The 57,671-nt window shown below is 59.6% G+C and carries 54 protein-coding genes and 1 tRNA gene (1 of these 55 running past the window's edge); 17 read left to right on the top strand and 38 right to left on the bottom strand.

Annotation, left to right across the window (positions count from 1 at the left end; translation table 11 throughout):
• Positions 1-145: 145 nt before the first annotated feature.
• The 23 genes from GRAN_RS15890 to GRAN_RS16000 all read right to left on the bottom strand — a co-directional run bounded on the left by GRAN_RS15890 (position 146) and on the right by GRAN_RS16000 (position 28,127).
• The gene (locus tag GRAN_RS15890; RefSeq protein WP_241654692.1) at positions 146-844 is read right to left on the bottom strand and encodes a carbohydrate-binding protein; all 699 of its coding nucleotides are present in this window, start codon (positions 842-844) and stop codon (positions 146-148) included.
• Positions 845-887: 43 nt separating this feature from the next.
• Entirely contained in the window at positions 888-2,423 is a 1,536-nt protein-coding gene (locus GRAN_RS15895; RefSeq protein WP_128913954.1) for a protein adenylyltransferase SelO, read from the bottom strand.
• A gap of 31 nt (positions 2,424-2,454) precedes the next feature.
• Positions 2,455-2,628 (bottom strand): helix-turn-helix domain-containing protein, encoded by a 174-nt coding sequence (locus tag GRAN_RS27045; RefSeq protein WP_421800848.1) that lies wholly within the window; start codon positions 2,626-2,628, stop codon positions 2,455-2,457.
• A gap of 336 nt (positions 2,629-2,964) precedes the next feature.
• A complete protein-coding gene (locus GRAN_RS15905) occupies positions 2,965-4,665 on the bottom strand; it encodes a DUF6519 domain-containing protein (RefSeq protein WP_128913955.1) in 1,701 nt (566 codons plus the stop codon).
• A 13-nt stretch (positions 4,666-4,678) separates the two neighbouring features.
• The gene (locus GRAN_RS15910) at positions 4,679-6,850 is read right to left on the bottom strand and encodes a hypothetical protein (protein ID WP_128913956.1); all 2,172 of its coding nucleotides are present in this window, start codon (positions 6,848-6,850) and stop codon (positions 4,679-4,681) included.
• Positions 6,847-10,431, bottom strand: a complete 3,585-nt coding sequence (locus GRAN_RS15915; protein ID WP_128913957.1) for a putative baseplate assembly protein — start codon at positions 10,429-10,431, stop codon at positions 6,847-6,849. Before GRAN_RS15915 ends, GRAN_RS15910 begins: the two co-directional genes overlap by 4 nt.
• Before the next feature lie 92 nt (positions 10,432-10,523).
• Positions 10,524-13,460 (bottom strand): baseplate J/gp47 family protein, encoded by a 2,937-nt coding sequence (locus GRAN_RS15920; RefSeq protein WP_128913958.1) that lies wholly within the window; start codon positions 13,458-13,460, stop codon positions 10,524-10,526.
• Positions 13,461-13,479: 19 nt separating this feature from the next.
• Positions 13,480-13,845, bottom strand: coding sequence for a GPW/gp25 family protein (locus tag GRAN_RS15925; RefSeq protein WP_128913959.1), 366 nt, complete (start codon positions 13,843-13,845; stop codon positions 13,480-13,482).
• 19 nt (positions 13,846-13,864) lie between these two features.
• Positions 13,865-14,194 carry a hypothetical protein gene (locus GRAN_RS15930; protein WP_128913960.1) on the bottom strand — a complete coding sequence of 110 codons (330 nt, stop codon included), beginning with the start codon at positions 14,192-14,194 and terminating at the stop codon, positions 13,865-13,867.
• A 24-nt stretch (positions 14,195-14,218) separates the two neighbouring features.
• The gene (locus tag GRAN_RS15935) at positions 14,219-14,734 is read right to left on the bottom strand and encodes a phage baseplate assembly protein V (protein ID WP_128913961.1); all 516 of its coding nucleotides are present in this window, start codon (positions 14,732-14,734) and stop codon (positions 14,219-14,221) included.
• Positions 14,731-15,072 (bottom strand): hypothetical protein, encoded by a 342-nt coding sequence (locus GRAN_RS15940; protein WP_128913962.1) that lies wholly within the window; start codon positions 15,070-15,072, stop codon positions 14,731-14,733. The genes GRAN_RS15935 and GRAN_RS15940 overlap by 4 nt, the downstream gene beginning before the upstream one ends.
• Positions 15,073-15,170: 98 nt before the next feature.
• Complete coding sequence (locus GRAN_RS15945) at positions 15,171-15,896, bottom strand: hypothetical protein (RefSeq protein WP_128913963.1); 726 nt, start codon at positions 15,894-15,896, stop codon at positions 15,171-15,173.
• Positions 15,893-16,267, bottom strand: coding sequence for a LysM peptidoglycan-binding domain-containing protein (locus tag GRAN_RS15950; protein WP_241654699.1), 375 nt, complete (start codon positions 16,265-16,267; stop codon positions 15,893-15,895). The genes GRAN_RS15945 and GRAN_RS15950 overlap by 4 nt, the downstream gene beginning before the upstream one ends.
• The gene (locus GRAN_RS15955; protein WP_128913965.1) at positions 16,267-16,923 is read right to left on the bottom strand and encodes a hypothetical protein; all 657 of its coding nucleotides are present in this window, start codon (positions 16,921-16,923) and stop codon (positions 16,267-16,269) included. Before GRAN_RS15955 ends, GRAN_RS15950 begins: the two co-directional genes overlap by 1 nt.
• Positions 16,920-18,554, bottom strand: coding sequence for an eCIS core domain-containing protein (locus GRAN_RS15960; protein WP_128913966.1), 1,635 nt, complete (start codon positions 18,552-18,554; stop codon positions 16,920-16,922). The genes GRAN_RS15955 and GRAN_RS15960 overlap by 4 nt, the downstream gene beginning before the upstream one ends.
• A 313-nt stretch (positions 18,555-18,867) precedes the next feature.
• A complete protein-coding gene (locus GRAN_RS15965) occupies positions 18,868-21,186 on the bottom strand; it encodes an ATP-binding protein (protein WP_128913967.1) in 2,319 nt (772 codons plus the stop codon).
• Positions 21,183-22,412, bottom strand: a complete 1,230-nt coding sequence (locus GRAN_RS15970) for a Pvc16 family protein (protein ID WP_128913968.1) — start codon at positions 22,410-22,412, stop codon at positions 21,183-21,185. Before GRAN_RS15970 ends, GRAN_RS15965 begins: the two co-directional genes overlap by 4 nt.
• Complete coding sequence (locus GRAN_RS15975) at positions 22,409-23,128, bottom strand: hypothetical protein (protein ID WP_128913969.1); 720 nt, start codon at positions 23,126-23,128, stop codon at positions 22,409-22,411. Before GRAN_RS15975 ends, GRAN_RS15970 begins: the two co-directional genes overlap by 4 nt.
• A 170-nt stretch (positions 23,129-23,298) precedes the next feature.
• Positions 23,299-23,985, bottom strand: coding sequence for a T4 family baseplate hub assembly chaperone (locus GRAN_RS15980; protein ID WP_128913970.1), 687 nt, complete (start codon positions 23,983-23,985; stop codon positions 23,299-23,301).
• A gap of 51 nt (positions 23,986-24,036) precedes the next feature.
• Positions 24,037-24,567: a phage tail protein gene (locus tag GRAN_RS15985; RefSeq protein WP_128913971.1), complete on the bottom strand. Its 531-nt coding sequence runs from the start codon at positions 24,565-24,567 to the stop codon at positions 24,037-24,039.
• A 24-nt stretch (positions 24,568-24,591) separates the two neighbouring features.
• Positions 24,592-26,133, bottom strand: coding sequence for a phage tail sheath family protein (locus GRAN_RS15990; RefSeq protein WP_128913972.1), 1,542 nt, complete (start codon positions 26,131-26,133; stop codon positions 24,592-24,594).
• Positions 26,134-26,394: 261 nt separating this feature from the next.
• A complete protein-coding gene (locus GRAN_RS15995) occupies positions 26,395-27,291 on the bottom strand; it encodes a response regulator transcription factor (RefSeq protein WP_128913973.1) in 897 nt (298 codons plus the stop codon).
• A 422-nt stretch (positions 27,292-27,713) separates the two neighbouring features.
• Complete coding sequence (locus GRAN_RS16000; protein WP_277751221.1) at positions 27,714-28,127, bottom strand: cupin domain-containing protein; 414 nt, start codon at positions 28,125-28,127, stop codon at positions 27,714-27,716.
• Between the two features lie 777 nt (positions 28,128-28,904).
• On the opposite strand from GRAN_RS16000, the gene GRAN_RS25790 reads away from it, so the two are divergent.
• Together GRAN_RS25790 and GRAN_RS16010 are read left to right on the top strand one after the other, a co-directional pair.
• Positions 28,905-29,183, top strand: a complete 279-nt coding sequence (locus GRAN_RS25790) for an alpha/beta hydrolase (RefSeq protein ID WP_192898023.1) — start codon at positions 28,905-28,907, stop codon at positions 29,181-29,183.
• A gap of 116 nt (positions 29,184-29,299) precedes the next feature.
• A complete protein-coding gene (locus GRAN_RS16010; RefSeq protein WP_206662778.1) occupies positions 29,300-30,199 on the top strand; it encodes an alpha/beta fold hydrolase in 900 nt (299 codons plus the stop codon).
• A 467-nt stretch (positions 30,200-30,666) separates the two neighbouring features.
• On the opposite strand, the gene GRAN_RS16015 is transcribed toward GRAN_RS16010, so the two are convergent.
• Positions 30,667-30,741 (bottom strand) — tRNA-Asn (locus GRAN_RS16015).
• 111 nt (positions 30,742-30,852) lie between these two features.
• On the opposite strand from GRAN_RS16015, the gene GRAN_RS16020 reads away from it, so the two are divergent.
• Entirely contained in the window at positions 30,853-31,425 is a 573-nt protein-coding gene (locus GRAN_RS16020) for a carboxymuconolactone decarboxylase family protein (protein ID WP_128913975.1), read from the top strand.
• A gap of 6 nt (positions 31,426-31,431) precedes the next feature.
• On the opposite strand, the gene GRAN_RS16025 is transcribed toward GRAN_RS16020, so the two are convergent.
• The 4 genes from GRAN_RS16025 to GRAN_RS16040 form a co-directional block, all read right to left on the bottom strand.
• A complete protein-coding gene (locus GRAN_RS16025; protein WP_128913976.1) occupies positions 31,432-32,682 on the bottom strand; it encodes a CAP domain-containing protein in 1,251 nt (416 codons plus the stop codon).
• Positions 32,683-32,747: 65 nt separating this feature from the next.
• Entirely contained in the window at positions 32,748-33,725 is a 978-nt protein-coding gene (locus GRAN_RS16030; protein WP_277751222.1) for a GDP-L-fucose synthase family protein, read from the bottom strand.
• Positions 33,726-33,755: 30 nt separating this feature from the next.
• Positions 33,756-34,841 carry a GDP-mannose 4,6-dehydratase gene (gene gmd, locus GRAN_RS16035; protein WP_128913977.1) on the bottom strand — a complete coding sequence of 362 codons (1,086 nt, stop codon included), beginning with the start codon at positions 34,839-34,841 and terminating at the stop codon, positions 33,756-33,758.
• A gap of 45 nt (positions 34,842-34,886) precedes the next feature.
• Positions 34,887-36,197 carry a glycosyltransferase WbuB gene (locus GRAN_RS16040; protein ID WP_338323451.1) on the bottom strand — a complete coding sequence of 437 codons (1,311 nt, stop codon included), beginning with the start codon at positions 36,195-36,197 and terminating at the stop codon, positions 34,887-34,889.
• Positions 36,198-36,326: 129 nt separating this feature from the next.
• Between GRAN_RS16040 and GRAN_RS16045 the strand changes: the two genes are divergently transcribed.
• Both GRAN_RS16045 and GRAN_RS16050 read left to right on the top strand, forming a co-directional pair.
• Positions 36,327-37,229, top strand: a complete 903-nt coding sequence (locus GRAN_RS16045) for an ABC transporter permease (RefSeq protein ID WP_128913979.1) — start codon at positions 36,327-36,329, stop codon at positions 37,227-37,229.
• An 84-nt stretch (positions 37,230-37,313) separates the two neighbouring features.
• The gene (locus GRAN_RS16050) at positions 37,314-37,799 is read left to right on the top strand and encodes a metallophosphoesterase family protein (protein WP_128913980.1); all 486 of its coding nucleotides are present in this window, start codon (positions 37,314-37,316) and stop codon (positions 37,797-37,799) included.
• Here GRAN_RS16050 and GRAN_RS16055 read toward each other — a convergent pair.
• The 3 genes from GRAN_RS16055 to GRAN_RS16065 all read right to left on the bottom strand — a co-directional run bounded on the left by GRAN_RS16055 (position 37,774) and on the right by GRAN_RS16065 (position 40,787).
• A complete protein-coding gene (locus tag GRAN_RS16055; RefSeq protein ID WP_128913981.1) occupies positions 37,774-38,346 on the bottom strand; it encodes a hypothetical protein in 573 nt (190 codons plus the stop codon). The genes GRAN_RS16050 and GRAN_RS16055 overlap by 26 nt on opposite strands.
• Positions 38,347-38,418: 72 nt before the next feature.
• Complete coding sequence (locus GRAN_RS16060) at positions 38,419-39,366, bottom strand: ABC transporter permease (RefSeq protein WP_128913982.1); 948 nt, start codon at positions 39,364-39,366, stop codon at positions 38,419-38,421.
• Complete coding sequence (locus GRAN_RS16065; protein WP_128913983.1) at positions 39,363-40,787, bottom strand: hemolysin family protein; 1,425 nt, start codon at positions 40,785-40,787, stop codon at positions 39,363-39,365. The genes GRAN_RS16060 and GRAN_RS16065 overlap by 4 nt, the downstream gene beginning before the upstream one ends.
• A 501-nt stretch (positions 40,788-41,288) precedes the next feature.
• On the opposite strand from GRAN_RS16065, the gene GRAN_RS16070 reads away from it, so the two are divergent.
• Genes GRAN_RS16070 through GRAN_RS16080 form a run of 3 tightly spaced genes read left to right on the top strand, consistent with a single transcriptional unit; the run spans position 41,289 to position 42,661 of the window.
• Positions 41,289-41,624, top strand: coding sequence for an ArsR/SmtB family transcription factor (locus tag GRAN_RS16070; protein ID WP_128913984.1), 336 nt, complete (start codon positions 41,289-41,291; stop codon positions 41,622-41,624).
• The gene (locus tag GRAN_RS16075) at positions 41,624-42,088 is read left to right on the top strand and encodes an SRPBCC domain-containing protein (protein ID WP_128913985.1); all 465 of its coding nucleotides are present in this window, start codon (positions 41,624-41,626) and stop codon (positions 42,086-42,088) included. Before GRAN_RS16070 ends, GRAN_RS16075 begins: the two co-directional genes overlap by 1 nt.
• 45 nt (positions 42,089-42,133) lie before the next feature.
• On the top strand, positions 42,134-42,661 hold the full coding sequence (locus GRAN_RS16080) for an SRPBCC family protein (RefSeq protein WP_128913986.1): 528 nt from the start codon (positions 42,134-42,136) through the stop codon (positions 42,659-42,661).
• 237 nt (positions 42,662-42,898) lie between these two features.
• Here GRAN_RS16080 and GRAN_RS16085 read toward each other — a convergent pair whose 3' ends face one another.
• Complete coding sequence (locus GRAN_RS16085) at positions 42,899-43,624, bottom strand: hypothetical protein (protein ID WP_128913987.1); 726 nt, start codon at positions 43,622-43,624, stop codon at positions 42,899-42,901.
• A gap of 22 nt (positions 43,625-43,646) precedes the next feature.
• On the opposite strand from GRAN_RS16085, the gene GRAN_RS27050 reads away from it, so the two are divergent.
• Complete coding sequence (locus tag GRAN_RS27050; RefSeq protein ID WP_128913988.1) at positions 43,647-44,057, top strand: beta-propeller fold lactonase family protein; 411 nt, start codon at positions 43,647-43,649, stop codon at positions 44,055-44,057.
• Here the strand turns inward: GRAN_RS27050 and GRAN_RS16095 are convergent.
• The 3 genes from GRAN_RS16095 to trxA all read right to left on the bottom strand — a co-directional run bounded on the left by GRAN_RS16095 (position 44,028) and on the right by trxA (position 47,463).
• On the bottom strand, positions 44,028-45,698 hold the full coding sequence (locus GRAN_RS16095) for a B12-binding domain-containing radical SAM protein (RefSeq protein WP_128913989.1): 1,671 nt from the start codon (positions 45,696-45,698) through the stop codon (positions 44,028-44,030). The genes GRAN_RS27050 and GRAN_RS16095 overlap by 30 nt on opposite strands.
• Before the next feature lie 201 nt (positions 45,699-45,899).
• A complete protein-coding gene (locus GRAN_RS16100; protein ID WP_241654702.1) occupies positions 45,900-46,598 on the bottom strand; it encodes an alpha/beta fold hydrolase in 699 nt (232 codons plus the stop codon).
• 532 nt (positions 46,599-47,130) lie between these two features.
• The gene (gene trxA / locus GRAN_RS16105; protein WP_128913991.1) at positions 47,131-47,463 is read right to left on the bottom strand and encodes a thioredoxin; all 333 of its coding nucleotides are present in this window, start codon (positions 47,461-47,463) and stop codon (positions 47,131-47,133) included.
• 168 nt (positions 47,464-47,631) lie between these two features.
• Here trxA and GRAN_RS16110 point away from each other — a divergent pair, with 168 nt between their 5' ends.
• Positions 47,632-48,741, top strand: coding sequence for an ankyrin repeat domain-containing protein (locus tag GRAN_RS16110; RefSeq protein ID WP_128913992.1), 1,110 nt, complete (start codon positions 47,632-47,634; stop codon positions 48,739-48,741).
• A 150-nt stretch (positions 48,742-48,891) separates the two neighbouring features.
• On the opposite strand, the gene thrB is transcribed toward GRAN_RS16110, so the two are convergent.
• Both thrB and thrC read right to left on the bottom strand, forming a co-directional pair.
• Positions 48,892-49,803: a homoserine kinase gene (thrB, locus tag GRAN_RS16115; protein WP_128913993.1), complete on the bottom strand. Its 912-nt coding sequence runs from the start codon at positions 49,801-49,803 to the stop codon at positions 48,892-48,894.
• The gene (thrC, locus tag GRAN_RS16120) at positions 49,800-51,230 is read right to left on the bottom strand and encodes a threonine synthase (protein WP_128913994.1); all 1,431 of its coding nucleotides are present in this window, start codon (positions 51,228-51,230) and stop codon (positions 49,800-49,802) included. The genes thrB and thrC overlap by 4 nt, the downstream gene beginning before the upstream one ends.
• A gap of 134 nt (positions 51,231-51,364) precedes the next feature.
• Between thrC and modA the strand changes: the two genes are divergently transcribed.
• From modA to GRAN_RS16145, 5 genes are read left to right on the top strand one after another with little or no spacing between them, the layout of a single operon-like run.
• Entirely contained in the window at positions 51,365-52,042 is a 678-nt protein-coding gene (gene modA, locus GRAN_RS16125) for a molybdate ABC transporter substrate-binding protein (protein WP_241654706.1), read from the top strand.
• Between the two features lie 20 nt (positions 52,043-52,062).
• A complete protein-coding gene (gene modB / locus GRAN_RS16130; protein ID WP_128913996.1) occupies positions 52,063-52,731 on the top strand; it encodes a molybdate ABC transporter permease subunit in 669 nt (222 codons plus the stop codon).
• Positions 52,724-53,491: an ATP-binding cassette domain-containing protein gene (locus tag GRAN_RS16135; protein WP_241654708.1), complete on the top strand. Its 768-nt coding sequence runs from the start codon at positions 52,724-52,726 to the stop codon at positions 53,489-53,491. Before modB ends, GRAN_RS16135 begins: the two co-directional genes overlap by 8 nt.
• 37 nt (positions 53,492-53,528) lie before the next feature.
• Entirely contained in the window at positions 53,529-54,008 is a 480-nt protein-coding gene (locus GRAN_RS16140; RefSeq protein ID WP_128913998.1) for a hypothetical protein, read from the top strand.
• Positions 54,009-54,034: 26 nt separating this feature from the next.
• Complete coding sequence (locus GRAN_RS16145; RefSeq protein WP_128913999.1) at positions 54,035-55,147, top strand: two-component system sensor histidine kinase NtrB; 1,113 nt, start codon at positions 54,035-54,037, stop codon at positions 55,145-55,147.
• Between the two features lie 20 nt (positions 55,148-55,167).
• Here GRAN_RS16145 and GRAN_RS16150 read toward each other — a convergent pair whose 3' ends face one another.
• On the bottom strand, positions 55,168-56,211 hold the full coding sequence (locus GRAN_RS16150) for a UDP-N-acetylmuramate dehydrogenase (protein ID WP_128914000.1): 1,044 nt from the start codon (positions 56,209-56,211) through the stop codon (positions 55,168-55,170).
• 111 nt (positions 56,212-56,322) lie between these two features.
• Between GRAN_RS16150 and GRAN_RS16155 the strand changes: the two genes are divergently transcribed.
• Both GRAN_RS16155 and GRAN_RS16160 read left to right on the top strand, forming a co-directional pair.
• Positions 56,323-56,748, top strand: a complete 426-nt coding sequence (locus GRAN_RS16155; protein WP_128914001.1) for a BrxA/BrxB family bacilliredoxin — start codon at positions 56,323-56,325, stop codon at positions 56,746-56,748.
• A gap of 259 nt (positions 56,749-57,007) precedes the next feature.
• Positions 57,008-57,671, top strand: partial view of a sigma-54-dependent transcriptional regulator gene (locus tag GRAN_RS16160; protein WP_128914002.1) — the 5' portion only. Its footprint extends 257 nt past the window's final position; only the first 664 of its 921 coding nucleotides appear in the window; it begins with the start codon at positions 57,008-57,010; its stop codon lies beyond the right edge, outside the window.

The raw sequence follows: 57,671 nt of genomic DNA on the forward strand, positions 1-57,671 counted from the left end.
AATCGAGCAAGTACAAAGAGTAAGAAGATCGAAAGTACCTGGAAGAAGCTGCACCTGCTTCGTCATTGTGAAGCCTGCTTTGGTTAGGGGACCAGACCCACCCTCCCCCAAACTTCAAAGAGGACCGATAAATCCGCAAATTCGCTCACTTCCCTCCGGCTCGATGCAGTACTTCCTTGAAGTCGAACGACTGCAGGTTCATGTTGCCGCCGGATAAAGTGTGAACAGTCAGTACTGACCGGCCCGCACCAAGCTGTATCACCGCCATATCCGTCATCCGGTTCCAATGGTGCCACTGTCGCCATGCAATGGGATCTGCGGCGTTATAGGTTGATTGAACTTGAAGCGGTCCTGTGGCATCTTTCCCATTCACATCGACCGAGACCGTGCCCCCGCGGTTCGACGTGTACAGCAGATCCATACTATACGTTCCAGCGTGCGTAGCGTCGACCGTGATCCTGAACCACTCACCCGGTTCCGTCCAGCCAACATACAACAGATCGGCGGATGGCTGAACCAGATCATAGGGACTGTTGTCGATCGAGTCGTGATATTTCGTGTAAGAAGTATCGACACCCTCATCCTTACGAAACTCATTTAGATAGGTCCCGTCAGCAGGATTCAGGCCGCCGCTACCTTGATTCTTGGCGTCGCTATCATGGTATGCGATACCTTCCCCACCAATATCATAGAAGGCACACTCGATCTTACCGGGTACTTTCTGAGCACCAGCCGTATGACACCCATCCTCATAAGGAACACCGCGATATTCGCCGACTTGTCCTCCCTGAAGGAGGGAACCGAAGACAACTCCGAGGCTCACAACAAGCGAACGCGTCAGCATAACTAACTCCTGGCGGAAAGATCAATCTAGCGAAAGCTCAGGCCTACGTTCCACAAAACGTCTCGCGAACACACTCTTCCGCACTCGCCGGCTGCGCATAACGCTGCAGATCAGGTCTATCCTCATAAGGCCGGGCGACGACATCGAGCAACTCCTCAAATGGCTTAAAGTCCTGCCGCTCAACAGCCGCGTCGATCATCGCCTGAACGATGTGGTTGCGCGGAATATACAGCGGATTTGCTCTCCGCATCATCGCAACCCTGTCTTCGGAGCTTGTTTCCGCACGCAAGCGCAGATGCCAGCCCACGGCCCAGGCATCGAAAGCCGTCGGATTGTCGAACAACTCACGCACCGCCCTATCATCATTCTCTGAAGCAGCCGCATCGCAGAGCCGCCGAAACGTGAGTGTGAAGTCCGCTTCATTCGCGGCCATCCGTGTCAGGAGATCATCCACCATCGCGGCATCACCCTCTCGCTCCGTCAACAGCCCAAGCTTGCGTCGCCATCCCGCGTCCCGAGCCGCCTCAAACTGCGGGCCAAAAGCCGCCAACGCCTCCCACGCACACGCGATCGCCGCCTCTTCGCCACCCTCCTCCGCCGCCAGCAGAGGCAGCAGCGACTCCGCAAGCCGGGTCAGATTCCAGTGTGCAGCGGCCGGCTGGTTGCTATACGCATAACGCCCCTGCCTGTCGATCGAGCTGAACACCTTGTCCGGCTCATAAGCTTCCATAAACGCACACGGTCCATAGTCGATCGTCTCCCCCGATATCGAAGTATTGTCCGTATTCATCACCCCATGAATGAAGCCCAGAAGCATCCATTGCGCGACCAGCCGGGCATGCCGCGCGATCACTCCATCCAGCAGAGCCCGATATGGCTTCTGCATCTGTGCGGCCTCGGGATAGTGCCGGGCGATCGCATAATCAGCCAGACGCTTCGTCCCGTCGACATCTCCTCGCGCAGCGAAGTACTGGAACGTCCCCACCCGCAGATGGCTGGCCGCCACCCTGGTGAGGATAGCCCCCGGCAGAGCCCTCTCGCGAAACACCGGCTCCCCCGTAGCCACCGCCGCGAGCGCCCTCGTCGTCGGCACCCCCAGCGCTGCCATCGCCTCACTCACAACATACTCACGCAAGACCGGACCCATCGATGCTCTACCATCGCCACCCCGTGAAAAGGGTGTCCTCCCAGACCCCTTTAGCTGAACGTCATATCGCACACCATCCCGTCCCACAATTTCACCGAGAAGATTCGCGCGGCCGTCTCCAAGCTGCGGCACGAAGTGTCCAAATTGATGCCCTGCATAAGCAATCGCCAGGGGCTCCGCCCCCTCGGCAACGAGATTTCCCGAGAGGATTTCTACGCCCTCCCGGCTCTCCAACTCTTCCGGGGCCACCCCAAGACTCAGCGCCAGCTCCCTATTTACCTTTATGAGCAAGGGCGTCGCGACCCGCATGGGGTAGATCCGCGCGTAGAAGTGTTCCGGCAACCGCGCGTAAGTATTCTGAAATTGAAGAGGGGCAGAGCGGAGATTCCCCCCCGAGAACGCTGCGGGCACTTTTTCGGAAACACTCACCATATACATATTCTCGCAGATCCTGGAAGCGCGTTTACAGAGACTGGTCGCAGTCTCCTACTCCCCTTTTCAGATATTCCCTTGGGCTGGCTCCAACCACTCGCTTGAATGCCTTACTGAACGCAGCATCAGATTCATAACCGACCGATCGGGCAACGTCGGCGAGCTTTTTGTCACGCTGTTCGAGTAACTGCATTGCCTTCTGCATCCGCCACTCGGTCACATATTCCAGCGGCGTTTGTCCGAGCAGATCTTTGAAGCGCACTGCGAATGCGGCGAGACACGCCCGCTGCCTCGGACAGAGACTCGACTGTCCATGGCGCACCCACACTATCGTGAAAAGCAGTCAGGGCAGTGCCGATTTGAGGATCGAATACAGCACGAAGCCATCCTTGGTTTGCATAATCCGTCACGACTTGGCTTCCAGTCCGTTCAGTCCATGACCAAGTAACCTAAAGCGGCTTGGGGGAGGAGCGTTCGGTCAAAACCAGATGCTCATCTCAGTTCTAACTTCACCAAATTCTTCACCGAATTGCGCGCTTGTTTACATCAACTTTGCCAGGGGCTCGAATACCTCCAGATTGCTGGTTACGTCGAACTGCTGTCCGGCGACTACAGTAACCTGCGCCAAAGGCGCGTAGTGATGAACGATTCCATCAGGAGCTTTCGCGAGTGGTATCGTGCTTCCGTTTGCGTCCAGAACGTAGCTGCCGGAAGGATCGGTGAGCTTCGGCCATTCAACATCGTCGGTAGCGATGCGGGCTGGAATCAGCCAGTAGTCTGAGCTTCGATACGCGTTTGTCGCGTCCGTCGATGGCGCGCCCAACGGTTCGAAGTAGATTTCCACACCGGCCTCAAGCGCCAGCCAAACGCCCTCCTGAATCAACGCCGCGCCATCTGTTCCCAACGTCAGTCCAGCTTCAGCAGGGTCACCCGATTTCTGGTCCCAGCGACGGAGCAAAGGGTGGAACGACGCTGTATTGCCGACGCCGGCGGTGGGCGTGCCGACAAGCGTCGCTGTCGCCGACGCCTGATCGAGCGACTGGACCTGCAGTAGCGTTCCCGGCGTGTTCAACAGCACAGAACGATCGTCCTGCACCTCGACCCAGTCGCCGGAGGATAGGCCGAAGCGATCGTCGCGACCGAGGCTTTCGAGCGCTATGACGTTCGTGTCTCCACCCTTCACAATCGGAAATACAACCGAACCGTTCTCTCGCGACCACTTGAAGGTCGCCGCAGTGCTGGCCGCGTCTGTGTTTGTGCGGTCCCATGCCGTTCCGGGACGATGAATTTCAACTCGGTATAGCTGGTTCTCCGGTCCCTGGTAGCTAGAGTTCGGCGAGATGATGCACGGGTTGGACTGTGCGCTGGTCTGCTTCGCGCGCGCCTTCAGTTTTCCATTGGTCGGTGGCTGCAAAAACAGATTGAGCTCCTGCTTTGTCAATCGAGCACCTACCTTCTCTCCTGGAAGCGTCTGGGTAGGAGGAAGCGCCTTGACCTGCCACACGATCTTCGAGCGCGTGGCCGTATCCGCTCCGCCGAGAGCGACCTCGCGCATACTGTCGGCTTCGACATAGGTCAGATGCCGCTCCCAGACATCGAGATAAAGTTGCATGGAACCCGTCGTCTGCAACGCGGGGGCGCCGGGATAATCCGGCTGCGTGAGATAGGTGATCACGCGAGTCAGCATCGAATTGGCCGGGGCGCCGAACGAAAAATCGGTTGGAAGTTGCAGCGTCAACTGCGACTTGGCAGCCTGCGCGTCGGTGATCAACATGACCGTCGGTGGAAACGCGGGGGCTTGGTTCGGCGGCGCGTTGTCGTAGAGGAAGACGTACTGATTCGCCGCAAACTCCGTTCCGTCGACGCTCCAAGTTGGGACCGTGATCACATTGTTGATTACGACTCCGTTCATCGTCGTCGACGATGGCGTAAACCTGATCGGCGTAGAACCGGCTTCGCACAGAATCCCATCGACGTAGTAGTGTCCCAGGCCGATCTGAAAATCAGTCGTGATCGTCTGATTGTTGGCGTTGACCGGAAGCTTCAGGACTCCAAAGCCGCAATCGTAGGCTGGCCCTCCGGCCGGCCCGATCAGGTCTGCTGCGAGCGTCCGGAGATAGTGCAGGAGGATTGCGGCCTGTTCGTTCCAATCGGCATCGAGCTGCACGCGTCCTTGCTGCATCAGGACGCGAGCATAGTGGTTGTTCGGGTCGAAGGTATTGCGGGTCAGGTCGGCCTTCATGATGAAATCCTTTCTAACTTGCGAAGCGTATTCCGGCGGTCATGCCGGCAGGAGTGTACTCGTCGAGACGAGCGCCGAGGTTTGAAGCGCGCTGCGTCTGATAGAGGTCGTGGAAAGCGCCCATCTCCGACTGATCGTCGGCCCCGCTCGTGATCTCGGTGGCGCAGGCATCAGCGAGCTGGCAGTAGGTAGCGTTGCCGTAACGAACGCTGTTGAACTGCGGTCGAACCCGGAGGCGTTCGCTGATCGGCCAATTCGTGCGGTCTGCCAGCGAAAGGCCCTCACTTTTAGCCAGCGCGACCGCGGCTGTTTCAACGAGTTCGGGCTGGCACTCGCAGCGGGGCGGAGTCCGCGAACCCTCCGTGACATAGCAGAAACGCATGCAACCCTGCTGACGTCGGCAGACACGAATCGCGCCCATGAAGATGCTGTTTTCTGCCAGCGTAAAGGACCGCGCTTCGATTCTGCCAAAGACAGTGGTGCGTCGAATATCCAGTACGGCATTGGCGCAGAGCTTTTCCGGCGCGCCGATCGCAACGCGCTCCTCGCTGGTCGCGTCGAGAATGCTGTCGCTGATGTGAATGGTGACGGGATTGTAGAGCGCCTCGTCCCGGTTTACCTCGATAGCTCCCAGGATGCTGTGCTCAATCCGCACGCACGCCACGTCGCCATCGAGTTCGAGGCTCGCTTCCATCGGTCGCGTCGGCTCACAGCACTGGTCGATACCCCAGCCGGGCACCAGGGTGCAATGGCGTATAAGCAGGCCAGCCAGCTCCCCTTGCACCTGAACTCCGCGTCCAGTGACGATAATGCCATCCATTACAAACCAACTCGTGGGCTTGCCGTTTTCGGCGGCTGCGCCAGTGATGGTCAGATCGTCGGACTGCGAGGTCTGCCAGTTCAACAAGCGGACTACTGGCCGCTTGCGATTTGCGGCGCGCAGTTGCAGCGTCTGGCCTGCATTCAACGTCAGGTTGACAGGCTCTGCATAAACACCGCTGTCTGTAATTTCGATCACAGCGTTGACTGGAGCGTCGGTCTGCCACTGCTTGATTGCGTCGTTGATGTGGTTGAAGCTTTCTTGCTCGCCGACGAGATATAGCTGTGACGACGCGGCCTCAGAGACCGGCCGGCCATACTCGCCTCCGCCCATGTCCGCGCTAAAACCGTACGAATAAGAGACCCACACCGTACTCCGTCGCGCGGTGGTCGGAGGAAACGCGATGCGTCCCAGAACCGGATCGACCGCGACGTTGCCCGGCAGCGGACGATACGTCCAATCCGTCAGGTCAGCGGCTACGATTTGATCCGATGGAACGAGCTTGCGCGGGTAGTCCAGCCAGATGGCAATGCTCTTGCCATCCCCGTAGTAGTTCGCTACGCCCTTCCTGGCGGCGAGGTCCCGGCGCGTGATCGGCACCGGGAAATTCAGCTTGCCGGACGCGGCACCCGCAGTCGGCTGCGGCCGGTTGAACAACTGCGAGTCATTTCCGAGCACACTGAAGAGGAAACAGTTCGGCCCCTCTTCATCCAGGCAGAGAGCTGGAGCCTGGGTGACGGTATAGCTCTTCAACCGCCACACGAACACCCCAACATCGGACGCGTTGTAGAGTTCCGACGAATGCGAGGTTGCAATTCCGCGTATGTCGACACCATGCGCGAAGTGCTGGAATGGTCCGCGCAGATTTGCCAGCGCATCGCCTTCACGAATGTCCACCGTTCGCCCGCGGTGCAGATGCAGGAAGTTGATGTTCTGGGTGTAGCTCAACAGGCGGTAGAACTCCGTCGCGCGCGAGGGCCATCCCGCAACCGTGGATGCCAGCTCTTCTAGCACCGCCAGCGTTCCCTTGCGGCGACGCAGGCGCACGGTGTTGGCAACGTCGCCGCGCGGGATCAGGATGCGTTCCCGAAGCTGCGCACGCTGATCGTTTACAGGCGTCGGTTCGCCGGTCTGATAGAGGGGCGCATATCCGACCAGGTCGCCAATATAGGGAACTACCCAGTCCTGGCAGGTCTCGATGAACCAGTTATCGTAGAGCCGCGCGATGTCGGCATCGACAAGATTCACCTGCTCCGAGATGACCTGCAGAAGCGCGCGAAGTTGGTAGCCGCTCTCGGCGTCGCGCGTGCGATAGATTGCCGGGAGCAGATCGTAAAGCCGGTCCGGATTAGAGGCGGTTATCATGCGCTGATCTCCGTCAGGATGAGAGTGTCTTGAATGTCAGGGCTTAGTGTCACCAGTTGCGCCGCGAGAATGCGCAGTGCCGGGTCGGTCTGAGTCGGATCAATTCGCGCTAATTTCGCAGTCACCACCTGCTGCAGGCCGAGCGTGGAACCCAGCGCCGCGAGTTGATCGCCGGTCACCGTATCCGCGACCGATGCGAACGTTGTGACGTTTAGGTATGCGACGCCCTCGACTGCCTGGATCGCGGCGATCGCCTCGCTGAGATAGGCGCTCTGGCCGAAATCGCGGGTCTCGAAGCTGTAAAGCGCCAGCAGCGCCGAGCGAATCGCAGGAAAGACCGATTCGACTTCGTAGTCCGGCAGCAACTTTACGCCCGCGCTGATGACGAGCAACTTGCTGCCACGCTGCGCCAGTTGCAGCGGTTGGCGAAGCTCGCCGTATTTCATGAGGGCGAGCAACAGGTTCTGGTAGAAGAGGGAGTTCGGATCGATAACAATGTCCCCGTTGCCCGCGATTGTGAGATGAATAGTCAACCGCCGCCCGTCGCTAATCAGTGCGCTGCTTGCCTTTGCAATTCCGGCATAGGCGCGCGCAAAGCTTGCATAGTCAGAGACCGATACAAGTCGGTCAAGCGCCAGAAGAGCGATCGGGACGTTACTTCTTGCCTGGTCGGTCGTATCGCCGTCCGCGCCGCCCGAGGAGGCCAGCGGATTGATAACGGACTTGACTCCCAGAGGCTGCGTCGCAAGTTGACTGATCTGGTTTGCAGCTACGTTTCCAGCCGATCCGGTGCCGAACCGATACGTCGCTTTTACGTTGCCGTTGCCGCTGGGGACCCGTGCGCCGTGCGTTCCATTGCCGAAGGTGACCTTGGTCTGATCGGTGTCGTCTGCCTGCGTGACGTATTCGCGGTCGCGCGGGCCGGAGAGAACGAAGTTGTCGGTCTCGCTCCACGCGATCTCATTCACGCGCACCGTCAGCGTGCTCTGCGCGCCCAGCGGAGTCGGGGCGGGCAGGTAGGTGAGTGGTGACATGTGGAGGTCGAAGCTCTGGAACGCTTCACTGGCGTCGCCGTTGCCCAGCACCTCGCCCGTGGTCTGTCCATTGGTGGCAAGCACCACGTTTGCGTTGATCGTGGTGTTTGCCGGATCGTACGTGTACGCGAGCGCATTCGCCAGCGTAAGTATGGTATGAACCGGCCGCGTCGTAATTCGCCACGCGATCGTATCGCTCAGCCTCGACGCGGGGATGACGCCATCGGGAAAGGGCTGATTGTTTACCGGATCGACCAGCAGCCCTGCGAAGTCTCCAAAGTTGCCTATGCGTTCATCTTGGGTCGGCACATAGGCGCTGGCATAGACTCCCGGCGCCAACTGCACTTCGTCGGAGTATTCCTGATTTGTTACTGTGGGCAGCGGCAGAGTGGATGTAGTGGACCCGGGAGTGCCGACAGCCAGCCGGTCGCCGTTGGAGTTAGCGTCCGTGTAATAGGCGATCTGCTTGAACGGAACAATGCCAGTTGGAAAGTCGACGCTCAACAGCGACCGCGAGCCCTGCTTGACTGATGCGATCATCGCCAGCTCGCTGGCAGTCACGCCGGTCGTTCCCGGAACATCGGTACGCTCACCCGAAACGACGATCCATCTGCCTGAGTCGAGACCGTCGTAGAGATTGGCAAGCTCGATTGTGCTGCCTTCGATGTCGTTGTCGAGCGGCTCATCTGCCAGACCGAGTTCTTCGGCCTGCGCATACACAACCGTGCCGCGCAATGCGGTTTCGGAACCCAGAAATTTAGTCAGGCTGTCGCTGTTGTCTGCGAGATCGTCCAGCCACGGAGGGTTGACAGTCAACTGTGTCGACTTGGCGTTATATCCGTAGCTTACGAGTGTCTTCGATGCACCTGCTCCCGTGCCTGCGGCTGCGTTGTCTACCTCGGCCATTGCGGACATCGTCACCGTGTTGACACTAACTACCTGGTGATAGGTGGTGATCGGTGTGGCGGTTCCGCCAATGATGTCCGGGCGTGAGATTGCAATCCAGGTTCCTGCGACGACTTTGTTGTAAGTGCTATCGAGCGCCACTGTCGGCAATGCCCCAGTATCGGGAGCGAGCGAACCCCAAGCGGGCTTGATCGACACCCCCCCGAAGCCGATCAGCTTGTTGTTTCCGTCATAACCAGGCAGCCCGCTGCTGGTGCTCGCGAACAAGCCTGCCTTCACGCGAATCGCACTCACCGACACCTGCGCGGAGGCTGCCTGCGCGCCGCTCCATGCCTTGTAAAGGGTCGGCGCAACTCGCGGGTGCAGTGCGGTGAGCAGTCGCGGTGCGAGATCGCTCTGACGCGAGAAGGCCTGCTGGACGTTACGCTTCAGGCGCACCGCATTGGCAGGCTGCACCGAAGGAGGCAGCGCCAGGGGAGTAAGCACCTGCGAGAGTTTTGTGAGCGCAGAGCCCGGTGCACCCTGCTGAAGCGTTGCCAGCATCGGCAAAGGCTTGTAACCCGACTCCTCTCCGGCGAGCCCGCCAGCGCCCGTTGGTGCGGGTGCGAAGGGCTTTCCGCCGGAATAGGATCCGTTGCCGTACCCGGACACCTGTCTCCGGAACTGGCTGATGTCGCGGAGCAGGTCGGCCAGCCAAGGCTCCAGCCGACTGAAACGCCGCTTCACACTCAGGTCATGCCAGCCCTCAATCTGGGGCCGAATCGATGCGGCAAGCGAGGCAGGATCGTCTGTGAGTGCCACATTTTTGAGAAATGTGGTTAGGAGATTGGAGACCTGGTTGCCCAGATCGATGTCCACGAAGATGCTCGCCGCCTCATCGATATAGGGCTGAAAAATCGATGACGCAATACTTGCCGCAGTCCCGGTGAAATTTGAGGCAGGCCGGTCCAGGGTCACCTCGGTGCGGTTTGCACCGGCCTGCGCGTCGACCGTCCGGATGAGGCGCAATTGAACAAAAGATCCGTCTTCACCGGCCTGGATCAGGATGTTGTCGCCAGCGGTCAGGTTCGTCGTTAAGCCGGTGAAGTACATCGTATCGCGGGTCGCTGCGTCGGTGCCCTCCGTGCCGTTCTTCGTCGCGTCTGCGCTGAACGAGATGAACTGCGAACGCGTTGTTCGCGGGACCAACGCGTTCCATACGTCGCGCGCTGCAAGATCGATGGACGATTCGAAGAACTGCGGCTGCTCTCCCGGGCCGGGAATGCTTTGCGCGCGCGCCCCGGATGGGATCACCCCGTTGAACCCATCGATGACAGTAAATGCCAGGTAGACACTTGCAGAGACTGGCGGTCGCAGTCGATATCCGACCAGGCCCGCCAGTTCAAGAATGGACCGGTGTTCGGTTGCGGTCCGAAGATAACCCTCGTTCGCAATTCGTTCCTGGTAAAAGGTCAACACGTCCGCAACCGTGGCCCAGGCATCGAGCAGTGCAATCGATGGATCCGACAACTCGCGCGTCGTGAGAGCTCGCAGCGGATAGACGCGTGTAAGGGTCGGGTCGGCATCACCCTCGGCGACGTCGAGCGCGAGACTCGAAAGCCGCGCGATCATGCTTTCGAAGAACGATCCGTGCGTGCCCATGCGATATCCAAGCGCAGGTAGCCCGGGCCGATTAGTCTCCGGCAGCGGAGTGACAACTTCAACGCCGGTGCAGCAGCCGCAACTCGAATGACTCATCGTCCACCTCGCATATCAAGCACGAGCACACCGTTCTCGGGAGTGTTCGGATCGTTGTCCAGCCGTGCGATCTCAAGCGGCCCAAGCTTGAACACAGAGTTCGCCGGGACCTCTGACTTCGCCGGCCCGGAGAACATCTCTGCGCTGCTTAGCCGCTCCAATTCCGTGACCTTCACGCTCAGCACACCGGGCACTGCCTGCACCGCGGCGATCAACTGGCTGATATAGATGCCCTGGCCGAACGTGAGCCGGTCGGGGCTGAAGAGTCCCTCGGAACCGCCACAAGGCTTCGAGCTTCCCAAAGCAGCGCGCACCGCAGTTTCGACATGGCCGCGAAAGTAGTTCGGCAGAACACAGACGCAAATCGTAACCTTCAACGGCACATATTGCGCGGCGTTCACCTGAAGGTCGTATCCCATGCGCCGGAAAGGTTCCAGGTATAGCTTGACCTCTTCGGTCAGCGACGTGTCCGCGCCCTCTTCCTCTTCGGGGTCTAGCGCCACGGTTGCCGTGTACCAGCTTCCCGTCCAACGCAGTACTGCTTTGGCGTTTTGCAAACGCCGAAAGCGCGAGGTGCAGATGCTTGGATCGGCCGGGATAAGCGTGTCGCGGATGGCAAGCCGACGGGCGTTGTCCTTTGCGATTGCCGCATAGTCGTCCGCCGTAATCGCGCGTTCAAGCACGTTGCCGAAACTGTACGGCGTAAACTTCTTGACCTCTTCAATCGGTTCCGGATCGACCCCGCCAGTCGCCGCTAGTGGATTGCGCGGCGTGAGCGTTACTCCGCTCAGGGTTTCCTGCTCGAAGACGATGTAACGAATCGATTCGGCCCCAACGTTGCTGTGCGTCCCGTTGCCGATACGGTAGCTCGCTTTGAACTCGCTGCCCGCTTCAGGCGACATGCCTAAGACGCCATCGCCGAAGCGCAGATGCCCGTAGCCATCGTTGTCTGTCTCAACGACGAAGCTCTGGTCATCCGGCCCCGACTCCAGCAAATCGATTGCAGGCGACCACGTCCGCGTGAGCGTCGTAAGGTCGCCGAGAAGCGCAATCTGCAACGTCGAGGGCAACGGCTCCGATCCGTCCCACGCCGCTATCTGCTGTTGTGTAGCTTTACTCAGCTTGCCCCGCAAAGACTGAGCCGCGGCGTTCGTCTTGTCCTTGAGCGCTTTCGCCAGACCGAATGGCAGAGCAAAATCATCGAAGGTAAACAGCGGCTGCGCGTCCGTCGCGGTGAAGAGCGGCCCCGCCGGGATTTCACTCAGGGAGATGCACGGCAGCGCGGTGCGCGGGTCCTGTACCACCATCCCCGCCGCCGAGCAGGTTACTTCTATTGGTTGCCGCGAGGTCAAGGGCTCCCGCGTAAGCGTGGGCGCAAATTGCCCCGCAGTGATCGTGATCGATGCGGGCGTGCAGCAATCCGAGCAGGTCGGGGCTGAGGATGCGGTGGGAACAATGCCAATCGTTTCGCTCACAGTCTGGCCATAGTCGACCAAGACCACGTTGCCGCGCGCGACGCTGACGTCTTCCATGCAGGAGCAATCGGGCGCGGGCTGTCGCGAGGACAGGCACAGCGGAAACGTAAGAGCGTCTTCAGAGTCCCACTCGATTTCAAGGACCGGCTGCCCAGCCGGTTGCTGGTCCGATTGTCCGGCTGAGCTGTAGAGCTTGTCGACGGATTGAGTCACTTTGGTCAGACGAACCGCCTGGCGATGCTTTGGATCGGCATCCGCCGGGTTGCCGGTGTGAGGGCCAAGGACCTCTTCGAAGATCAGCACATCTCCCGCCTTGAGTTGCAGCACACGTGACGGCCCGCCAGTGTCGGATGGCGGAGCATCGCCGGCCTTTGCGTTGTCCGGCCCGTGCTCGTAAGTGGCCGCGCCAATATTTCCAGCAGGCGGGTTGCTCGCAGCGGGCTGTACCCATCCATCTACCAGGGTCGCCGAGGTCGAGCCCTTGCTCAGGCAGCAGCGGCAGTCTCCCCAGGTGTACAAACTGATCTTGCTGTGGCTTGCGAAAATCGTGATCTGCGAGGTTTCCGTGGTTGTTATCGCGCGAAAGACCTCATACTCCGTGGCCGGCACATTCACCAGGTCTGCAGGCGCGAGGATCGAGTTTGCCGGCGACCCGGGGTAGGCCGTGATGAAATAAATCGCACTCAGATCGAGCGGTTGATCGATGCTTGTACCGATCGTTATCCAGGCTCTTGAGTTGCAGCCTTCATGCATCCTGTAATCGACTAACCGGGCATGCCTGCGCACCGAGATACGCTCGCGTGCGGTGCCAAGATAGGCTTCGGTCGCCACAGCGTCCTGGAAGTAGCTCAGGGAGTCGCCAGCGTAGGCGAGCAGCTCCACCAGTGTGACCCCGAGATCGGCTGCATGGGTCTCCTGCCACTCCGGCATGATGAGTGCGAGCCGGTCCAGGATCAGTTGGCGGAAGCTCTCGTAGTCTTTCGCGAGGTAATTCGCCTCGGGCCCATCGTTAGTTTCAGCCGGACAGCAAGGCTGCGTTCTGCAATCGAGAGTGGTCGGGCAGTCCGACTTGAAGCTGAATGAAACGCTCGCGTAAAAGCGGTCGAACCCCTGCATGGGGGTCTCCGTCGGCATCCCACTCTCGTCAAGCGCGACACAGCGCAGTGTATAAGTTGAGAAGTCGCCCGCCTTATCGACTCTCAGTTCGAGATGATCGTCCAGCGTTGGATCCTTCTGTCGAACGACGCGCAGCGACGTGACAACGATGCCTATGATCCGGCTGCCGCCTGTAATCACAACATTTGCGCGCTCGATCTTTTCCGGCGCCTTGCCCAGAAAGTAGACATACAAGGTCGTCTGGCTCTCGCCGAGCTCGACATAGTCAAGCCCCAGCAACGCCGCCTTGCGCACATCTTCGAGCCTGTTCTGGTCGCTGCACATCCGGTCTAATGTCTGCATATGTGCTCCAATTACTTGCTTACTGCCCAGCAGAACTTCGCACAAAAGTCTCGGTGCGGCTGTCGCCTGTACTCTTCACGATGTAGCTCAACATGACGTTGAGGGTCGCATCATCGGCCGTAATGGTCAGTGATTGCACGTCGATCAGGTCTCCCAGAAACTGCTGCACCGCGGCCTGCGTGGTGAATTGCAGCGCCGACGCCAGTTCGCGGCTATTGGGTGAAAAGACAACCTGCAAGAGCCCGCTTCCAAAGTCGGGCCGGTTTAACCGTTCGCCCGGATTGGTAAACAGCAGTTGCTCGATCATGTCGCGGATGTGGTCGTCATCGTCGGTCGACGCGGTGCGACCGCGACCGTCGATCTGGTACGGATAGGCGATATTCACGATGCGAACCTCCTCTCTGCTACATCGCTGTGACGCGGGTCTGCGTCACCGAAATAATGAGCGGCGTTCCCGATGGAACGCATAACGCCTGACTACTGAGAACGACCAGAGGCTGGCCGTTTGAAAGCACACGAGTGGATCCGGACGGCGGAATCCATGTCGCCGTCACGCAAGGCCCGTTGGCAACAATGGGCGGCGGCAGCGTACATCCCGCGACCGCATAAGGCCCGCTGATCAGCACGGTCGACTGCCCGCTTACCATAACTCGAGGATTTGGCACCGTTGGTTGCGCCTGGCCGCCGTGTGAGCAGAGCACCGTTGCGCCGACATGTACTAAAAAACCTGGCATACCTTTCCCTCAAAGTTCGTAACGCTAGACCACCACCAGCGCGCCTGCATTCACCGTTACCGACGGGCCTACAAGCGTGATGCTGGCACCCTTGCCGTTTTGGATATAAATACCCGTATCGTTCACGATCAGCGTGGCCCCGGTTGTGCTCTTCAGCATGATGCCGCCTGTCGGGCCCGGCAGATCGCTTACGACGATCGCATTCTGCAATGCACTTTGAATGACGATGTTCGGGTCTCCGGGAACGCCCAGCAGCGCGAGGGGCGGCACCTCCGCTGTGCTGCCCCACCAGCCGCCCGTCCACACCGGTCGGTCGGGGTCGCCTGCTTCGAACTGCACCCAGACTCCCGCGCCAATCTGCGGCACCATGTATGTCCCCATCTGCTTGCCGGCAATGGGCAGAGCAGGCATGGCCCACGTCGTCGGCGTAATGCTCGAGACGTCGGGTACGAGCACTGAGATCCGGCCCATCAACAATGGGTCGATATTCAGCACTACCGTGCCGCGATAGATTCCGTAATACTTCTCGCCTTCCTTCATACACTCACCGATGAGACAGAAGATCCCGTACCGCCTCGCGCCAGCGTGAAGCTTTGTTTGTACTCGCCGCGTTTGATGTTGTGGGTCACGCTCTTCACGTAGTACTTTCCGTCGTAGTAGCCGCCGGCTCCGCGCACTGCGGCAAGCTGACGTGCCTTAAACACTTTTCCGTAACGCAGTACATCCAGTTGCCCGCTCCCGCTGATCACTTCCGACGTTTTGAACAACGCTGCGAGCGCTAGCAGTGCCGCGCCTACGATGTTTTCGTTGGCCGTCGGCCTCAATTGCTGACTCTTGAGCGGAGTCGGCGCATGGGCCGCCAGCGGCGCTTTCAGCAAGTCGATGTTCGGTATCGGTATCGGTATCGGGATCTTCGTCGTCGGCTCGATGATGGTCGCGAAGTATTGCGTCGCGATTGTTCCGTCGTAGGAGAAGCTCAGCGCATCGATACATCACAGGCGACTCCAGTCGTTAGACAACTTCGTCTATTCGTGTTCGCGTCGAAGTTGATGGTTAGCGCCGACTGCGGGCTGCCGAACAGCTTGCTGATGTCCGGCCCCCAGTACGCCAGGCTCTTGCCCGGCGTGGGCCCGGGGTCGAGATAAAATACCGCGCCCACACCTCTCGCCATCGCGCTGATGAAGCTGTAGTCCGATCCCTGCTGCTTGATGAATCGATCCAGCGGGTTCTCGATCTGTGGAATGCTTGCCGGGATCGCCAGCGGGATGACCCCCAGTACGGCGTACTTCGCCAGGATCAGTTCGACGATCGCGAAGTCGGGAAGCGCCGGATAAGGGATGCCTGTGAGATCGAGAAAGTCCATCAGCGCCGTCAGGTCCAGCCCTGTGATGCTCAGTGTGGATTTGCCCGGTTTGTCGGATGGGCTGATGTCCTGCCGCGTGATGATGCCGTCCATCAACACCTCGGTCGCCCCGTTGATGGTCACGGCGATGATGACACGCTGCCGGGGATCGAAGGCTCCCGCGTTGAGCATCTTCTGCACCACGGATTGTTTACCCATGGTGAACCTGAGTTGAAAGCCTGCCTGCGTCCCGACCGTCGATGAGACGCTCACATCTGTCAGCGCATCGATGACAGGCTGCGGCACCGGGCTCGCCGAGAACGAACCCATCATTAACGTTAGATAGAAACCCCTGTTCATAATGAGCTTCCCGTGATGCCTTGAGGCAGCGTGATGCGCAGCTTGCTTCCCAGCGTCGTGAGCAGGTCTTCGGGACGCATCGCGCTGTTCGCATCGGCAATTTGCCAGAAGAGTTCCGGGTCGCCGAGATACTGCGCCGCGATGTTGTCCAGGCGTTGTCCCTGCGTCACTGTTGCCGTTTGCAGCAACTGGAATGAATCTGCTGGAGGGACGAACCGCCGGGTGAGATAGATTATTGTGCGACCATTCGCCGCGGTCATGCTTGTGGTCGGCAGACCGTAGTAACGGCTGGTTGGCGTGAAGAGATTGCGCTCGAGCGAAGTCTGCGCGAGGAGGGCCTGTACTGGATCGGTCGGCATGTTGCTGTTCATCAGATACCTCGAATTCCAAGGGGTGTGAGTGCGGTAGCCGCCTGCATTCTGGAGAGCGTTTCTTTGTTCTGCTGATAGACCATGTAGAGGTTGCCGCTTTTGTTGCCGAAGTCGAGATCGTCCGTGCTGAGCACACGCATGCCCAGGCTTACTTTCGCGCGGATCGGGTTCAGCTTCGCGTCGAACGCTTCTTCGGTGATACTCAGGTCGGTGATGCGCACCGGAACGATGCGGTTCGTGCTCCAGACAAAGAGCACAAACGCCGCCTGGATTGGCAGGATTTCGAGCGTGCCCTGCTGCGCGAGCGTGTAGTTGTTCTGAAGCGTCGCGGAGCTTGGATATACGATGGTTTCAAGCACGGCGAGTTGGGGAAAGATTCCATTCTGCAGCGTGCCTTGATTCTGGTCCGGGAACTCGAGTTGGTCGGTCGCGTCGATCTCGGCGTCTACCTTGAACGTCTCGACTGGTGGCCCCTTCAGACGCAGGGCTTCAGAGCGATCGCCGCCCTCCTCCGCGCCCTGAATCTTCAGGGTCCGCGTGAAGCTGTCCGGGTTGTACTGCAGCACGATCACCTGCAGAACCTTCGTATAGGTGTCCGGGTCGAGCAGCACAAGGCCACCCTTCAGAATGCGAGGCGATCCAGGGAATGCGCTCATGCCGTCTTACCATCCGGTGTCGCTGGCGCAGCGGGTGCTGCGGCTGTGGCGGTTTTGCCTGCATCAGGAGTCTTACTGGCTGTCGCCGCCGCCGTTGATGGGTCGGGATTCAGGCTGATCACGACGATCGGCGTCTCCGCGTCGCCCGCCGCGACCTTGTTTGTACGCGCGCCTCGGGCGTCCGGCCCTGCGTTGATCCGCTCCACCACGGGGCCGACTTTCTCATTCGCCGAGAAACGAACCGCTCCGCCGAAACGTTGCACCTTGTAGTCTTTATTCACCTCTGGCCCGCCACTGCCGAAGAACTGTTCGAAGCCGGCAACCAATCCTGATCTGCGTGACTTCCGTGGGGGCGTGTTGGTGCCGCCCAGCAGGATTCGTGCGGTGGCATTTCCTTCTTTATCGTGCGCCCCGGCCCTTGCTTTGAAGGTGACTGATGCGTTGCTGTTGGCGGACCCACCCTCATATCCCGTGGCTTGCCCCGGCTCGGTTCCGCCGTCTTTGATATCGCTGCCGTTGGCATGAATCGTTACAAAGAAGTCTGCTGAGTTTTCTTTACCCTGATTAATGTTTAGAAGGTGATACGTCTTCTGGAAGTCAGGTTTATCCGCTGGTTTGTAGACTTTGGACTTAGAAGATTTAGTGGTAACTTTTTTTGCGGATTTCCCTTTTCCCTGGGTCGTTTCTTCTTCGCTTCCTGTCTCGTCGGTCTCCGAATCGACGTCCTTATCCGGAGCGCCAATCTCTTTCAGATCCAGCCCTTTGATCTCCGGAATGTCCGCATCAGTCACGTTGATACCGCCGCTCGTTGGCTCCGCTGTCGGCGGATCTTCCGCCGCCTCTGCGGAGCGGGCAGCCAGGTTCGCAGATTTCAAACCGGTATAGAAAGTTGTAAGTGCGCTGACACCGGCGATGGCTGCGCTTGCATCCGCCGCTTTCGCGCTCGTCTTCGCCGCAGACGCGCTCGTCGCTGCCGAGTCCGTCTGGCTTTGAATCTGCGCAGCGTTCGGCTCTACCCTCTGGACCGACATCCCTTCTGCTGCCCGACCATTCGACGATAACGAGGCGGGCCGCCGTGTTGCCTTGCACTCATTCCCGCCCGTCCGTTCCTGTGTGGCTGCGTCTCCAACCGCACGCGCCTCGCGCTCAAACGAGTCCGACGGGTGGCTCACCTGCACTCCATCTCCAATCGAATTTCCCGCGACCGGGCCCTGCGATTGCTGCACGACGTGGGTCAGCTCATGCGCCATCAATTGCTGTCCGCTGAGCGTTCCCGGGCTATATCGGCCAGTGTCGAACGCTATATGCGAGCCTGCGGTATAGGCCACTGCCTGTACCGCTCTTGCCGAGGAAGCCGCGTCCTGGTCCGTATGTACGCGCACGCTGCTGAGGTCATAGCCGAGATGCGGCTCCATCTGCGACCGCGTCTGCGCATCGAGCGGCCGTCCGGGTTGGGCCACCGTTCCTCTCACCGCCGCTGCCGCATCCGAATGCATTGCATTGCCGTTGGCCTGCCGCTGCACGCTTATTTGTCGCGACGCTGATTGGCCGGTGCTGAACAGGCTACCGGAAGACTGCGTGGGCTTTACCGCCGCGCCCTGTCTCGTCGAAACTGCCGCTTGTCTGCTCATAGCGCTGCCCCCGAGCTCTTCCGTTGCGTCGTGTTTCCTGTGCGGGTTCTTATGCGACCGTCTGTCGGACCCAGGCTGCTGTAAACGGATTGTGCGATCTGCCTCCCAATCGTTGCGGGACTTTGGTCCTGCCCAAGCCTTAATCGTGGGGACTGCGCCGAGATGGTCGATCTGCTTTCCAGACCAGATATGTTTGCGTCGTTTTCGACAAGCTGAGCCAGCTCTCGTTCGATGGTTGCCCGCAAGACTCCGCGTTCGGAGTTCGACAACCGCAAGCCTTTCATAGTGAGTCGATCGATATGCAGCGATATCTTCATGCGGTGGCTCCCTTTGGAGCTGCTTCCGGAGTTGATGTCGTCGAAACAGATCGCGCCGGTAGGCGGAAGTCCAGTTCGTTGATTGGCCGCTCGAGCTTCTGAAACTCCGTTCTGGCCGCGTCAAGAATCAGCGGCATTGTCACCTTCGATTTTTCCCTCGCGGCAAGAAATGCCGCATTCAGGGCGATGCTGTGAATGTGGCCTCCCGCGATGTTGAGCCGGGCCAGACGATCGAAGTCGAGGTCGTCTTTCGGCACACTTGCCGTGAATGCACGCTGCCAGATGGCTTTGCGCTCCGTTGCCGCCGGAAATGGGAAGTTCACAACGAAGCGCAGCCGGCGAAAGAACGCGAGGTCGAGCGCGCTCTTGCTATTTGTGGCGAGAATTGCCAGTCCGCGATATGCCTCCATCCGTTGGAGCAGATAATTCACTTCGATATTCGAATAGCGGTCGTGGCTATCCTTCACTTCGCTGCGTTTGCCAAACAGAGCGTCGGCTTCGTCGAAGAAAAGAATTGTCCCGCCCATCTCCGCGTTGTCGAAGAGCTGCCGCAGGTTCTTCTCGGTTTCGCCGATATACTTGCTTACCACTGCCGAGAGGTCGATGCGATAGAGGTTGAGTTTCAGGTGGTTTGCGATCACCTCGGCAGCCATCGACTTGCCCGTCCCGCTGTCTCCGGCGAAGAGCGCGCTGATCCCCAGCCCGCGGCTGAGCTTTTCGGAGTAGCCCCACGTCTGGTAGACGGTTGCGCGGTTCGCAACCTGCTCGGCAATCTGCTTCAGCAGGTTCAGTTCATGTGGCGGCAAAACGAAGTCATCCCAGGTCGCCTTCGGCTCGAGCCGTTGCGCCAGCCCATCCAACTTTGGCCTACAGGAGAGCAGGCACGTCGTCCATAAACGGTCCGCCAAGGGGACATCGGCGTGGTCTGCCGCGGTCAGGCTCTCGTGCGCAATCGTGTGAAGCGTTGGCAGATCGAGGTTGAACTGGTCTGCCAGTCGCGCCGGAATGTCTCCTGCCGCCTCGCCGAGTGAATCCTTCCACGCATTCACCTGCTCTGCCGTTGTGGGACGGGTTACATCAACCGAGTGCGATGGCCTCGTCGAAGCCGGAAAGCTTTCGCGCGTGTCCAGGAATACTGAGCCTCCGACGCGATCGAGGAACCTCCCCAGCAATGCTTTCGACGGACCGGCCTGTGGCTCCGCTCCGAACGCTGGTGCCTCTACAAACAAGGCCAGTGGCATCAGCAATCTTTCGCGATGCCACAGCCGTCCCATCAGTTCAAGATCGGCCGCATGCGTAGGCAGCAACGCTGCCTGTAGCTTGTAGAGCTGCAATTGCATCGACCGCGTAATCTCGCCGGCTATCGATTGTTTCGTCGCCCCTTCGTTGCCCAGCAACTGGATCATCGGCGCGGCCGATTCGCCCTGCGTCAACCGGGCAAGAATCTGGTCGATGATCAACGAGTGGGAGGGCGGAAGTGGATGCCCATTCGACTGGGTGTCAAGGGCCTCGAGGTACGGACTCAGCCGTTCATCCAGCGTATTCAACCCTTTTACATAGCTCAAGAGCCGCTCGTCCAAACGCAATGGGCTCGCCGCCAACGCGTCGCCATTGTTCTGGATAATCTCTACCAGCTTCCAGAAACGCAGCGGCTTTTCAGGCGACAGCGCGTCCCAGGATGCCTCTTGAAACAACGAGAAGGCGAGCGCGAATGTCGGCTGCCGCGAGCCGGGCGGGCACCGCGCGCACAGCGCCGCGATTTCGGAATCCAGCTCGAAGCCCACGCATAACATCAGAATGTCCCGCTCGAACGGGGAGAGTCCGAGAAGCTGTGACAGGATCAGCAAAGCCGGCGGTGGATGGATCGCCGAAGCCGCTTCATCGAGGGCCGCCTTTGCGGCCTCCAGCGATTGAGATACCGGCGGCGCCGACGCAGGTTCTGGTGGTGGTTCTGGTGGTGGCTCGGCCGGTGCGGGAGGTGTCGGAATTGGCGTTCCGGGGCCAAGCAAAATCGGGGTCGATGGCTTCGGCTGCGTACGCGGCGCGAATCCTTTCCACTTCCAGAAGGTCTCGCGCTCGACGGCATCAACGACGGCCGTCTCCACTACTGCTTCAACCACCCGCTCGACGGTCTTGAGCTTGCTTGGTGGCTGAGTAGGCTGCGGCGATGTGGTTTGCTGTCGCGCCGTTGGTTGCATCGGGGCAGCCTCTGCCTCCCGCCTGTCGACGCGGTCCTGCAAGGTGGCGCGCACCCACGCTACCGCTGCCGACAGATACTTCGAGTTCCCATCGAGCCATGTGCTGGCGTCCGTCATGACACCGTCACCTTCTGCGTCGGATCGAACGCCGGGGGCGTTGTCGAGCGATTGATGTAAATGCTGTCCACGCCGTCCACCCGCAGACGAGCGTAGAGATCGCCGGCGGGAAGTGCAGCCGCGTTGAAGGTCAGCGTCGCCGTCTGCGTCGCATGCGCCTCGGACAGGACCTCCTGGCTACCCAGCAGAAGAGAGGCCCGCTGTGTCGGCCATATCTGTGGCGAACTTGTCACCGTGTAGGTGATATTTGGTCCCGGCGCGGTCTTCGGCGTGATCGTCATCTTCGGGGCCAGCGCAAACGCGAGCTGGTTCGTCGAGCGCCGATAGCTCTCGCCCGGGCGCTGCACCATTACACCCACCGTGTAATATCCTGCCGGCCACAGCGCGGGAGCGGATGGTATTTGCACCGATATCTGCGTGCTCGATGACCCTGCGATCGGCGCGACCTCGATTGGGTTCGCGAAGAGTGGGTGGCTAAAGAGCACTCCGATGCTTGTACCGTCGAGCGCCGAACCCATCAAGGTCAGCGTGCCGCCGAGTTGTGCAACCACCTGATTCGCTGCGAACCCAATCGTAGTCAGCGCAGGGTATGGCGAAGACAGATTGGTCTGCGAAGCGATGCCTTTGTCTCCCGGTCCGCGCGTGAGCACTGGCAGCGGCGTGCGCGAAGGCAGGGTGCTGTCGATCAACACTACGGACACCTCGTAGGCAACTGACAAGCGATACTGTGTTGCGAAACCGGTCCACAGCTTCGATATCTCTTCAATGGAAAGCGGCTGCAGCGTGATGCGCACTCGGTCCGCCTGCGTGTCAAGATTGTTGCCGGGCAGGGAAGCCGCCGTCGCCAACTGAATCTCCTGGGGGCCAAGCAGAGCGTGGTCATGCAGGATGCTCATCGCGCTTCCCAACAGAAGATGGCCGTTGGGTGTTGTTGCATCGTTGTCTTTTCCGAACGCTGTTAGTAGATAGAAGAGGGTGAGCGCCAGCGGCGGAATTCCACTCTCGCCTGGTGCCACCTGCGAAGGCACGTTCATGTTGCGCCACGCCGCGTCCGGAAGGACCTGGTACAGAAATAGATTCAACTGGTTCGAATTCAGGTTTCCGCGAGCTTTGTCCGGCGGCAGGATCGTCACCATCGTGTCTGAAAGGCTCGGATCCGCGGTGACGCCGCCAAGGATCGCCTGGAGCGTCATCGTCGCCGCGGCTACTGCCGCCGCGCTGCTCATCCCATCCCTCCGGCTTTCTTCTGCCGCAGGTAGTCCTCAAGCGATATGCCGTCCTGGGCCTTCTTCGTGGCCGGGCGTGAGGAAGTCTGACTCGTTTCGGCGATCACATCTATACGGCCGATGCTGATATGGATCGTTCGCTCCGTGTCGGATGCAGCGATCTTTGTTGAGCGCTCTTTTGCCTCAGCCTTCGAACGCAGCGTGGGCATTGCTGCCACCTCTTTCACTGCAATGTGCGCGAGCGTAGGACGGCTCAACAGTGGAAAAGCTGCTCGGCTTTCCGTCGACGACGGAATCGGCTTCGGTTCAGTCTCGGCGTTACTCGCGCGTGGTCTCGGCGGAGCTTCTTTCTCTTCGGTTCTTTCGATCCGATCAGAGATGTTCTTTGCGGCGACCGGCTTTTCCTGTTCTCGATTTCCATCCTGCGCGACAAAGTGCTTGTTTGCGTGGCTCTTCTCTGGCGTGGAAGCTCGTTCAATCTCGCGGGTGCTTTCGAATACCGATATACCTGAAGGCTTAGCAGACGCCACTGATCGAGCCGGTTCCTGAGCTGAAACGCCAGTACGCGTCCGCTCCGGCGGTTCGGCCTGCGACGTCACGTGTGTCTGGAATTCGGGTTCTCGCACGGGGCGGAGGGCGTTTTCGTCATCTGGACGCGATCTTAGACCTTTTCGACTATCCTCAGGTGTTTCGTCTCGCGGACGCTCGGCCACCATCGAAGGCTTCCGCTCCCGTTCGGTGGGCGCATCTGGACCTCCTTCGACGTCTATCTCCGATGGTGCGACGACTGCCGCCTTGCCCGTCGGCTCGAAGATCGATCGAACCCTCGGTTTCAGGGTCATAGAGGATGAAAAACTTCTGTCGGCAAGATGCTTCAGAAAGTCGCTCATGTGTTCACCATCGCAAGGTAGACTTGTCGCCGGGATGCGCTTAGGGAAAGCACTTCGGTCTCGGTCCATCCATACGCGCTTGCCAATGCATGAACCTCACGCAGCGTCCGCTTTGCCCACGCGTCAAGCTCGCTCCATAGAAATGCCACGATATCCAACCGCTCCAGCCATGAGCTTTCGCACGCGGCGCAAGCCACTTCCAGTACACACTCCGCCTGCGGATCGAGCGCCGCCATCTTCTCCGTAAGCTGCTCGACAGTCTCGGCGGATAGTTTTGTTGCATCCACCCGTACACCTTCCGACGTGACGCACCGGGCCAGGATCTTCGAAGCAGCCTGTTCGGGCTCCATTCCATCCGCCGCTGCAAGGTCCGAGCTGTTTGGTCGCCGCACCTGAAATTCCCGTCCATCTCTAACTATGATCGCCGTGCTTTCCGTGCCGCTTAGGGAGGACAGTGTCGCTGCTTGCTTCAACTGTGCCACCTCGACTGCTACCTCAACTGCCGTCCGGCATCGCGGGCAAGTGCTTAGCGCTGTCAGCTCTGGCCCGAACGTCGATGCCTGCAGGGCAAGCAACAGTCCGTCACGCTGTCCGATGCTGAGCTCACGCACCTGCTCCCGCGAAAGCTCCGGACAGGCGCTTTCGAGGATCGCAAGCGCGCGCTCATATGGCAGGCGGTCCAAGCCTTCTTCCCAAACATTCAGGAAGTCCGATGCGGTCATTGCCCGCATAGATCAAGCCCCCGCTGGAATGGTGAAGGATGGCTCAGTCGGCTCGGTCACAGCCTGGTCGCGTTCCCAGCCCTCGTTCTCGAGCTTGATATGCTGGATCGCAATTGCGTTAGCATTCGAATCCAGGTCGGGCATTGCCTGGAACTCCGATACCCAGCACCGGTAGATCTTGTACGCGATCGCAAGCTGCCCAGCTTCGTTGTAGATCTCGATCGTGAGATCTTTGCGAAAGTCTTTGAGCGAAACCTCCGAACCGAGTCCCGCCCCAACGCTCCACACCTTGTTTGCCCACTTCTCAAACTCGAGATCGTGGGTCACGCCGCGCTCCAGCGTGATCGCGTCGTACTCGGTGCGGCCCGGTGACTTGCGGCTTGACGAAGGATCGCCGCCGTCGCGATGCTTCACCACTTCAGTGGTCCGCTTGAGCGTACCTACCTTGCTGATGCCAGCGACATACTTGCCGTCCCACTTGACCCGAAATTTGAAGTTCTTGTACGGATCGAAGCGCTGTGCATTGACTGTGAACTGTGCCATGGAACTCTCTCCTTAAGTCGCGATTTAGGTCGCGATCTGACCGGCGATCTGCTGAATTTGAATGACAACGAACTCGGCTGGCTTCAACGGAGCGAAGCCCACAAGCACGTTCACAATGCCCAGGTTGATGTCGTTCTGCGTGGTCGTCTCGCCGTCGCACTTTACGAAATAAGCGTCGGTCGGCGTTGTCCCCTGGAACGCGCCCTGCCGGAAGAGGTTCTGCATGAAGCTTCCGACATTCAGCCTCAACTCGGCCCACAGCGGCGAATCGTTCGGCTCGAAGACGGCCCACTTCAAAGCGCGATACAGGCTCTCTTCGATGAACAACGCAGTTCGGCGGACTGGAACATACTTCCATTCGGAACCCAGCTCATCGTTTCCCGCCGTGGTGCGTGCCCCCCAGATGACCGTCCCATACACGCTGAAGTTTCGAATGCAGTTCACCGCGACCGGGTTCAGCACGCCGTTCTGCTTGTCATTGAGCGGCACCGCGACTCCGGAGACTCCTGCTAGGGACGCCTCTGTTCCTGCAGGCGCCTTCCAGACTCCACGATTTGTGTCGGTCCGTGCATACAAGCCCGCTACAAAACCGCAGGGGGGGTAGCTCGCGGGCCGGTTCTGGTTTAGAGGATCGGGTGCGAGTATCCACGGAAAGTAGAATGCGCTGTTCGTCCCGGTTAGTGGCGGCCCGGTCTGCAGCTTCGTGTAGTCGGTAATGCCCGGGTCAGAGTCGCAAATCAATATTGCGCGATGCCCCTCGCAGAAGGTCTCCGCCGTGCTCAGCGTCGCGCCGACAATCTCGCCGGGGATGCAAAGCAGATTGAACAGGTCCACCTGGTCGAGCAGCGGAACCCCCGTGCCCGGGGTCGCCGGGAAGAGGGCCGTCTCAAATGCCCCACCCGCAGCGCTGTTGGTGCTTGGGGCAAGCACTGCTCCATCGGCTCCCCCGGCAAGCGGCGGAGAAGAGAGCGGCTTGGCCGCCGTGGGCAGAGGCGTATCCGCTGGCGGAGCTGTTGCTCCGCCGACAATGACAACCTGCACGAGGCTCGATTGCTTGTTGATCACATCCAGCACATAGCGTCCCTGCGGATCGGGCGTGACCATGGAAAGATTTTCATACGACTCTACGACCGTCTCGGAAAGCGCGCCCGGCGGCGCGTAGACGACCTGTACGCGAAAGCGGGTCGGGTCAGCCGTCTGCTTCTTTGTCGCGATTGCGTAGTTGCTTGCCCATGCGCCCGGATTCTTTGCGGTGAAACTAAGTACACCGCCGATGGCTACCACGCTGGCCTTCGCATCGCTGCCTGCGATTCGTACGATGTACGCCTGCTGGCCGCCATTGATGAAAAATTGCGACACCGCGTAGCCGAGCAGGCTGCGAGTGTCCAGCCCACCATACAGACGGTTGTAGTCCGACCAGCTCAGCACGAGACCGGCTGACGTTGTCGGCCCCTGAGGTGCCCAGCCAACGAAGGCCGCGATCGAAGTTGCCACGCCGGCGATGGTATGGACCCCACTTGGGATCTCCTGTACATACACGCCGGGATAGGAAGTCATGACTGGCATTTAGTTCCTCCACAAAACATCTATTGCGAACTGCTTCCCGATCACACATCCGGGATGTACTAACAAACCCCTGTCCGCCTAAGTGCGGAATTCCACCTGCGCTTGCGAAGGCTCCGATTGCACTGTGACTTCAGGCCCCGAAACGTTTCGCTTCCGACAACCGGAAAGTTCAATATGATCCCTGGAAGCCGAACCGCGAGTACCCGAGCCGCGAGTAACAGACGGGTTCGCATGAAGAGAACACTGCTTGTCGAGGCGGCGCTAGGACTTTCTTGCAACGGAAGTAGCACTATCTTGCAGTTCTGCTCTCTCAAGCTGCGGAAACAGTGCAATCTGCGATGGTCCCGTATCTGCCCGATATCGCGATGGACACATACCAATTTGCTTGCGAAACATGCGCGCAAAGTAAGAGAGATCATTGAATCCGACTTCAAACGCAGCATCTGTCACCGAGGACCGCCGCTGTTTCATCAACTCTGCCGCGCGGCGAATACGAAGCTGCACGACATAATCCTGAAAGGTTATGCCGTTCACCTTTTTGAATATCCGGCTAAACTGAAACGGGCTCAGATCGCACATATCTGCGGCCTTCGCCAGAGGAATTTTGTCGGGATAGTTGGCGCGGAGATACGCCACGGCCGGCGATAACTTGTTGAACTCCGGCGAACTCAGTTTAGGTTGTGCCGTCGTCCCGACCACGTTTACCGACGGCTCTGCATGAAGTGGCCGTAGCGAGTCGCACACCGTCTTCACCGTACAGGGCTTTTGGATGTAGTCCCAGATCTGCTGCTGGACGGCCCACCTCTGATGAATCTTCGATTTACTTGTCGTCAGCATTACCACGGGCAGGGATTGAAATCGGCTCCTCACGCGCTCCAGGACCTCCAGGCCCTTTCTAGTCGGAGTGTCGAAGTCGAAGCACGCCGCCCACGGCGCAGTCGACTTCATCACATGACACAAGTCGAACGGCCATCGCACCGGTTGCACGGCGAAACTCTTTGGAAGACTGAGCGGAAGATCAAGCTTCTCTCGCTTGACTAAAAAATCGATCCACAAGAGGTTTGGAAGAAGGTTAGGGGAAGCGGACATCATGGCACCACGCAGGAGATAGGTTTCGACGGCTTCGAACGATCCCGTTTCAGGGATTCTTGGGCCCAAATCAAAGCTCCCTCCAGGGAGAGCAGAAGACTAACCTATGTGGGGTAAATCTTCATTACGGTACGAATAAGCGCTTGCCGTGGATGGCTGTTCGCGGTCACTCAAAGGCGGTGTCTCAGGGGGTCGCCTTCGCTCTTCGCAGTTCCAAAAGATGGTGAACCCGACGCCCGCATCGTATCAGCCGAGTTCATGAGGCCGCCAGGTCGATCGTTTTCAGACATCTGCGAATTTTTGGCGCGGCCAGTACTCATGGGTTTGCCGACGGCAATGTCGAAGGCGCGCCGGACGTAAACTTGATAATGCGGCGAAGTCGCGTTTCGCGGCTGCGCAAATTGGTTCCCTAAGTATCGTCGCCTATGATGCATTCCACAGCCTGCCGCACTGGCTGGGTTCCCTTAGCGGGCACAGAATGGGCAAAATGTCTACACAGTGTGCGACATCACTCGTGACAAGAGATCCTGATGAGATTTGAGGACGAATAATGACTGTGATCGAAAGAGCGCCGACGGTAGATAGTGGTAGCCGCAATGATCGCTGATTTCGGTCAGCCTTTCCTTGTCCTGAGGGAGCGTGAGGCCTGAAATCGCGCGGAAATAATCGTCAATCCCGCCCCCGATCGTTGCCAACATCATGTGCCCCGGCGCCGAGCCCACATTCCGGAATGCGTGATATGTATTCCGAGAGGACAAGATCGCTCTACCGTTAACCATCGGTACCCAAATCCCGTCTTTGTAGAACTCATACTGGCCCTCAAGTACGGTGAAGATCTCTTCCTCTTTCACGTGCATGCGGGGGGGCGGTCCGCCGCCAGGTGGAGTCGTCTCAATAAAACGCAACAGGTGTAATTAGAGGACTTGCTGGAGACCACAATTTCCAGAGAAAGGTCGTCAAGAATGGTGATGAAGTCCTGTTCTGCCAAAATTCCTCCGTAAATAGAAACTACTTCTAAGACGAGTATTTCGAAGCGGTAGTTATCCTCTTAGAAGACCTTCGAACAAAATTTACCCGCACCTGTCTCCCGTGGGGCAGCCTCTGTTATCGATGACTGAGTTTAGATTTGCCGTATTCAGTCGTTGATAACAGTCAGTATGGAGTGACCGGCGCCGACCGTGGGTTAGGCTGTGAGCGTCCGAAGGGCGCAAAGTTCAGAGCCACAGAGGAAGGGAGCCGGTCATAAAGGAGAAGGTACTAATTTTAGGTTTGGATGTCCATGCTAAGACGATCGCCGTAGCGGTCGCAGAGCCGGAAGGTGAAGTGCGGAGCCTGGGAACGATTCCGAACCGCGCGGAGTCTATTCGCAAGTTGATCAAGAAGTTTGGTTCGGCGGCCAAGCTGAGAAGCCTGTTATGAAGCCGGACCGACGGGCTACGTCGTGTACTGGCAACTGGCGGAGCTCGGCATCGAGTGCGAAGTTGTGGCAACCACGCTGGTACCGGTCAAGGCTGGCGATCGAGTGAAGACCGATCGAAGGGATGCCGAGAAGCTGGCGCGATGCTACCGATCAAGGGGATCTGACGGCGGTCTGGGTTCCGGATGAAGGTTCTGAAGCGTTACGCGATCTGGTGCGAGCTCGCGAAGCAGCGAAGCAAGATCAGACTCGATCGCGGCATCGCTTGAGCAAGTTCCTTCTGCACTCCGGTCAGCGTCCACCAACCGCCCCGGCCCTGGGCACGCCTGTCACGACCGCGTCCTGGAGAGACAAGCCCTCCTGGTTCATCGTTGCAAGCAGGGACCGCACAATCTCCCCGCAGCTTGAAGAACTGGAAGCCAAGCGGATGAACGCCATCACGACAAGAGCAGATTCCTGCCATGTGGTGATGCTGTCGAAGCCCGAAGTAGTCACTGATGTCATCATTCGCGCCAGTCATGCACTCGATAACGATCGGCAGTAAGGCTCACCACAGTAGCAGCTTGCGCCTCGCGGCAGAACATTTGGCTGACCTGCCGAACGCTTGCGATCACCCTTCCTTCAAACCGTCTCAGATCAACCTCGTCAAGAATGGACAACGTGAGCTCCTACACCCACAACACTGCACCCACTCAGTTCGTCGAGAGCGAAGGCATCCGTTTTGCTTTTCGTCGCTTCGGTAAACAGGAAAGCATTCCGCTTGTCTTCATCCCTCATATCCTGGGGAATCTGGACAGCTGGGACCCCTCAGTGACAGACGGCCTCGCGGCTGACCGTGAGGTTATTCTCTTCAACAATGCCGGGGTCGCGAGTTCGAGCGGGGAGGTGCCCACGACCTTCGCAGAGATGGCCAAGAGCGCTGGAGTCTTCATCGATGCTCTCGGACTCACTAGAGTGGATGTTCTCGGGTTCTCGATTGGGTCGATGATGCAGAACGTTGCTCTAGAACGGCCAGATTTGGTGCGCAAGCTGGTGATCGTCGGGAGTGGACCCCGCAACGGCGACGGGATTCCGCTGACACCTGAGTCTCAGGCCATTTTCACAAACAAGTACGGGAACCTCGATGACTTTTGGATCGACGGCTTCTTCACGGCGTCTCCTGAGAGCCTAGCGGCGGGTCGAGCATTCCTGGAACGCCGAGATGCACGTGTGGAGAATCGTGACACCCCTATCGGGGAGAAGGTGCAGCCTGCGCAAATTCGCAGCTCTTCAGGAGTGGGGGAACCCGATCGGAGAACGCTTCGCTTATCTGCAGGGCATCAAGATTCCCGTCCTGATCGTTGGGGGGAAATCGGACATTATCTTTTACACGATCAACTCCTTCTATCTCGAGCAGAGCCTTCCGGACGCACAGCTGATCCTTTATCCCGACGCCGCGCACGGCTCGCTCTTTCAGTACCCGGCTTTGTTCGTAGAACATACGGCAATGTTCCTGCGAGGCTGACGAGGCACCATGAACATCGTCGCAGCGCTCTTCAAAAGCAACTTGCCAATCCGTGACAACCTTAAGCGTGTGGTGGCTCGTTAGAAATATTCGGGGATTAGCGCCAATCAAACGAAGGATCCATATGGATCACCTCTTCAATCGCACCAAGCGTTCTCGCGTGAAGAAAATTCAATGGCGCTCATTGAGCCCTTGCTCAATTGATGTGGGCGGGATTAGTAACGAGAAACGCCGTTCTCGGCAGCAGTGAATTTGCGAGTGCGCAATCGCGAGTGCGTTCATCGGGACTTGGATTTGTCTCGAATGTCCCATCGCCAGATTCCGATCTCAGCTTCTGAGAAAGGGGTTGTGAGGTTCCCACGCTCGAACACGTCGCGCTGACCAAACAGATCCCAAGAGGGCGACGCGCCAAGAATATTTTCTGCTATTCGGGCGCAACAGCCACCAAAACAGCCACTCGACCAAAACGAAGAAGACCACCTCATGGGTGGCCTCTGTAACTTGTTGCTTCTTATGGTATTTATGGCTCCTGAGGTAGGACTCGAACCTACAACCCTTCGGTTAACAGCCGAATGCTCTGCCATTGAGCTACTCAGGAATGCCTTGTTGAGGGCCGGCTTCTGCTGCGCCGCCTCAACCGTTATACCAAACTTGTGCGGGTGGGTCAAAGTTGCCGCGCGTTATCATGGGCACTTGGAGGAGCTTTCGTATGTCCAGAATCTCTCGTTTGCAACGGGACGAAGTCTTGCCAGAAGCGGTCGCGATCTACGACAAATATCTGCGAGACCGTGGCAACGTGCCCAACATGTTTCGCACCATGGCGCATCGGCCCGAGATCTTCAAGACGATCATCGCTCACATGGAGGCGGTGCTGAACACCGGCACGCTCACCAAGGCGCTCAAAGAACTCGTCATTGTGCGAACGTCCCAACTGAATAGAACACCCTACTGCCTCGCCTCTCACACGACCATCGCGAAGAAGCTCGGCTGGTCCGAAGCTCAGATCGCCGCTCTTGATCAACCCGCGACCGGGGAGTTTTCCGAGCGAGAGAAGGTAGCCATCCACCTTGCCGAGATCATGACGCTCGACGCGCATGGGTACTCGGACGCGGATTTTTTTCGGCTCCGGAGCTTTTTTTCCGAAGGAGAGGTCGTCGAGTTGATGGCCGCAATCGGCTTGTTCAACTACTTCAACCGTTTCAATGATTTGCTGGAGATGGAACCAACGCAGCCTGCGAGCAAGGAGGAACTTGCTACTGCTGGCATCGCGGTCGTCTCGTAGCCGTACTCAGCGATAAAGAAGAACGGCGAGACGATAGGCTGTGAACGGGCTTGTTCCATCCCCGGAGCAAGCCCCAACGATCGCCTCACGGTAGCGTCCCGAGCCAATCTCCTTCGTCAGCCTGTCCGGCAGCAGGTCGAGATTGTCCGTTGTGTAACGCATGATGAAGAGAGGCTGGTTCCTGCCTTCGTATCCGGATTCGATCGCGCAGGCACTGCGAGCGTCTGCCCGGCCCGGAAGAATCACGAGCCCGTGCTCATCCAGCAGTCTCCCGACGCTAACCTCCTGGGCGTCAAACGACAGCAGCTGCGTTGTATGTGCGAAGTCCTCCACGGCATAGAGTTGTCCCGCGCGGGAGACAACGGAGATACCCACCGCATCCACACGTGCATCGAGCAGGTTCTCCCGATGACCGGGGGAGTTCATCCAGGCGTGATGGATAGTGCCCGCATCGGGTGCCTCTGCCACGTTCTCCGAGATGAGTGCAAACTTCGCTCCCGCGCTCGCACCCCGCGCCGAAAGTTCCGGCTCTCCTGCGAACTGATGTGAGATCGTCTGGTGAGCAGCCATTTCAGACGCATGCGCCGAGGCAGCCCGGGCAAGGCTATCGTCCCAGCTGAGTTCCGACAAGCCCCGGTCCGCCCGTTCGCGGTTCGCTTGCTGAAACAGGAACGCCTCCGCCGAACTCTTCGTTGAAGGCGCAGTGGAGGGCGAAGTCGAGCGCTCAGCAGGAACTGTCTTACTCGGCCGAGGTGGCCCCGAATCTAAAAAGGAAGCTCCGCCCGCAATAGCCAGGCGCCCGAAATCTTCTACCGCGTAAATCTCTCCAGCGTTGACGACAATCGCAATCCCAACTGCGTTATACGCCGGATTCAGCAGGTTCTCCCGGTGACCTGCGGACTCCATCCAACCCGTCTGGATCCGAAGGACGCTCGGTGCAAAGGCGACATTTTCAGCGACAGCGTCGAAGTTGACGCCGAGCCCGTTGACTCTCGTCAGCAGGCCTTCTTCATCGGAAAACTGATGGGAGATTGCCTGCCGCCCCGCCATCTCGCGAGCATGCACCCGCGCCGCCTGGGCAAGAGCAGGATCCATCACAAGCGCCGGTACGCCCCTTGCCGTGCGCTCCTGATTCGCCGCCGAGAGCAAATACTGTTCACCTATGTTTCCTTGGGCGAACAGCGGCGCCGCAACGACACAGGCACAAAAGCCCTGCAGCAATGCTAGGAACACCCACCGTCGCAACACTGGAGTCATAGCTGGTTGAACCCCACTTCTCCAAGGCTGTCGCGCGGCTTCTTCCGGTCGTCTGCCTTGCGACTTCAGGCTGTCAATTCATCCTTGACCAGGTTCCAAATCTCTTCGATCCCCTGTTCCAGCACGATCGTCGGGCGCCATCCCAGAGCCTTTAGGCGGCTCACATCCATTAGCTTTCGCGGCGTACCATCAGGCTTGCTCGTATCGAAGACAAGCGGCCCCTGAAAACCGGCCACGCGTGCAACCAACTCCGCCAGCTCCCGAATCGTCACATCCTCACCTGTCCCGATGTTGATCAGCGGCGGGGATTCCTCGGACAGGAAGCTCCCGAACTTAGCTTCGTCCAGGTTCAGCAGAAAGACGCAGGCACGAGCCAGATCGTCCGAGTGAAGAAGCTCCCGGCGAGGCGTACCCGTGCCCCACACGACAAGTTCGCCGTTGCTGGATGTCTTTGCCACCGCCACCTTCCGCATCAGTGCAGGAAGCACATGCGAGGTCGCCGGATCGAAGTTGTCCCCCGGCCCATAAAGGTTCGTGGGCATAGCGGCCAGATAGTGTGTGCCGAACTGCCGATTGTAGCTCCAGCACATCTCGATGCCGGCGATCTTCGCCATCGCGTAAGGCCGATTCGTCGGTTCCAGCGGACCGGTCATCAGGCACGACTCCGGCATTGGTTGTGGAGCGAGCTTTGGGTAAATGCACGAAGAGCCCAAGAACAGAAGGCGATCGACCCCGTTACGGTAGGACGCCTCGATCACATTGTCCTGGATCACCAGATTCTCCCGAATGAAGTCCGCCGGGTACGTCTGGTTCGCCATGATGCCACCCACCTTCGCTGCCGCCAACACGACGTGCTCGGGTCTAGTCTCCTCAAAGAACGCTCTCACAGCGTTGGGATCGAGAAGGTCAAGCTCCGAGCGCGTCCGCAGGAGCAGGTTCGTGTAACCCGCCTTTATGAGCCCTCGCTGAATGGCCGAGCCTACCAAGCCTCGATGCCCAGCGATGTAGATTCGAGCGTCGAGCGGCATGTACGGCTTGGACATGATCTTCTCCATCGACATAAGCGCTAGGCTCTACGTTTCACGAACGTTGTACGCATCGAAGCCGTGTCGCCGAACCAGCGCATCCCGCTGCGCCGCCTTCAGGTCGGCCTCGACCATCTCACGCACAAGTTCGTCGAAGGAGGTGGTCGGCGTCCAGCCAAGCTCCTCCCTCGCCTTCGACGCGTCGCCAAGAAGCGTATCGACCTCAGTCGGCCGAAAGTATCGGGGGTCGACTGCGACCACCACGCTGCCGAACGGATCCAGTGCTTTCTCCTCGGAACCGCTTCCCTGCCAGCTTAGCTCCAGATCAAGTAGCTCGGCGCAGCGCTTTACAAACTCTCGTACGCTGTACTGCTTTCCGGTTGCGATAACAAAGTCCCGCGGTGTGTCCTGCTGCAGCATCAGCCACTGCATCTCAACGTAGTCGCGTGCATGTCCCCAGTCCCGCTTTGCGTCGAGATTCCCGAGGAAGAGCGATGTCTGCAGCCCCACCTTGATCCGCGCCAGGCCCCGCGTAATCTTTCGTGTCACAAACGTCTCCCCGCGAAAGGGACTCTCATGGTTGAACAGAATCCCGTTGCACGCATAGATTCCGTATGCTTCCCGGTAGTTCACAACGATCCAGTACGCATACATCTTGGCCACGGCATAGGGAGAACGCGGATAGAAGGGTGTCTCCTCATGCTGCGGGCTCTCCCGCACGAGCCCGTAAAGCTCGCTGGAAGACGCTTGATAGAATTTCGTTTTCTTCTCCAACCCGAGAATGCGGATCGCCTCCAGCAAGCGCAGGGGACCAAGCGCGTCTGCGTCGGCAGTGTATTCAGGCTGCTCGAAGGATACCTGAACGTGCGACTGAGCGCCGAGGTTGTAGATCTCGTCTGGTTGTACTTTTTGCACGATGTGGATCAGCGACGAAGAGTCGGTGAGATCGCCATAATGCAGAATGAACTTCGGCTGAGGGTTATGGGGATCTTCATAGATGTGGTCGATGCGGGCGGTGTTGAAGAGCGAAGATCGACGCTTGATGCCATGGACTTCATAGCCTTTGGCTAAGAGGAACTCCGCGAGATAAGCCCCGTCTTGTCCTGTAACCCCTGTGATCAGGGCTTTTTTCAAAAAAGAGCCTCCGTACCGACCTCATAGTACCCGGTCTGTACTGGCTCAGTTTACTTGAATCACGGGCTCGGGTTCTCGTATCAAGGAGAGTAACTCCTGCTCGAAACGTGCGAGAACCTGCTCTCGCCCAAGATGCCTTACAGCGTACCGGCGCGCCGCTGCCCCAAACTTCGAACGGAGCGTAGGAGAATCGATCAGGCAACGGGCTGCCTTCTGGAGCTCCGTCGGATCATGCGCCTGAACCACCAGGCCGCACGGGTCGATATCCAGCGCGTCGCTTCCTCCCACCACGTGGGCAACCTGAGTTCCGGGTTCGGCGATCGCGACGACCGGCCTTCCGCTTGAAAGCATTCCGGTCAGCTTCGAGGGCATCACCAAATCCGCCGCGCCGGGGCGCTGCGGCAGCAGATGAATATCCGCGGCGTTCAACAGATCGTTCAACCTTTCCATCGGCTGGATATCGATAAGTGTCACGTTGGGCCGGTGCGCGACCATGCCTTCGAACATAGACCGGAACGAGCCTTCTCCGCAGAAGAGGAAGTGCACCCTCGGGTCGTCTTCGAACGCTGCGGCCAGAGGCACAAGGAGCTCCAGCCCTTGTTTCGCGCCCATGTTTCCGGAGTAAAGAAGAATGATCTTTCCCTCGAGCCCAAGCTCCCGGCGGAACGAGTTTTGGCTGCCTGCCGCCTGGGGGCGAATCACGTCGACATCCACCCAGTTTGGGAAGAGTCGGCTCTGAATGGGCGACACTCCCTTCGCCAGCGACCGCTCCACCATCTTCCCTGAAATGCTGGAGACGCGGCTGAACGCATCCGTGAACACTCGCTCCAGGCGAAGGGCGAAGCTCTGAACCCTGCCGTTCGAGGGGAGCAGGCCGAGATCGAACGCGGCGTCTACCTCGAAATCCTGTACGTGCAACCAGGACGCCGCTTGCGTCGTGCGAGCCAGTAGGAGTGCGAGCGGAGCCCCGAAAAATGTCGGCTCCACCGTCCAGATAAGGTCAGGCTTCCAGGAATGCTGCTTCATCATCACGGGGATACTTCCAACCATGAACGAGAAAAGATGGAGCATCCGCCGGGCACCCGACGGCTCTCGCGGTACATAAAGCGGAGTGCGGTAAACCGTCGGAGCGCCCGGGACCTTTGGCAGTTCCGTCCGATACCATTTGCCGCGATAGTCTTCGCGAACCTTCCACGCGGGATAATAAGGCGGGGCCGTGATGACGCGAATCTCGTGCCCCCGCGCAGCCAGCCACGCGGCCATCTCTCCGGTATACTTCCCTACCCCAGTGAGTTCCGGTGAATAGTTAATCCCATAGATAAGGATCCGAAGGCGGGCTGGGGGACTGATTCTCAGGCGTTGCTCTCCGCTTTCACGTAAACGATAGTCTCTCATTTTACCGTTACTTTGGGGACAGCGGGCTATTGATCCCTTCCATACCGTCAAGAGCTTGCGAATAACTTCTTTCGCCTGCATCCTGTGGGAATGAACTCTTCCGAAATCACGAGTTCGGCTGCGTCCCTCCCGATCCCGCGAAGAGCGTCTCGCCAACTTCTGGCAGAGTGCAAATCCCAGCCTCTGGCCGCATTCGGAGTCGCCCTCCTTTTCGTCTTCGTGGTCGCTGCCGTCTTTGCTCCATGGCTTGCCCCGCAGGACCCTGCTCACCTCAGTCTCTCCGGTCGTCTTCTTGCGCCGAGCCCAGCGCACTTGTTCGGTACGGACGAGTTAGGCCGCGACATCCTCTCGCGCACAATCTACGGAGCTCGCATTTCCATGATCGTCGCTGTCTCGGTCATCGCTCTGTCCCTCGCGCTCGGCCTGATCGCGGGAGGCCTGGCCGGCTTCTATGGCGGATGGACCGATACCCTCGTAAATGTCTACATCACGAATGCCTTTCTAGCGCTCCCGGGAATCCTGATCGCAATCGCCTTCGTCGCCTTCCTTGGGCCCGGTCTTGGCAATCTGATCATCGCCCTCTCCATCTCCGGTTGGGTTGGCTATGCTCGCCTTATTCGTGCTCAGGTCATGGCCGTCAAGGAACGGGAGTTCGTCGAAGCTGCCCGAGCACTCGGCGCATCGGACATTCGTCTCCTTGTAAGACACATTTTTCCAAACATCCTGCAGCCGCTTATCGTGCAGGCAGCGATCGGAATGGCGGCGGCGGTTCTCGCCGAAGCGACTCTGAGCTTCCTTGGCCTCGGTATCCCCGCCCCCGCCGCAAGTTGGGGCGCAATGCTGAACGACGGGAGATCGCATCTCTTCGAATCGCCGCATCTCGTCTTCTTCCCGGCCATGGCCGTCATGTTGAGCGTGCTCTCTTTCAACTTCATTGGCGATGCCCTCAGAGACTACCTCGATCCGAGGACGCGATTGTCCGTCGGAATGTAGCAATCAGCATCCCATGTCAGAGACAGCTAAGCTGAACAATATAAAGAACTACGGTGTCAATCCCGCGTAGCGAAGGAACAACTGATGCTGGTCGGAGTCATCTCAGATACCCACGGCCTACTCCGTCCTGAGGCTCTCGAAGCCCTCGCGGGGAGCGACCATATCCTACACGCCGGTGATGTGGGAGATCCCGCGATTCTCGAAGCCCTGCGCTCGATAGCCCCGGTGACTGCGATTCGGGGCAATGTCGATACGAGCGGCCCGTGCGCGGACCTCTCGCCTACCGAGGCGGTTGAGCTCGCCGGAACCCTCTTCTACATTGTGCATTCACTTCAGGATTTGGATATAAATGCGGCAACCGCTGGGGTTGCGTGCGTCGTCAGCGGACATTCCCACAAGCCGTCATTTACCCGCAAGGACGGCGTCGCGTATCTAAACCCTGGTAGCGCGGGTCCGCGCCGCTTTTCTCTTCCTGTCACCGTCGCCCTCGTGGATATCTTGCCCAATAGGCTTGAAGCGAAAATCATCCCGATCCTGGGTGTCCCTAACGATCGAAGTGAACGGAATTGAGGATCGTCTCCATCTGATGCCGGACGCTGAGAATCTCATCCTGCGTCATATCGCGGACACCACTGACCTCGCCACCGCAGAAGTTGTTCATCGCAAGGTCAAAGCGCAGGCATCCGTTACGCACCGAGAGTGTGTATATGTCGTCGCGGTACTCCGTGCATAACGTTCCGTGCTCGTCGTGACCGTGGTTAGCCTTCCTGTCCCCGACCACGGGAACGGTCTCGCTAAGTGCTTCTGGTTGAGGGACATACGTGCGGGCTAGGCTCGGGGGCGGGTTCACTTGGGCGGCGCACTGCACCTTATCGAGCTTGGGAATGAGGCTGACGTAGAGGTGCGCCCCCGAGAAAGTGCTCAAAGGAAAGGGGTTCTCCGCGATAGCGGCTACGAAGCGGAAGCGGGTATTTGGCGGCGCGGTACGGGCTTCGTGATGGAAGGTGCTGAGCTCGTGGTCGTGGGCTGCGATAGTCCAAGTTGTTGGAACGTCGAAGGTTAGATGGTCGGGGGCATCGTGAATGGTGTGTGTCTGAGCGGCTGCGATTGCGGGCAAGAGGAGCACTAGATGGGTCAATTTGTGCATGTTTGTGTGGTCAGGATGTGGGCCATTGTGCGGTAAAGCTGGTTAGCTGCGCATCCTCGGGTTGGCAATCGTGTAAGCGACGTCGGTTAAGAGATTGACGGCGACGTAGGTGAGTCCGACAGCAAGGATGCATCCCTGGACCAGAGCATAATCCCGATTGGAGATGGCAGACAGAGTCAGGCGGCCGATGCCAGGCCAACTAAAGATCGTCTCTGTCACGATGGCTCCGGCAAGCAACGATCCGAACTGAAGACCGGCGACCGTCAGGATCGGAACGAGGGCGTTGCGCAGGGCATGGCGGTAGACGACTTGATTCTCCGTGAGTCCCTTGGCGCGGGCGGTGCGGATGTAATCCTGTCCAAGCTCCTCAAGCATCGCCGTTCGCACCATACGCGTGAGGATCGCGGCGAGCCCGGAGCCGAGGGTGATCGCCGGAAGGATCAAATGGAGGAGGAAGGTAGGCAGATCGGTTCCGGGTCCCGAGACGGGCGTCCAGCCGAGGCGGATCGAGAACAAAAGGATCAGGATGGGGCCGAGAGCAAAGTTCGGAAAGGAGAGACCGACGAGCGAGACGACGCCGAGCGTCCGGTCCTGCCAACGATTGCGATGAAGTGCCGAGAGGATCCCGGCTGGTATCGCGACGGCTAGGCCGAGGAGAAGGGATGACAGCGTCAGGGCCAGAGTGTAGGGGTAGCGCTGCAGAATAAGGTGCATGACCGAATCATGCAGACGCAAGGACTGGCCCAGATCGGCATGCGCCACCCCGGCGAGATAGTGCATGTACTGTTCGGGAAGCGGTTGGTCCAGACCATATGTATGCCGAAGAACAGAGATGTCGGTCGAGGTAGCTCCTTCCCCAAGCATCTGCGCGATCGGGTCGCCAGGCACAAGATGGATAAGAAGAAAGACGACCGACACCACAACCCAGAGCACAGGGAGAGTGAGGAGAACGCGGCGCAGGGGTTTGGGCACTCTGGGCTGAGACGTCACGCCGCTCCGTCTCGCGCGGCGAGCGCTTCCTGCTCGGCCGCGGACGGCTTGAGCATCTCGACCTGAACCCGGCTGATGCGCCGCCCGATCATCTCGGCGACGGTGTAGCGGCGATCCTCGAAGACGACGCTCTCGTTCGGATGAGGGATGTGCCCTAACTGCGCGAGCAAGAAGCCTGCAAGCGTCTCGACGCCAGCCTCGCGGGGGAAGCTCCACTGGAGCTGCGTGTTGAGATCACGCAGCGTGGCGCTTCCGTCCAGGGTCATGACACCCGTAGACGACGTCAGAGCAGGACGCGAGGCAATGTCGAATTCGTCCTCGAGTTCTCCGACGATCTGCTCCAACGCGTCCTCTGCTGTCACCAGGCCGACGGTCGAGCCGAACTCGTCGACCACCACCGCGATCTGCCGGCGGCGATTCTGGAAGTCCTGAAGAAGCTCGACGGCAAGCTTGGTCTCGGGAACGAAGAACGGCTCCCGCATGACCTGGCGCAGCGTGAGGCCGGAGTCGCCGGAGCTTCCGAGCGAGAGGGCAACGGAGCGGAAGTGCATGAGCCGCGAGATGTCCTTCGAATAGACGATGCCGATGATCTGATCGGTGTCGGCGTGGCGGCTCTTGTGACGGCCGGGTATGGCGGTCTCGTAGACGGGAATACGCGAATGCTGCTCCTCGATGATGCGAGCGCTGGCCCGCTCGACTGACAGATCGGCAGGCAGCGAGAAGATCTTGCCGCGTGGCGTCATAATCTCCCGCACCGTCACATGGTTGAGCTCGATCGCGCGATGGATGATCTGCTCCTGGAACTCCGGCAACAACCCCATGCGACGAGTCGACGTCGCGATCAACTTCAGCTCCTCGGGCGAGTGGACAGGACCTTCGCCGGAGAGCGGCGCGTTGAACAGGCGGAGAACCGCGGCGGCGGATGAGTTCATGAGCTTCACCGCAGGCCGTGTCATGCGGATGAAGACGTCCATCGGTCCAGCGACCGCAAGGGCGATGCGTTCCGTCCGCTGAAGCGCGAGCGACTTCGGCACGAGTTCACCGAGCAGGACCTCGAAGTAGGTAATGACCGAGAACGCAAGCGCAACCGCGATGCCATGCGCGTAGAGGACGGCATGCGGTGGAAGCACTCGCAGAAGACGCGAAGCAGCATGCAGGATCATCTCGGCGACGGCCGGCTCGCCGATCCAGCCAAGCGCGAGCGCGGCCAGTGTGACGCCGAACTGCACGGCAGGAAGGAAGTCGTCGATGTTGCGTTTGAGCTGAAGGGCACTGCGAGCGCCGGGACGGCCGAGCGCGATAAGCTGCTCGATACGCGTCTCACGAACGCTGATGAGCGCGAACTCCGCAGCCACGAAGAAGCTGTTGGCCAGAATGAAGAAGGCCACCATGATCGCGCGGAAGAGCATCCACTCCAGCATTAGGGGTCAGTTTACCATTTGGGCATTGGGCTTAAGTACAGGCGCGCAAAGGGCTGGACACAGTGGTATGAACTTCCCGAAAGCGCGGCTGTGCGACCGTTATCCAAATTAGTCAGTCAACCCGAACGGCATCTATCGTTCCTGATCTAGCTTCCTCCTCGTAGTCATCCGCCCTAGGATCAAGCTATCCCTGGATTCCGAGTGCTGCGTGTCCGCCTGCCATCAACACTGTGGGCATGTTCCTCACCCACCTCATCAATGAGTAGCCGCGAATCGGCGTGTGATTAAGTCCGACACATGGGATGTGCAGGGACCTCCGAAGGAGGATCAGACCGTTCCGGTGAAGAAGCTCGCATCCTCGATGCCACTCACAATTCAAGCCTCTGCTCTGAGACGGGAGAACTCTTCAGCCGCAGTGACCGGCGTCTCCACGCATGATTCGAAGCGGTCGCTTCGAACTCGACTTGACACGTAAGCCATTACTTATATAAATATATGCTTATGCAAAGTCTTGATGCTACATTCGCCGCTTTAGCCGACCCAACGCGTCGCGCAATCCTTGCGCGCCTTGCCGCAGGGGAGGCCTCCGTGAACGAGTTGGCAGAGCCGTTCGAGATGACGCAACCCGCAATTTCCCAACACCTCAAGGTCCTCGAAGATGCAGGCCTCATCGTCCGTCGAATCGAGGGCAAGAAGCGCCCTCGGCGGCTGGCAAGAGCAGGTATCGAAGAGATGGATCAATGGCTCGCCAGGCTGCGAAAAGCTCTCGAAGCAAATTACAGTCGACTCGACGAAGTTCTGGCGGGTGTGGAGACACACAAGAAAGGAAAAGAGTGATGAGCAAACTGATGCTGAAAACCGAGGGTGACACCCACGTGCTTGTGACAAGACGCTTCGATGCGTCTCCAGAAGCTATATACCGCGCCCATACCGATCCGGCCATCCTTCAGAAATGGTTGCTGGGCCCGGAAGGTTGGACAATGCCGGTCTGTATCAATGAGGCAAAAGTCGGCGGGAAGTTTCGTTACGAGTGGACAAATGGCAAAGGCAATACATTTCACATCACTGGAGAGTACCTGGAGCTGAAACCGTACAACAGGATTGTGCATATCGAGCGCATGCACCTGCCGGATCCCAAGCCGGACAACCATATCGAAACGCTATTCGAAGCCGACGGCGCTGGAACGCTGATGACCATGCGGATGACCCTGCCCGACTCTCAGACGCGCACGGCGATGCTCGCAACCGGGATGGAAGGCGGAATGGAAGCGAGCTATATCCGGCTAGAAGGAATGCTCTAGTCCCGCCACTGATGGGAATGTCAACGCCGGATAAGGGAGGTTCTCATGATTTACAAAGTATCGGGCAGTGTTGCAGTGCTATTGCTGCTGGTCGTGGTCGGTGCATGGAATCTCCACACGACCGTCCGCGCGGAGCATTCTTTCGACGCCCCTGAGGCGGAGGTGTGGCGGGTCTGGACCGATGCGGACTCGATTCAGAAATGGTGGGGCCCGAAGGGCTACACAGGTCTCGTCATCCGGAATGATCTGCATGAGGGTGGCAGCTATCTTTGGGCGATGAAATCCGCGAAGGGAAAGATATCTTGGAACACGGGAACGTACCGGGAAGTCGTCCCAAACCGGAAAATCGTGTCAACCATGTCATTCTCTGACGAGCGTGGAAGAATCATCCCCGGAACACGTGTCTCGGTTCCTGGGCATTGGCCTGACGAGATCGTCGTCATCGTTGACTTCAGTGACTCTGCAGGTAAGACCAAGGTCACGGTTAGTGAAGTGGGCGTTCCCCTCATCGTGTACGTCTTCTCGAAGGTTGGCTGGGCTCAGCAGTTTGACAAACTTCAATCGGTGCTCTGAAAAACGTCTTCTCCTCCTTGACGAACACCGGGTCAGTCCCCAAGGCCGCAGATGATCGGTCAGGCCAGGCGCTGGCGCAATCTCCTTGCGACAGAAGGCAGGTAGCCACGAGCCGCTTCTTGCCAGCCGTCAGCAATTGATGGGAAGAGCGTCTAGCGGGACTCTTCGTACGCTAATTGCATGCAGCCCGAGGCGGATGCAAGTCGTACTCCAGAGCAAGTCACCAATCCCATAAAGCTATTTCGAGGAGGACATGTCCTTCAATGCCTGCGCAAAGGTGGGACTCGGCTTTTCATCAAATACAGCTAGGCACATCCTCGCCTGAAACCAGAGATATTCTGGAGGCCCCTTGAACTTGTCGGGATAGCGCGCATCGTAGTAGGCCTCCACGCCTTCTCCAACCGGCACCGGACTCGGCACGTTCTTCTGCATGATCTGGAACACCCCACGCATGTGCTCAATGACCGACGCGTTCTGCTGCCGCCAATACGCCGCTTCTACGCGATTCACGCCAGACTCGAACGCATAGGCGCTGCCCATCTCGGAAACCTTGCGACAAGCCAGCCACCAGCTTTCCAGTTCCCGCACAAACACCCAGTGATTCGCTCCAATCTCAAACTCTGCCCGCGCCGCATCTTCCGTAGTTCCCGGCCCAAGCATGCCGAAAAACCTGCTCTTCTCGTCATCGGTGAGCTGCTCCCACGCACCTGTCTTCAAGGTGTTTGTCGCGGAATCATAGCTCGCATAGCCAGGCACATCCTCCACCACAATCTTCGGCGGCGCGATAGGACAACTCATCCCAGCGGCCACAGTAGCCTTCACGAACGAATCACGCAGCGCGGTCGCTTGAGCCCTCCGCTCAGTCACCCCCTTGCTCTCCGTACCCGTCCGTTGCCCAAAGGCCGCCCCACAAGTTGCAGCCATCAAAATCCAGCCAATCCTCCGCGTTGAAGCCTTCAGCATTGCGTCCCTCCTTATAGAAGCTATGCGGCTAAGCATAACCACGGACGCTCACGGTCCCCAAAGTCTCTTCTTCTCGAGCCTGCGGAGACTACCCCGAGAGATTGCAGTCGACCCCGCCGGTCGCTTTCGTAATTCCTGCAAGCAGCGCAGTGACAATGCCACCTCATACCGCATCGATGCAGAGTCAGGAAAAGCAGACTGGTCTTCTTGCCGTAAGAGTTCCATCGCTGGAGTCGGCACTCGAAGCAGCCCTCTCTGGGACGCTTCCAGTGCCGCTCGTTCCTCAAAACAGAGGCTGAAGCAACTAACGCTTACTCGGCCTTTTGGGTCACGAAAGCGGAAACTGAACTTAGGAACCGGGAACACAAGGGCCCGACCTGTCACCAGCTTCGAATGCTCGGACTCAACTCGGGCTTTCCACGGCAACAACTAACCCCTGAGGATACGGCTCTGCGTCTTCGAGCATCTGGCATTGCTCTTCCAGATCTTCCGCGACCGATCGGGCATACTTCAGGAAGTGATTCGCCGAAAGCAGGACCATAAAGGCAAGCCACATCTTGGCCGGCTGCATTGCCCACTTGCGAATCGCCGTGACGAGGAACCTCCAGTAGGCCAGGCGATAGTTCGAGCAGACGCCCTGCTGCCACATCGACTGAACGAAGACACGCAGGTTGTAAAGCAGGGGCAGCTCCGGTGGCTTCTGCGCAGGACGTGGTTGCCACGATTCGAGCGAGCGCATAGCCCGGCCGAAGTAATTCTCAGGGGTGTAGAGGCCGGTCAGCAGAGTGTTCAAACCGCGCAGTAGAACCGGAAGCGGAAGCACAGTCTTGAAGTTCGGCGGGCTGAAGTTCGTCGTGGCCGTGCTGTCTTCGATCAGGCGTCCCTCGCGCTTCATCCGATCGAAGAGCGCTGTCGTGGGAGGAGCTTGTAAGACGCCGGCCATCGCCCAGGTGATGGCGGTCTTATCGATGAACTGGAGCTGCCGCTCGAAGATCGTCTCATCATCGGAGTCAAAGCCGACAATGAAGCCAGCAAGGACCCAGAGGCCGCTTTCGCGGATCTTGCTGACCTGGGTGACGAGGTCGCCGCGCAGGTTCTGGAACTTTGACGAGCCTTTCAGAGCCTCGGCCGATGGAGTTTCGATGCCGAGAAAGACGTACATGAAGTTCGCTTCGACCATGGAGGCGAGCAACTCAGGCTTGTCCGCCAGGTCGATGGACGCCTCGGTGTAGAACGAGATGACACGCTTCGTTCGTTCTTGCCAGGCAGCGAGTGAGTGCGTGAGTTGGAGCGCGAGCTTGTGATTGCCGATGAAGTTGTCGTCTACGATGAAAACCTCGTTACGCCAACCGAGAGCATGCAGAGCGTCGAGTTCCGCGATCAGTTTTTCAGGCGGCTTGGCGCGGGGGCGTCGGCCGTAGATCGTAATGATGTCGCAGAACTCGCATTGGAACGGGCACCCGCGCGAGAACTGCACCGACATCGAGGTGTACTTGTTCATGTGCAGCAGGTCGAAGCGGGGTACGGGACTCACCGACATATCAGGCTTGTCCTTGACCCGGTAGATGGACTGCGCTGTGCCCAGTTCGAGTTGGTATGCGATCTCCGCAAACACCTCTTCCGCCTCGCCGACAAAGACGTGGTCGGCCCGCGTCTTCAGGAACTCGGGTTCGCTGCTGGCCCACGGGCCTCCGATAAAGGTTCTGCGACCGAGATCGCGAGCGCGGGAGAGGACGTCGAGCGTGTCGGTACGCTGCGCCTGCATCGAGCTCACCATGACGAGGTCGGCCCAAAGGAGATCCTCCTCACGCAGTTCTTCGAACGATAAGTCGAGCAGGCGGATGCTCCAAGAGGAAGGACAGAGCGCAGCCACGGTGATCAGGCCGAGCGGCGGCATGACGGACTTCTCAGGCACCATCTCGAGCACTCCCTCGAAGCCCCAGAACGATGGTGGGAAGCGCGGCCATACCATCAAGGCCTTCACCGCCTGGCCGAGGGGTTCGAACTGCTTCGCTGAAATATCGTTGCTAATGGAGGGGAGTTGCTGGAACGGATCCTTCACAGGGGCGAGCATCGTTAGTCTCCGGCGCGGACAATTCAGTCAACTTCAAACGGCGTGCTGGTGAGAGCGGAGGACTGAGCTTGCATCAACTGTGCTCGTAGTCCCTGAAGGTACCATGAATCGGCGCAGCTGGCCTGGAGTGGAGTTTGAAAGTGAGCCGCGCTGGCGAACGCGGAGCGTGAGTGGACCGCGTTCGCCAGCACCTTCTCGCGACTACTTTACACCGGCGGCAGCGTCTTCGATCACCTTGGCGACTTCCTTCGGGTGCGACAACATCACCACGTGGCTCGAGGGAAGTGTGGTTGTTGTGGCCTTGAGTTGCTTCGCCATGCTTGCTTCCTGCTCAGGAGCAATCATGTGGTCGTTGCTTGCGACGATGTACCACGACGGCTTGCTGTGCCAGGCAGCCTGCGTGGGTTGCGCCGCAAAGATCGATCCGTGTGTCTGGCTTTGAACGGCAATGAGAAGAGCCTTCTCTTCCTTGCTCAGATCCTGCGCGAAGCCGGTCTCGATGCCGTCCGGGGAGAGGAGTAGGAAGCCTTCGGGCTGCGGAGCAAGCTTCTCCAGACCGATGGGCTTCGGGAAGGCCTTGCTGATATCGACGATGGACTGGCCCGCGTCCGGAGCGAACGCCGCAACATAGACGAGGCCGACGACTTTGGAATCATTGCCCGCTTCCGTGATGACGACGCCGCCATATGAGTGGCCGACGAGGGTGACCGGGCCATCCTGCGCGGCTATCGCGCGCTTGGTTGCGGCAACGTCATCCTGAAAAGAGGTGAGCGGGATCTGCACAGAGGTGACCTTGTATCCCTTTGCCTGGAGCAGAGGGATCACCTTGGACCAGCTTGATCCGTCTGCGAAGGCGCCGTGAACGAGAACGATGTTCTTTACCTGGGGTGTCTGGGACATGAGTGTTTCTCCGGTGAGCAGAATGCTAAGGACAAGGAGCGTTAGGACCCGCTTCCACATTTGGCGCATGTTGTTCTTCTCCACGGACACGAGGAGGCTCAGAGCAACGAAAGTCGTGTGCTCGCGGCCACATACGTGCCTAGTTTTGTCTTGAGTCACAACGGCAGGAAACTCTCTGCGAGGACCAAACCTGAAGGCTGCGCTCATGCCAATTGGATCAGGCTGGATGGAGGCGTCGTTACCAGATCCTGCTGCGCTCTGACGCTTCTTGCCCTTTTCTAAGGGCTGTTGCGAAAAGCTCACGGCGCAACACCCACCGCAGAACGGAACGCACCTGGAGAAGTGGCCCGCATGCTCGAAACCCTCTTCCGATGTTGGAGCCGGAGCTACACTTCCGCTGCGCATCACTTCGGCGCAAAGGCACATGTGCATCGTGGGAAAGAATCAGCTCGATCGATCGAAAACAAACACGGAAAGGCCCGGTGAGCAGATTCCCTCACCGGGCCGATCTCAAAATGTCCTGCGTGCCTGGTTAGGCGAGAACCTTTTCAATCGATTTGTCGATCGTGTCCTTAGGGACGAAGCCGACGATGTTGTCGGCGACCTGGCCGCCCTTGAAGAGGATAAGCGCGGGAATGCCGCGGATGCCGTAACGAGCCGGCGTTGCCGTATTCGAATCGACGTCCATCTTCATGACGCGGAGCTTGCCGTTATACTGCGTGGCAACCTGGTCTACCACCGGCGCGAGCGCGCGACATGGTCCGCACCACGCTGCCCAGAAATCGACGAGCACGGGCTGCTCGGACTGCAGAACCTCTTTTTCAAAGGACGCATCGCTCACTTCGGTTACAAACTGTCCAGCCATTTGAATCCTCCTGCTGCTCATCCGTATCTCGGGCAGCCTTGATTGCTTCCTAATAGTAGATGCATATCGAAGTGATATGGGTTCAAATTGCCCGGAATGTGCATATCCGGGCAGCCAGGTTTGGGTCCGCCGCTCGTCAATACATAATGAAACCTACCGGGGGAGCATGTGAGGAGTTCGACGATCGCGCGTCTCGTGTGCCTTTTGGCGGCTGCTTTGGGCCTGGCGGAAGCCCAGAGGGCTTCGACGGGAGGACGACCCCAGCCTTCACGGATCGTGCGTGAGGGCTGCCCGGCACCGGTTCCGCCGGCCACGGGCGAAGCGATCGCGGGTGCGTCGGACTCGATCGAGATGGAACGCAGCGGATGCGATGGGCTTTGCCCAGCTTACAAAGTGAGGGTCGGCGGCGACGGAAGCGTGCAGTGGACTGGCAGGAAGCTGGTTGAACTCCACGGGAGCGCGTCCGGGGCGATGAGCAGCGACGAGGCGCGGGCTCTGATCCAGCGGGCAGCGGATCTCGGATTCTGGGCGCTGTGTACGAAGTATGCGCAAATTGGCCCTGGGGCGGGAACGATCGTGACCACGATCTCCATCGCCGGGCACGTGAGGCGTGTCGAAGACACAGGCGAAGCGGCACCGGGATGGCTGCGGGCGGTGGATCTCGATGTCGACCGCGAGGCGGACACGCATCGATGGAGGCACGGGACTCCGGAGAGGGAGTTGTTCGGAGCGGATCATCTTGCCGTCGATACGATGTCGCCGAAGGCTGGCGTGACCCGGCTGATGCGGGTGGCGGCTTCGCGCCGGGGAACGGGTGAACTGGCGGAGATGCTCGCGGATACGTCGCTCGATCGCAACGCGACCGACAGCAGCGGGTGGAACGCGCTCATGTACGCGGCGCAAGCAGGAACGACGACGGCGGTCCGCATGCTGCTCGATGCGCGAGCCGATCCTGCCCGCAAGTCGAACGCTGCGGAGACGGTGCTTGCAGCCGCAGTATCGTCGAACGACGATCCGGCTGGGAAGATCCGGATTCTGACGGCAGCAGGAGTCGACGTAAACGCGGCGGATCTGCGCGGGGTGACCCCTCTGATACTGGCGGCGAAGCGTCCCGAGGTTCCCGGTGTGATCGCGGCGCTAATACAGGCAGGAGCTGACCCGACGAAGCGGGACGTGCAGGGTAGGACCGCGCTCAGCTACCTGGAAGAAGCAGACGCGGGGGACACGAACCACGGGCGGTACCGATCCGCCCGCCAACTACTTGCAAGAGGTAAATGACAGCTTACTGGTTTAAAGAGAGAACGCCCGGACCTCTCAAATGGAGATCAACGGGCGGCGTAGCAGTCCTCCCCAGAACTGTCCACAAGCAGAAAGTTATTCTTTGCAGGGATATATGTAAAGAATTCTTAGGTAACCTGATAAGTCGAACTAATAAGTTACTTCAGCGGGTACCGAGATCGTCGTCTGAACAAGTTCAAGGGAGGAGTCCTCGGCGGCTTGCCGAACGCACTCTTCTACCGGACCGGTCGGGGCCTCCGGATCGAGGATGAGAAGGACTGACGGGCCAGCGCCGCTGAGTGCCGCACCCCAGATTCCGGCAGGGGCATCCGCAGCGGCGAGCAAGGGGAGAAGCCGGGGCAGAAGCGGGCAGGCTTCGCTTCGATAGGGCTGGTGGATGCGATCCCGCATGGCGATATGGAGGAGATCTGGGCGGTTGAGCGCGAAGGCGGCGACCAGAAGCGACGATCGCTGGATGTTGGCGACGGCATCGGCGCGGGAATAGCTGTCGGGCAGGAGGGCGCGAGCTTTTTCGGTGGCGAGGCTTGCGCCTGGGAGAGCGAGCAGGAGACGCCACGGAAGATCGAGGCCGCAGGTAGCGGTGAGGATCTCGCTTCCCTGCTGGCAGGATGTGGTCATGCCGCCGAGGGCGCAGGCGGCGACGTTGTCGGGATGGCCTTCGCGCAGGCAGGCTTCGGTCATCACCTGGGCGGGCGTCCAGCCGAGATCGCCGAAGTGGTTGGCAAGGTGGACTCCGGCCAGGAGCGCAGCGGCCGAAGATCCGCAACCCATGCCAAGCGGGATCTCGTTATGAACCTTGAGTGAGAGGTGAGGGGCGAATTTGCCCTGGGCCGCGAGGACTTCGCGGTAGGTGGTGAGGATGAGGTTTCGCTCGAGCGACGCGGCCAAATCAGGATTGCGCCCCGTAGCCTGGATGCTGGTCTCGACGGCTTCCCCGGCTTCGATGTTCAGATACAGCGACATCGCCAGGCCGAGGGCGTCGAAGCCGGGACCAAGATTCGCGGAAGTGGCAGGGAGGCGGAGTTTGATCGGCGGTCTCAGGCGGGGTGCAACTCCATGTGGGCTTCGAGCGTGCGGAGTACGGTGCCCGGGTCGGGATCGAGCACGATCGGCGGCTTGCGGAAGGACTCCTGCTCAGCTTTTTCGGCGGACGACATCGCGGACCGCTCGGCTTCGGTGAAGAGTTCGTCGCGGTGATAGTTGATCGTGTAGTCGGAGTCTTTGAGGGTATGGCCTGTGAGGATAAGGACGACGCGCTGTTCCGCGTGGATCTTGCCCTGGGCGACAAGCTTCCTAAGACCCGCGAGCGTGACCGCTGAGGCAGGCTCGCAGCCGATCCCCTCGGCACCGATCTGGGCTTTGGCGAGCGCGATCTCCTGCTCGGAGACCTGCTCGACCCACCCGCCGGTAGAGCGGATGACCTTCACCGACTTCTGCCACGAGGCCGGCGAACCGATGCGGATGGCGGAGGCGCGGGTCTCGGCGGTGACGGAAACGAGTTCCCTGCCGTCGTTCTCCTGCATCGTGCGCCAGAGCGGGTTCGCGCCCTCTGCCTGGATGACGGAGATGGTCGGGACGCGGTTGATCAGGCCGAGGTGATGCATCTCGGCGAAGCCTTTGCCAAGCGCCGCGGAGTTGGCGAGGTTTCCGCCGGGCACGATGATGTGCTCAGGAACCTGCCAATCCATCTGCTCGGCCATCTCGAAGGCGGGAGTCTTCTGACCTTCGAGGCGGTACGGGTTGACGGAATTCAGCAGATAGATCGGAAAACGCTTGACGAGGTCGGTCAGGATGCGGACGCAGCCGTCAAAATCGGTGCGGAGCTGGACGGTGAGGGCGCCGTAGTCCATGGACTGCGAGAGCTTGCCCCAGGCGATCTTGCCCTCGGGGATGAAGACGATGGACCGGAGCCCGGCGCGGGCGGCAAAGGCGGCCATGGCGGCGGAGGTGTTGCCGGTCGAGGCGCACGCGACCCACTCGAAGCCGCGCTCGCGGGCAACGGAGAGCGCGGCGGTCATGCCGGTGTCCTTAAAGGAGCCCGTGGGGTTCATGCCCTGATGCTTGGCGAGGAGGAAGTCAAGGCCGAGCGCGCGGGCGTTGCGCGGCAGGTCGTAGAGGGGAGTGTTGCCCTCGCGCAGGGTGACGGCACGGTTGGGATCGTCGAGGATCGGAAGAAGGTCGCGAAAGCGCCAGACGCCGGATTGATCCACCGCCATCGTCGACGTGCGGCGCTCCTCCCAGAGGAAGCGCAAGGCGGACGGGTTTGGGAGGCGGGCGGCAGGATTGATCGGGCCACCGGTGTTCGGCGTCGGCGGAGTATCGTCCTTGGCGGAGGTTCCCCGGGGCGACCACGGGTAGAAGACCTCAAACAGGCCGCCGCAGTGCAGGCAGCGAAAATCGCTTGCGGCATGCTTTCCGGCGATCTCATCGCCGCAGTTGGTGCATCGTAATAGATGTGCTGAACTCATGGTGTCAGGCTCTAGGTTACCGTACCCGCCGGGCTGTTCCCAAGCTCGGGGCTGCGGTTTGTATGTTTTGCGGTCTTTTTACCGGTCTTTTGCTCGAGGGCAGGTTGCAGGCGCAGGAGAAGCCAACGGTGCACGTGGCGGCCGCAGCCGACCTCCAGCCAGTGATGCCGGCGTTCGCGTACGCGTTCGAACAGAAGACGGGGACGAAGCTGACGGTGTCCTTTGGCTCTTCGGCGACGCTCGCGCAGCAGATCATCAACGGCGCTCCGTTCGATGTCTTTCTTGGCGCGGACTTCGTCTTCCCGGAGAAGGTTGTCGCTGCAGGACTCGCGACGGCTGCCCCCCTGCAGTACGCCAAGGGGACGCTTGTGCTCTTCGCCCGCAAGGACTCTCCGCTGAACCCGCTGCACATGGAGGAACTGACCGACCCGCGCGTTACGAAGGTAGCGATCGCGGACCAGTTCCATGCGCCATTTGGCCGTGCAGGCTATGCTGCGCTCGATAAGCTGAAGATCCTGCCGCAGGTCACACCGAGGCTTGTGGTCGCGGAGAACGTCGCGCAGACGGCACAGTTCGTCGTCTCGGGTAATGCCCAACTCGGGCTCATCTCGCTGACGCTGGCGAGTTCGAAGGCGATGGCGGACGTCGGCAATTACATCCGCGTGCCGACCGTCTATCCAGAGATTCTGCAATATGGCGTCGTGATGAAGAATGGGCCGAATCGCGCGGGAGGCGAAGCGTTCCTCGAGTTCATCCGCTCGCCCGAGGTGCAGAACAAGCTGACGGACTTCGGCCTCGAACCGGTGAAGTAGCCGCGAAGTACACTCCTGCTATGGATTGGCAGACTGTTGAGCTGACGGTTCGGCTCGCCGCGACGACGACCACTCTCCTGATGCTCCTCGGGCTTCCCCTTGCATGGTGGCTGGCGCGTGGCGGCGGTTGGGCACGGGCCGGGGTGCAGGCGATCGTGGGTCTTCCACTTGTCCTCCCGCCTACGGTGCTCGGCTTCTATCTATTGGTCGATCTCGGTCCTTTGACGGGCTTAGGGAGGGCGTTGATTCACCTGATTGGCCATCCTTTGGCATTCAGTTTCACGGGACTTGTGGTTGGGTCGATGCTGTATAGCCTCCCGTTCGCGGTTCAGCCGATGGTCGCCGGCTTCAGCGCGATTGATCGTGAGTTCGGAGAGGTGGCGAGCACCCTTGGAGCCTCGCCGGTACGTGTATTTCTCGGCATCACGCTTCCGCTCGCGAAACGGTCAGTGGTGACGGCCGCGGTGCTCGCCTTCACCCACACCGTCGGAGAGTTCGGGGTCGTGCTGATGCTTGGCGGCAATATCCCCGGAGCCACCCGGACGATGTCGATCGCGCTCTACGACCAGGTGCAGGATGGTCAATACGCGGATGCGAACCGGACCGCGCTCGTCCTTCTGCTCGTCGCGTTCGCGGGTCTCGTGGCTCTCTATGCCCGGCCGCGCCGTTCAGGCGGCGAGCTTGTCTGAGATCGTTCATCGCCTGGAGGTTGCGCTGCGCCACCGAATCGGGGTGCTTGACCTCGATGTGGCCTTCACGCTCGCCAAGCCGTGGACATCTCTCTTCGCCCCATCCGGCGCGGGAAAGAGCACGGTGCTGCGCGTGATCGCAGGATTGGTCAAGCCGGATGGAGGGCGCGTGGTGAGCGCATTCGTGTCTCAAGAACCGCAGGTCAGACTGACCGATACGGCAACCGGAGTATTCGTTCCGCCTCACGAGCGCAACATTCGCTTCGTCGGTCAGCAGTCCGCGCTCTTTCCGCATAAGACAGTCTCGGAAAACGTAACGTACGGCATGACTTCCGCCGATAAGAGTGAGCTCTCAGAAATCCTGCGGATCTGCCGGATCGAGCATCTTCTGAAAAAGATGCCCGGGAACCTCTCGGGCGGTGAGCGTCAGCGTGTGTCGCTTGCGCGTGCGCTGGCGGCAGGCGGGGCTAGAGCGCTTCTGCTGGATGAACCATTTACCGGGCTCGATGTCGCCCTGCGCGACGCAATCACGTTCGACCTCAGGGCTTGGCTGCGGAGCAGAAGCATTCCTGTCCTGCACGTCACGCACGATATCGGCGAGGTCTTCTCACTTGCGGACGAGGTGATCCGGATGGAGGGCGGGCGCGTTGCGGCCCAGGGCTCGCCGCATGATGTTCTGCGGGCGGAGCGCGAGCGGCTGCTCGGGCTGTTGGACGCTGAAGCCCTGCCAAAGCGATCATCAGCCGATCGCGATTTCTGAGATCCTGCCTGGGATGCTCCAGACACTGAGAGGTTCCATGCGAACTCCAATGAAGGTCGCTTTATCGCTGCTCTTCCTCTTGCCGCAAGCGCACCCGCAGGAGACGCTTCACGCTTACGCTCTTGAGGAAGTGCACATCACGGGAAACTGCCACATCTACCACTTGAGCACGGCTGACGGGAAACCGATTTACTTCAAGAATGCGAACATCTGTCATCAGGAAAGCAAATTCGACACGATGCAGCCAGAGGAAAACCTGAAGAATGGCGTCATGACCAAGGTTGTCTACGAAATCAAAGAGAGCGAGTACCTGCTCCATGACTTCACGGACCACCCTGTCGCCTTCGTTCTCGATCAACCTCTCCCCGATGGGTGGCAAGTCGTCTCCGACCCGCAGCCACTCACGACCGATAACCATATGGCGATTTACAGAGTTCTCGCCCAACCCGGGCAAACCGTTCGCCTCCATACGGGACAAAGACGTCAGGTTGACTCCCGCGTGGATCATCCAAAGTGATGTGGCGGTTTTATCATTGGTAGGTAGTGAACGTTCCGCCCCCAACTTTCGCGGCACCCTCCCCAGAGCTTATCCGCGCGATCAACGATCTCCTGCCCGCGTACGTGGCCTACGTCGATGCCGATCTGCGCTATCTCGCCGCGAATCAGATGTACGTGGAGCGCTTTGGGCGGCCCGAGCAGCAGATCGTCGGGCAGCTCGTCTCCGACGTCACCGGCCCGGCCTTCGAAAATGTCGCCCGGCATCTTCGCGCCGCGCTCACCGGGGAGATTCAGTACCTTGAGCCGCGCATGATCTCTGTCGACGGCTACCGCACGCTTTCAGTCACCCACCTGCCGCATCGCGACGCGGACGGCACGGTTCTGGGTGTGATTGTCTATGGCTGCGACATCACCGAACAGCGCCGCGCCGAGGCTGCCTTGCTGCAGAGCGAGAAGCTTGCAGCCGTCGGACGGCTCGCCTCGAGCATCGCTCACGAGATCAACAACCCGCTCGAATCAGTCGTGAACCTCCTGTATCTCATCGAGCAGACCGTCCATCAGGATGCCGAGCAGGCCCGGCAGTTCGCTCTTCTCGCGCAGCAGGAGCTCGCACGCGTGAGCCAGATCGCCACCCAGACCCTCCGCTTCTTCAAACAATCCACATCTCGGCAACGGGTGGACATCCCGGGGCTGATGGACTCCGTACTCGCGCTCTATGCCGGCAAGCTAGTCAACTCGAACGTTGAAGTTGTGCGCGAATACCGGGATCGAGTGGAGCTGGTTTGCCTGGAGGGGGAGCTAAGGCAGGCATTGAACAATCTCGTCGGCAACGCCATCGACGTGATGCGCGTAGGCGGCCGCCTCCGTGTCCGCGTCCGGGGTGCAACAGACTTTGCCACTGGCCGCACCGGCGTCCGTCTCACCGTTGCCGACACCGGCGTCGGCATGAGTTCCGCGACGCAATCCCGCATCTTCGAGCCGTTCTTTACAACAAAGGGCATCATGGGAACAGGTCTCGGGCTCTGGATTACGCAGGAGCTGGTCGTGAAAGAAAACGGACGCCTGGGTGTGCGCAGCCGCGAGGATCAGCCCGAAAAGCCTGCGGGAACGACACACGGAACGGTATTTGCCTTGTTCCTGCCGGACGGCGCGGTTTAGCGAGCAAGGCTGACGTTACCCTAAGCGCCGGAGACGGGCTCGACGGGCTCTTGTTCCAACGTGATGTGGAAGCGATCCTTGATCGTGCCCACAATGCGTTCCCGCAGACCCGCGATGTCGGCGTAGGCTGCGCGGCCGCGATTGATCAGGGCCAACGTGTGACGGGACGAGATGCCCGCTTCACCCAGGCTGTACGACTTGTGAAAACCAGCCTGATCCAGAAGCCACGCAGCCGGAAGCTTGATGTTCCCATTCGGTGCAGGATATCGAGGGATGGTGGACTCCGCGATCGAAAGCGCGGCGGCAATGGGACCGAGGGCTTGTGGCGGCACGATCGGGTTCTTGAAGAAGCTACCGGCGCTCCGGCAGTCCTGCTCTCCCTCGACTAGAAGCATGCCCTTGCCGTGGCGAATCTCGCGGACGGCGTTGTACACCCCGAGAGCCGTCGGCGGATTTGCCATGTCGGCGAAGTAGTTACGCAGATCGGCGTAGCTGAGGTTCGGCTTCGCGGCGGGATCGAGCGCGAAAGTGGCCGATGTGACGATGTAGTGATTGCGATGCGTGGTGTTGAAGAGGCTTTCGCGATAGGCGAACCGGCAGTCGTCGCGGCTCAGGCTGACGAACTCTTTCCGCTCCCGATCCCATGCCCTCACCGCATGAATCGTCTGTGAGACCTCTTGGCCGTAGGCCCCGATATTCTGGATCGGCGAGCCTCCGACCAGTCCTGGAATCCCGGCGAGACACTCCATTCCACTGATTCCCCGCTCGCAGAGATGCAGGACAAGCGCATCCCAGTCGGTTCCGGCGGGGACGTGGAAGAGATTGCCGTCGCGCTCGATCTTGCCGGTGATGGCCAAATGAAGGATCAGGCCGTCGAAGCCGCTGTCGCGAACGAGGAGATTGCTGCCTCCTCCTAAGACGAAAATCGGGAGCCTTCCGGCTTCGGCAAAGGCAAGAGCGTCGAGCAGATCCTGCTCGGTCATGATCTCGACGAAGAAGCGCGCCGGGCCGCCGATGCGGAAGGTCGTATGCTCGGCCAGGGAGATGTTTTCCAGAATTTGCATCCGGATCCAGCCTAAGGCATCTGCGATGCATGCGTTACGGCGGGATGCGCTTCGGGACCGGAAGCGTTAGAATCGACCGAGACGAATGTCCTACCCCGGAGGGTTTGCTCAATGTATCCAGAGATTATGGTAATTCCGATGCGCGAAGAACTGACGCGCGCGGGTGTGATGGAAGCTCGGACCGCGGCTGAAGTCGATGCCGCGATCGCGCAGCCCGGCACGACGATGCTCGTCGTCAACTCGATCTGCGGTTGCGCCGCGGGCAAGATGCGTCCCGGCGTTCGCATGGCGATGCAGCACGGGACCAAGCCCGAGCACGCCGTCACCGTCTTCGCCGGCCAGGACCGCGAAGCGACCGAGAAGGCCCGCAGCTACTTCGGCGGCCATCCGCCAACCTCGCCCGCCATCGCCATCCTGCGCGACGGTCAGCTTGTCTACCTGATGCAGCGCTCGGCGATCGAGACCTCGACCGCGCCCGCAATCGCCCAGGAACTCGCCCGCGCCTTCGACACCTACTGCGCCAAGACGACCGCATAAGCTGATCCAAAGACGGCTCGAAAGCCCGGAGGTGGGGCAGATCATCGCCGCTGATCCGGGCTTCTGCTTGTTTACTGAGGAGTTCCCGCCCTCCTCATCCCGCGCCCGTCACCGCCGATAAAGGTTGTTGATGGGCCAATCGAGCGTAAGTCGCCTACATCTTTTCTCCCCCGGCCATGCTCTGCTGAATGCGGCGACGGCCCCCGGTTTTGCCGTTCCCCCACCGCCACCCGGCTAGGAGGATCACGCCGCAGCGGACATGCTGCGCCTGCCCGGCAGCGAGCCGGCGTGGGCCGCCGCAGCCTCCACCGTGGGCGACAGCGAACCGATGCAGAGGCTCCGCTCACAGGTGAGGCGCATCGCACCCTACTTCCGGACCGCCCTCATCACAGGCCCTCCCGGCTCCGGCAAGGAGGGCGTCGCACGCATGCTGCACGCCCTGAGTCCAGGTGCCGACGCAAGCTTTGCCGCCTGCGACTCGGTCACACTCGCCGAGTCGATGCTTCGCGTGGACGGCTGCGAACTCCTCGAAACGCTCGGCTCCTCGGACCAGGGCGGGACCATCTTCCTCGACGACATCGCGGACGTACCCCCGGCGCTTCAGGGTGTGCTCCTCCGCATCTGGTCCATGAAGACCCGGGGCAGAATCCGCGTCGTCGCTGGGACGTCCCGGGATCTCCGCACCCTGGGCGTGACGGGCCAGTTCCGTCAGGATCTTCTGCAGTGTCTTAGCGGCGTCGAACTCACCTTGACCCCGCTGTGCGAGCGCCGAGACGATCTGCCCGAGGTGCTCGCCGAGGTGCTTCGCGGGGTCGGCCGAGATCGCGAACTCATCCTGAGCGAGGAAGCCCGCGACCTGCTGCTGGCGCATCCCTGGCCCGGCGATCTCGCGGAGGTCGAATGCGTCCTGTGGGAGGCTGCCC

Source organism: Granulicella sibirica (assembly GCF_004115155.1).
Taxonomy (GTDB): Bacteria; Acidobacteriota; Terriglobia; order Terriglobales; family Acidobacteriaceae; genus Edaphobacter; species Edaphobacter sibiricus.

Coding starts and splice junctions, on each gene's coding strand:
- GRAN_RS15890 (WP_241654692.1), bottom strand. CDS start 844: ATGCTGACGCGTTCGCTTGTTGTGAGCCTCGGAGTTGTCTTCGGTTCC.
- GRAN_RS15895 (WP_128913954.1), bottom strand. CDS start 2,423: ATGGTGAGTGTTTCCGAAAAAGTGCCCGCAGCGTTCTCGGGGGGGAAT.
- GRAN_RS27045 (WP_421800848.1), bottom strand. CDS start 2,628: ATGCAGAAGGCAATGCAGTTACTCGAACAGCGTGACAAAAAGCTCGCC.
- GRAN_RS15905 (WP_128913955.1), bottom strand. CDS start 4,665: ATGAAGGCCGACCTGACCCGCAATACCTTCGACCCGAACAACCACTAT.
- GRAN_RS15910 (WP_128913956.1), bottom strand. CDS start 6,850: ATGATAACCGCCTCTAATCCGGACCGGCTTTACGATCTGCTCCCGGCA.
- GRAN_RS15915 (WP_128913957.1), bottom strand. CDS start 10,431: ATGGGCACGCACGGATCGTTCTTCGAAAGCATGATCGCGCGGCTTTCG.
- GRAN_RS15920 (WP_128913958.1), bottom strand. CDS start 13,460: ATGCAGACATTAGACCGGATGTGCAGCGACCAGAACAGGCTCGAAGAT.
- GRAN_RS15930 (WP_128913960.1), bottom strand. CDS start 14,194: ATGCCAGGTTTTTTAGTACATGTCGGCGCAACGGTGCTCTGCTCACAC.
- GRAN_RS15935 (WP_128913961.1), bottom strand. CDS start 14,734: ATGAAGGAAGGCGAGAAGTATTACGGAATCTATCGCGGCACGGTAGTG.
- GRAN_RS15945 (WP_128913963.1), bottom strand. CDS start 15,896: ATGAACAGGGGTTTCTATCTAACGTTAATGATGGGTTCGTTCTCGGCG.
- GRAN_RS15950 (WP_241654699.1), bottom strand. CDS start 16,267: ATGAACAGCAACATGCCGACCGATCCAGTACAGGCCCTCCTCGCGCAG.
- GRAN_RS15955 (WP_128913965.1), bottom strand. CDS start 16,923: ATGAGCGCATTCCCTGGATCGCCTCGCATTCTGAAGGGTGGCCTTGTG.
- GRAN_RS15960 (WP_128913966.1), bottom strand. CDS start 18,554: ATGAGCAGACAAGCGGCAGTTTCGACGAGACAGGGCGCGGCGGTAAAG.
- GRAN_RS15965 (WP_128913967.1), bottom strand. CDS start 21,186: ATGACGGACGCCAGCACATGGCTCGATGGGAACTCGAAGTATCTGTCG.
- GRAN_RS15970 (WP_128913968.1), bottom strand. CDS start 22,412: ATGAGCAGCGCGGCGGCAGTAGCCGCGGCGACGATGACGCTCCAGGCG.
- GRAN_RS15975 (WP_128913969.1), bottom strand. CDS start 23,128: ATGGTGGCCGAGCGTCCGCGAGACGAAACACCTGAGGATAGTCGAAAA.
- GRAN_RS15985 (WP_128913971.1), bottom strand. CDS start 24,567: ATGGCACAGTTCACAGTCAATGCACAGCGCTTCGATCCGTACAAGAAC.
- GRAN_RS15990 (WP_128913972.1), bottom strand. CDS start 26,133: ATGCCAGTCATGACTTCCTATCCCGGCGTGTATGTACAGGAGATCCCA.
- GRAN_RS16020 (WP_128913975.1), top strand. CDS start 30,853: ATGTCCAGAATCTCTCGTTTGCAACGGGACGAAGTCTTGCCAGAAGCG.
- GRAN_RS16025 (WP_128913976.1), bottom strand. CDS start 32,682: ATGACTCCAGTGTTGCGACGGTGGGTGTTCCTAGCATTGCTGCAGGGC.
- GRAN_RS16030 (WP_277751222.1), bottom strand. CDS start 33,725: ATGTCCAAGCCGTACATGCCGCTCGACGCTCGAATCTACATCGCTGGG.
- GRAN_RS16045 (WP_128913979.1), top strand. CDS start 36,327: ATGAACTCTTCCGAAATCACGAGTTCGGCTGCGTCCCTCCCGATCCCG.
- GRAN_RS16050 (WP_128913980.1), top strand. CDS start 37,314: ATGCTGGTCGGAGTCATCTCAGATACCCACGGCCTACTCCGTCCTGAG.
- GRAN_RS16065 (WP_128913983.1), bottom strand. CDS start 40,787: ATGCTGGAGTGGATGCTCTTCCGCGCGATCATGGTGGCCTTCTTCATT.
- GRAN_RS16070 (WP_128913984.1), top strand. CDS start 41,289: ATGCAAAGTCTTGATGCTACATTCGCCGCTTTAGCCGACCCAACGCGT.
- GRAN_RS16075 (WP_128913985.1), top strand. CDS start 41,624: ATGAGCAAACTGATGCTGAAAACCGAGGGTGACACCCACGTGCTTGTG.
- GRAN_RS16080 (WP_128913986.1), top strand. CDS start 42,134: ATGATTTACAAAGTATCGGGCAGTGTTGCAGTGCTATTGCTGCTGGTC.
- GRAN_RS16085 (WP_128913987.1), bottom strand. CDS start 43,624: ATGCTGAAGGCTTCAACGCGGAGGATTGGCTGGATTTTGATGGCTGCA.
- GRAN_RS27050 (WP_128913988.1), top strand. CDS start 43,647: ATGCGGCTAAGCATAACCACGGACGCTCACGGTCCCCAAAGTCTCTTC.
- GRAN_RS16095 (WP_128913989.1), bottom strand. CDS start 45,698: ATGCTCGCCCCTGTGAAGGATCCGTTCCAGCAACTCCCCTCCATTAGC.
- GRAN_RS16100 (WP_241654702.1), bottom strand. CDS start 46,598: ATGTCCCAGACACCCCAGGTAAAGAACATCGTTCTCGTTCACGGCGCC.
- trxA (WP_128913991.1), bottom strand. CDS start 47,463: ATGGCTGGACAGTTTGTAACCGAAGTGAGCGATGCGTCCTTTGAAAAA.
- thrC (WP_128913994.1), bottom strand. CDS start 51,230: ATGAGTTCAGCACATCTATTACGATGCACCAACTGCGGCGATGAGATC.
- modB (WP_128913996.1), top strand. CDS start 52,063: ATGGATTGGCAGACTGTTGAGCTGACGGTTCGGCTCGCCGCGACGACG.
- GRAN_RS16140 (WP_128913998.1), top strand. CDS start 53,529: ATGCGAACTCCAATGAAGGTCGCTTTATCGCTGCTCTTCCTCTTGCCG.
- GRAN_RS16150 (WP_128914000.1), bottom strand. CDS start 56,211: ATGCAAATTCTGGAAAACATCTCCCTGGCCGAGCATACGACCTTCCGC.
- GRAN_RS16155 (WP_128914001.1), top strand. CDS start 56,323: ATGTATCCAGAGATTATGGTAATTCCGATGCGCGAAGAACTGACGCGC.